Origin of the sequence: Geomonas subterranea, from assembly GCF_019063845.1 — a bacterium.
Lineage (GTDB): Bacteria > Desulfobacterota > Desulfuromonadia > Geobacterales > Geobacteraceae > Geomonas > Geomonas subterranea.
On the sequence record NZ_CP077683.1, the window covers coordinates 1,897,335 to 1,955,005 of the forward strand.

Here is a 57,671-nt window from a genome sequence, read left to right on the forward strand (position 1 = left end):
CCTGGTTGGCCCGCGTCAGCTGTTCCAGCAATTCCCGGTTCTGCGCCACCAGGCGCGCCTTCTCCGCTGCCCGCCCCGCCACCGCCGAGATCAGGTCGAGGCTCTCGAACGGCTTCACCAGGTAATCGTAGGCGCCGGCCCGCAGCGCCGTGAGGGCGCTGTCCAGCGAAGCGTGGCTGGTCATGATCACCACCTGGGTGTCGGGGTTGTGGCTCTTGATCTCGCTCAAAAGCTCTATGCCGCTCATGCCGCTCATCCTGATGTCCGTGATCACCAGCTGGTGCGAGCCGGCCCTGAACGCCTCCAGGGCCTCCTCCCCGCTGGCCGCCTCGGAGACGGTGAACCCGTCGGCGGTAAGCACCTGCGACACCACGCTTCTCAAGGTCTCCTCGTCATCCACGACTAAAAGCTCCATGTCCGTCCTCCTCTATCCCGCGTTCGCCGCGGCAGGTGGGGGAAGGGTGATGATGAAGGTGGTCCCCACCCCCTCCTCGCTCTCCAGGCGGATATCGCCGCCATGGTCCTTCACGATGCCGTAACTCACCGACAGCCCAAGCCCGGTCCCCTGCCCCGCGGGTTTCGTGGTGAAGAACGGGTCGAAGATCTTCGCCTGGATCTCCCTGGGGATCCCGGGACCGTTGTCGGAAACCCGCAGTTCCACTGCCCCCTCTTCCAGCCGGCGCGCCGACAGCCGCACCAGCCCCGCCGTCCCCCCCATCGCCTGCTGGGCGTTGATCATCAGGTTCATGAGCACCTGCTGCAACTGGTTCGCGTTGCCGCGGCAGGCGGGGAGACCGGGCTCCACCTCCCGCTCCACCTTGACGCTGTTGATCCCCAGCTGGTGGTCCACTATGGCGAGCGCGTCGGCCACCACCTGGGCCACGTCCACGTCGCCGAATTCCACCTGCTCCTGCCGGGCGAACTTCAGGAGGTTCTCGATGATGGTCTTGCAGCGCTTGGTCTCCTTCTCGATGATGTGCAGGTTCTTCTCCAGCGGGTTGCCGCTCTCGACGCCGCGCAGCGAGAGCTGCGTGATGCCGAGGATACCGGCCAGCGGGTTCTTCACCTCGTGGGCGATGCCGGCGCCGAGGGCGCCGAAGGCGGCCATCTTCTCGGACTGCACCAGCTGCCCGTAGAGGTCCTTCAGCGCCTGTTCGCGCTGTTTGAGCTCCTGCGCCATGCGGTTGAACGATCCCGCCAGGGCGCCGATCTCGTCGCCGGAGACCGCCGGCACCTCGATCTCGAAGCGCCCCTGCCCGACCATCCTGGTGGCCTCGGACAGTTTCTCGATGGGGCGGGTGAGCCGGCGCGACCAGAACTGGCTCAAAAGGGCCGCGCCCCCGAGGAGGACCAGGGTGAGGATCAGGAGGTCGGCCAGAAGGGCCCGGGAGGTGAGAAACGCGGCGCTCTTGGGAATCTGCACCCCTACGGTCATCCCCGCGATTTCGGTGCGGGAGAACCCTCCCACCATGGGGCGCTCGCCGAGCGGGTACTCGAGGGTCAGGCCGCTCAGCCGGGGGGTGCCGCGCACCTTGCCCCACCACGAACTGCGCACCGGCTCGCCGATTTTGCGCCGGTCGGCGTGGGCCAGGTACCGGCCGGAGGCATCGACCAGGAAGGTGTCGAAGACACGGGAACGGCTGGCGAGCCGCTGCAGCCGGTCCAGGCGGATGACGCCGGAGGCCACCACCGGTTCCTCCCCTTTGGCGGCGGGCCCGGTTATGGTAAGGGTCAGGGTGGGAAGCCCGGGGGCTACCGTGGAGAGTTCGAGGCGGGGTCCCGCTCCGGAGGGCTCAGGTGGGATGGGGTGGTGCTCCCGGTAGGAAAGGAGCTGTTCCGGCGTCACCCCGGCGCCCGCCAGCGCCTCCTGGTCGTAGACGTTCTGCTCTCCGTCGGCGCCGGTGCGGCTCACCATGACGAATTCGCCGAACTCCTCGAAAAGCCCCTGCAGCGCCTGCTCGCGCCCGGCCATCTCCTGGTCCCCCATCAGCCGGGAAAAGAGCCTCAGCTTCTCGGTGTACCCCGCCACCAGCGTGTTCGCCTCCTCCGCGGTGTGCAGCACCATGGTCGAGGTGAGGTCGTGGATGTAGGCGGTCTTGTCGGCCTGGAACAGGTTCGCCATGGTGAAGGTGATCAGGCTCAGCACCACCGAGACCACCAGGAGCTGGGAGAGCAGCATCTTGAACCTGAGCGGGAACTTCAATCTGCTTTGCATGTATGGCCTCCCTATTCTTTGCCGTACACCACCCGCGACGCGTAGCTGGCGTTCCCCGCCTGGTCGACCGCCTCGACCCTGATCAGGTTGACCCCCGACCGGAGTTCGATCTCGTGGCTGAAGCTGCCGTCTTCCGCCATGGCGGCCGCGTCCCCGTTCACGTAGACGGACGAGCCGGGCTGGCACCTCCCCGCGAGGCGGTACCCCCCGATCCCGACCGATGGTGGCGGGAAATCGACCTCGAGCCGCGGCGGGTTCAGCTGCTGCAACAGCCGGCAGTGCCCGGTCCGGCTGAAGGGGCCTTCCCTGCCCTCCTCGACCCGGCTCACCCGCCAGTAGTAGTCGCCGGCTTCGAGGGTCCCCGCGTCGAACCCGGTCCCGTTCACCTTGCTGTCCAGCACCACCTTCCGGAAGCGGGGCTCGGCGGAGAGCTGGAAGTGGTACGCCCCCTCCGCGCCGGTCCAGTCGAAACGGACCCTCGGGGGAAGCAGGCGGAAACGGTAGAGCAGGTTATCGTTCTTGAGCCGTGGGGCAGCGGGAAGCGGGAGCGCCGGCCCCACCGGCACACCGCGCCTGAGCGTCACCCCGAAACGGGCCGGGACCCTGACCACCCTGTCCTCCCCCCGCACCTGCACCTCGCCTGCGTGCACGGTGAGGCTGGAGGCGTTTTCCCCGAGGGGGGTGAAGGTGAAGCGCGAACCCCCTGGCACCACACGGGCCAGGTGTCCTGCGGTGGCCACCTCCAGGCGCACCCTCTTCGCGGAGGAGAAGCTGCCGCGCAGTTCCCCCTCCACGTGCACCCGGTACGACCTCGGTCCCCCCTCCAGCGTCTCGTTCAGGCGGGTCACCACCACCATGGAGTTGCTCCCCATGGCGAGACGGTCGCCCGGCGCGAAGGAGATGGTGGCGCCGGAGCGGTCGAAGGTCTGCACCGCGTCACGGTTGTACAGGATCATCCCCTCGCTCGCGTCCCCCCAGGCCACGGAATCGCCGCGCCGGCAGCGGACGTCCCGCACCAGGGACTGCAGGGCCGCCTCGGGACGCTTGGCGCCGGCGCGCGACAGCGGCGACGCTGCACCGGACTCGGAGACCATCTCCTTGATCGGGGTCCCGGAGGGAAAGACCGTGAACAGGAACAGGATGAAGAGCCAGAAGAGCGCGAGGACCAGGAGCAGTGCAGCCCCGGTCTCGGCTGCAACCCCGGCGAACTTTTTCAAGCGCTCCCCGCCGGTCACGGCTTCACCTCCCCGGGCGACACCAGCAGCTTCTCGGAACGCAGACGCAGGTTCATGAGCTTGGAGCAGCCGGCGCCGTTTCTGACCACCATCCCCAGCACCCGGTCGCCACTCCCCATCGGGAACTCGACCGCGAAGGAGCCAAGCGAGGTGAGCGGCAGCTCGCGGCCGTCGAGTTCCAGCCGCTCCCCTTCGCCCGCGGAGCCGGCGACCCGGCATAGGACGCCGCCGTCCGCAGAGACGCTGACGCCGGCGGCGGAGCCTCCGTAGCGGACCAGGACCGAGCCCCCCGGCTGCGCCACGGTCAAGGCCGGCAGCGGCAGCTCGGTGGCGAGGAACCTACCCCGTGAATCCCCCATCTCCACCTTGAGCCGGCCGGTGTCGCCGGGGAGGGAGGTCTCGTAGCGCCCCACCGCGTCCACCGGGACGTCGCGCCCGTTGACCACCACGAAGGGACGGGTGCGGTACCTGTCGTCCGGGTCGGTCGGCCGCAGTTTCTGGTAATCCCCCTTCAGCTCGACCCGTCGGTTCAGGCGCCGGCCGGGGGTGGTGACGTTGTCCGCCACGGGCCTCGACTTGCCGTACCAGCGCCGCAAAAGGCGCGCCGGTGCGATCCCCTCAGACCGCACCAGGTAATCCGCCGCCGCGTCGCAGCGCCTCCTGGAGAGGGCCATGTTGTACTCCGCGCCGCCGATGCCGTCGGTGTGCCCCTCGACGATCACCTTCTCGCCGGGATGCTCGCGCAGCACCCGGGCCGCCCCGCTCAGAAGGCGCTTCGCCTCCGTGGTGAGGACGGACTTGTCAAAGACGAAGGCGCCGCCGGCCAGGGTGAGGAGGACCGCCTCGCTGCGGTTGACGCCGAAGAGCTCGCGGCCGGTCCGGAAGACGGAACCGTCCAGGTAGGTCACCTGGAGCTGGCACTGGTAGATCTCCCCCTGCTCCACCCTGCTCCGGTCGGTCTTCCCCTCCCAGTCGATCCGCCCGGGGGGAGCGCCCTTGCCCCCATTCTCCGGATCTCCTCTCCGGAGCGGTTCAGGAAGACGAGGCTCCAGGCACGGACCTGGTCCGGCTCCTCCACGCTCGCCAGTAGCCGCAGCGGCGTCGCGAACCTCCCCCCCTTGAGATCCAGTGATGCCATCCATTCCCGGGAAAGGGTGACCGCGGTGGAGGGGAGCCGCGCCGCCTCCCCGTTCACCAGCAGCGTGAAGAGCTCGGCGCTCCCCGAAAGAAGCAGCGGCTCGTCGATCCGCTCCATGGTCACCAGCACGGCCGGGACCGGCTCCGGGTCAGGCCCCGGCTCGGGCGGGACCGCCGCCACCGGCGCCGGAGGGGGGGGAAAGGGGAGCACCCTCGCGCCGGCCGATTCGAACATATCCTCGTCGAACTTCACCTTGATGCCGAAGAAGGGGCCTTGTCTCTGGTGGCTCTCCCCGGTCAGGTCGCGGTCGTCGAGCCGCGCGTAGTTGTACCCCGCCGAGAGCACCACGTTGCGGTAGACCCGGTAACCCGCGCTTCCCACAGCGCCCAGGGCATGTACCCCGGCGTCGTACTGGTTCAAAAGCTTCAGGTACGCGGAGAGTTCCCAGCGCTCCGCGAGATCGTAGGAGAGGCCGGCGAGGACCAGGTCGGTGTAGGTGTTCCAGCGCCCCCCGGTCCCCTCCGACCAGGTGAGCTTCCCGGCGTATTTCCCCTGCGCGGTCCACCGGCTCACCAGGCGGTAGGTCGGCTCGGCCGACACGATCACGCTCCGGTTGTCCGGGGTTCCCGGCACCGTTTCCCGCTTCTCCCCCTTGTAACGCACCAGGGTGAGGAGCTGGAGCGGGTCCCCCGCCAGCGGGCGGAAGGCGCCCCCGAGGTAGCTGTCCAGGGTGAGGTCGCTGCCGGTACCGGCGTCGCGGTCCCAAAGGGAAACCTTCCCCAGAAGGGTGAAGGAGGGGGTCAGGCGGTAGGCGGCGTGGGCGCCGTAGAGCGAGGCTGTTTCGCCGGGAGCGGTCCTGATCTCGTACCGGCCGGTCAGCTTCAGGTCCTTCGCGCGCAGGTATTCCCCCGCCAGGGTGAAGGCGGTGCGGGTGCCGGCGTCCCCCCGCACCGTCTGCACCCGCTCGAAGCTCGAATTCACGAAGAGCCCCTGCGCCACGCGGTAGCGGCTGTTGAGCCCAAGGACCGCCTGTCCGCGTTCGCCGGAGAGGGAGTTTTCCAGCTGATACCCGGTGCGCGAGGCGAGGTTGAACCCCTCCTGCTCCACGAGTTTGCTGTGCAGGTCGATGTTGCTCTGCTCGGTGCTGCCGGCGACGCCGCTGGAGAGCGTATAGCCGGTGGTGAGCCGCATCCGGTCGCTGAGCCTGCTCTCCAGGCCGAAGAGGGTGGCGTGCCGGATGAGGGGGGAACCCTCCTGGTACTCCTCGGTGAGAAAGGCCCTGGTACTCCTGTTCAGGCGGTAGTCGAGCTTCAAAAAGGTCTTGGACTGGTATTCCGCGATGGTGGAGGAGGAAAGGAGCTGCTCGCGCCGCAGCGTCGCGTCGAGCCTCGGGGTGAGGCTCCCCTTGACCGCACCGTAGACCAGGCCGGCGTCGCCGCTTTTTCCCTCCTTCTCCTCGCGCAGAAGTTTCACCCCCGCATCCGCGTCCAGCAGGGAGAACCTCCGCGTCATCCCCAACTGGTTCCCCAGGAGCCTGCGCCCCACGCTCTCCTCGCGCTGCACGAAGCTCTCGGCGAAGATGCGGGTGCTCCCCCCGTCCCGGTAATCGAGCCGGCCGCCGAACTTCTCGGTGCCGGTCTCGTTGCCGCTCATCGACGGGTTGAAGAAGTCCGCGTCCACCCGGCGGTAGTACGCCGCGAGGGAAAGGGGCCCGGCCGGGTGCAGGGCGAGGTCGGTCTTCCAGGCGCTTCCCCTCCCGTTCACCAGGCTCTCGCTGACCGCCCCCTCCCCCTTCAGGGTGAGCCATTGCCCGATGCGCCAACCGGCATCGAGGCCGTACAGGGAGGTCTCCCTGACGGCGTGCTCCTCGATCACCGCGGTCCCCCCCAGGTACCCCTGGTCGCCGCGGAACTGGGCGCGCCCGCCGTAGACGTAGCGTTTTTCCCCGCCTCCCTGGGCCTGGTAGGTGACGACGATGGTGACCGGGTTCAGGAACTGGTCCAGCGAAGCAACCGGCTCCTTGAAGAGGATCGTCCCGGCGAGGTAATCGATGGAGTAATCCGCGTAGCGGACCTTTTCGGTGACGGAGAGGACGCGCTCGGAGTGGTAGCGGTCACGCACCTCGATGCGGACCCGCTCGCTGTTCTCGAAGAGCGGCCTGCGGGACAACAGGTAATGGCCTGAGGTGCCGTTGCCTGCGATCTCGTCCCGGGTGATGGTCTCCTCGGTGCGGCTTTCGAACCCCTTCACGGTGAGGTGGTCCCGGTTCACCTCCAGCTTCGCCCCGTTGAGGGCGCGGTCGTAGCGCGAGAATTCGTTCTCGGAGAGGACGGTGCGGTAGTCTCCCTCCATGAGATAGGAACGGCCGGACTCGACCTTCATGTAGAGTTTCCCCCTGGACTGGGCGTCGTACCCGATGTCGGTGGCGTCGCCATACACCGGGTAGTACTTCTCGGGGTCGAGGGTCTGGAACACCCCATCCCGGCGCTCCTTGTCGGAGTCGTATGCGGCGGTGAAGCGGTAGTCGCCCGACAGGGGGCCGCGGGTGTAGAAGGCGAGCCGTTCGTCGTGGAATATCCCCGCGTCGCCTCCCGTCTTGGCACCCACGGTGGCGCTCCCCAGGCCGACCAGGAGCCATTCGGCGGGGGGGGCGGGGCTCAGGGGGCCGGAAGCGGCCGGCACCAGTGGGATCTCCGGTGCGAACGGCGACGGGGGAGGCACTCCGGCGGCAGCGGCGGCGGGGGTGAGGGGGGCTCCGGTGCCGGCATCATGGCGAAGTCGGCCCGCGCGGGACCGCCGAAGGGGACGGTGACGAACTGCGACCACCCCACTCCCGCGAAGGAGGTGTTGTACGGCAGCGGGCGGAGTGCCGGGTCGAGCGTTTCCCGGTCTATCTTCAGAACGTGATTGCCCGAGGCGACGCCGGTGAAACTGTACTGTCCCTCGGCGTCGGAGAGGACGAAGGAGCCATCCTCCAGGTATATCCTCACCCCGGGCTCCCCCGCCTCGCCCGGGTCCGGGATGCCGTTGCCGTTCCGGTCCCGGAAGATCCTCCCCATGATCACCGCCTTGTCACCGAGGATGGAGGGGCGCACCTTCACTGCGGCGCTGGCGGGCGGGGATACGCTGCCACTTCCCGTCCCGGTGATCCCGGAGGCCCGGGCCCAGTTGACGCTGGTGCCGGCGGGGACTCCTGCCAGGAGAACCAGCCGGTAGGAAAGAAGCTTCACGGCAGCCGGCGCCATACTCCCGAGGTCCCAGCCGAGATGCCGCGATGAGCCTGCCGGGTCCGCGACGGCAGAGCCGTCCACGCGGCTCGAACCCTTTATGTACCGGAACCCGGCGGGGATCTGGTCCTCCACGGTGACGTGCTCCAAAGGCGCCGCCCCCACGTTCTCCACCCGCACGGTGTAGGCCACGATGTCACCCGCCTCGGCGACGGTGCTCCCCGCCTTCTTGGTGACCAGCAGGGAGCGCGCCAGCACCGTGTTGAAGGTGCTGTTGCTGAGCGTCGGTGCGCTGCTCAGGCTTGTGGTGACGCCGGCGGTGTTCACGATGGGGGCGTTGCCGGGGGCGTCCCTGCGCACCGCGGCGCGAAAGGTGATCTCGCCGCTGAAACCGGCCGGGAGCGACGGGATGTCGAAGCGCACGGCGCGGCTGCCGGCGTCGTAGCTCACCGTCCCAGCCAGTCCCTCCGGGAGCAGGGCGCTCCCGGGCTGGTACTCGAGGAGTTCGTCCAGCGGGTCCAAAAGCAGCACCCCTGAAACAGCGGAGGCCCCGCCGTTACTGAGCGCGAGGCGGTAGGAGAGGACGGCTCCCGGGAGCACCGCGCCCGCGGGGGAGACCCCTTCAGCACGGTGACGCTGCCGGGAACGGGAACCTGCAACTGGTCGCTGACGCTGCTGCTGCGCGCCGGGAACAGCACCGAGGTCGCCGACAGGACGATCCCCGTCACCCTCCCCTCGCTCCCCGCCGCCGGAACCGCCCGGAGCACGAGGTTGACCGAGGCGCCCGCCGCCACCGGCCCCACCACCTGGACCCCCTCGGGATTGGCCGGTACCGGCGTCACCCCGTCCCCTTGGTAGAAGCGCAGGAGGGGCGCGGGAGCGCTCTCCGTCACCCCCTGCAGCGGTACCACCTTCAGCTGGAAGCTGTCGGGGAAGTTTCCCCTGTTGGTGAGGACGTGCTGGAAGTCGACCGGCACCCCCGCCTGCGCCGTAGCGCTACGGGGCGGGACCAGCTCCGGGTCCGCCAGGTCCCGCACGGTGATCTGGGTCTGGTTGGAATGGACCTGACGCGGTGAAGGGGTGGCGAACCGCGCGGAGAAGCCGTGGCTGATCACGGTCCCGGACGGGGTGAGTGCGCATACGGCAGCCGGGAGCACCATCAAAAGCGCGATGCCGAGAAGGCATGCCCGGACCAGTTCCCCTCCCATCTTGCGCCATCCCGGGACTGTCATCAGTTTCCCCGATCATTTCATTATTGGACCTGCGCCTTGAAGTACAGATAGATGGTCCTGCCCGGTGCGAGGATGCCGCCGGCGGCAGAGGTTGCTCCCTCGCCGAGTTGCGCGATGACTCCCCCCTCCCCGATCCTCGCCTGGCCGCATTGCGCCGCCGCACAGGGAGCCCCCTCGCCGGTCGGGGCAAGGGAGAGCAGCAGCGAATCGGGTGCGACGACCAGGCCGGGAGGGATGGGGCTGTCGATGCTGACGGAGGTGGCCGGGGCGGAGCCGCCGTTGGTCACCGCCATCCGGTACTGGAGCAGGTCGCCGGGCACGGCATCCGCGCTCGCGGCGAAGATCCCCCCCCTGGTGAGGTTGCGCACCCCCTCGCTCAGGAGGACCACGGCGGACAGCAGGGTCGTGTTCACCTGGTCGGTCCCGCTCGCCCCGGTGCCGGACGCCGCGACCGTGGATTCGCCGCGCGCCCCGTCGCTCCCTGTTTCCGGGACGGTGACGGCGAGGAAGAACCGGTAGGAGGCTCCCGGTGCCAGGGAGCCGGTTCCCGCGGATCCGTTGATCTCGCCGGCCTGGCGTACCCCGTCGCCGGCGATCCCCCCCCCGGCGCCGTCATCGGCGAAGAGCTCCCCGCGCCAGCCGCTTCCCATGGTGACCGAGAGGGAGAAGGCGTTGTCACCGTTACCGACGTTGGTTACCGTGTACGGGTAGTTCACCACGGTACCGGGGGAGCCGGTGCCGTCGGGAGGTGCCGAGACGATGACCGCGGCGGTCTCGACGCAGGCGACGGTTTCGGTCTTCACCTGGTCCACGGCCAGCGGGTCTCCGATGGAGACGGCGGTCACCGCGACGCGGTGGCTCGCCCCCGGGGTGAACGAAACCGGGCTCACCCGGACCAGCAGGGAGAGCGATTCTCCCAGCGCGAGCGACGCGCTCAGATACCCCCCCCCGGAGAGGTCGGCGGTACGGTCCACGCCCCCCGCGTCGAGATAGCCGACCGTGACGGCGGCCCCGCTCCCCGGGCCCGTCAGCAGGAAGCGGTCCGGCTGGTCCCCGGCGTTCTTCACCTGCACCCGGAACTGGGCGGCAAGTCCGGGATAGGCGGGTTGCGATCGCGACTGGACGCTGGCGGTGCCCTCGTAGATCCCCTCCCCCAGGTAGGCGGCATCCGTTTCGCTGGCGAGGCGGACCATGAGGTCGGGCCGGCTGGCGGCGAAGGCCCCTTTTCCCATGAAGAGCAGGAAAAACAAAACGCAGCAAAGCTGCGCAAGCTGTTGGATCAGGGGGTTGTACGTATCAGGAAATTTATTAGAAGTGACTAATCTCATGTCTTAGAAAAATATCAGACGGCGGCGCATAGGCAACCAGCGGAAAGAAAATTTGTCTTTTGCACATTCAAATGGTATGAACGAAATCCGGGCCGGAGTGGCCCGAGGGAGGGATGATGGAAACCGCCAACCGCTACTACCAGCTGGCCAACCGCGACATCGTGTACATGAAGTACATCCTGGAGGCCCACGAGGGGCTCACCACCATGAGCACCATCGACGGCAAGCGGGGGATCGTGCGGGTCAACTACCCGGTCTGCTTCGGGGCCGAGGTCGACTCGCTGATGCGGGCGCTGGGGGAGGAGATACAGGTCACCGAGGTGACCGAGGCAGGTGAGCCGTGCTCGAAAGCGTAGACGCGGCGGCGATCCTCAGGCGCGCCCTCGCTGCCGGTGGCGAGTTCGCCGACATCTACTACGAGGATGGCGCCTACACCTCGGTTGCGTGCGAGGACGGCAAGGTGGAGCGGGTGCTGTCGGCGGCGGACCGCGGCATCGGTATCAGGGTCATCTCCGGGTTCTCGACCGCTTACGCCTACACCAACCAGCTGAGCCAGGAGTCCCTTTTGCAGCTCGCCGACACGGTGAGCCGCGGGGTGCGCGGCGGCGTCCCCCACCCCGATTTCAACCTCTGCGCCCGCAAGTCCGCCCCCGGCTATCCCGCGGCCATCCCCCCGGACCAGGTGGAACTGGCGCGCAAGGTCGACCTGGTCGGCCGGGCCGACCGCGCCGCGCGCGGCTTCGATCCCCGCGTCAGGCAGGTGCTGGCGGTGTACCGCGATGCCCGCGTGAAGACCCAGAGCGTGAACTCCCTGGGTGAGTTCCACGAGGAGAGTTCCTGCTCCACGGTGTTCATCGTCCAGGTCGTGGCCCGGGACGGCGCGGTGACCCAGACCGGGTACGAGCCGCTGGGCGCGGCACGCGGCTTCGAGCTCTTCGACGGGCTCCCCCCTGAGGAGCTGGCGCTCAAGGCGGCGGCGCGGGGGGTGATGATGCTCGGGGCGCGCAAATCGCCGTCGGGGCAGTTCCCGGTGGTGCTCTCCAGCGAAGCGGGGGGAACCATGGTGCATGAGGCGATCGGCCACGGGCTCGAGGCGGATCTGGTGCAGGCGGGGAGTTCGGTGTACCGGGGGAGGATCGGGGAGCGGGTCGCCTCGGAGCTGATCACCGTCGTGGACGACGCCACCATCCCCCATGCCCGCGGCTGCTTCGGCTTCGACAGCGAGGGGACGGCGGCGCAGAGGACGGTGCTGGTGGAGAACGGCGTTCTCAAGGGGTACCTGTACGACCGGCTCTCGGCGATGAAGGACGGCTGCGCCTCCACCGGAAACGGACGGCGCGAGTCCTACCGCAACCGCCCCATCGTTCGCATGACCAACACCCTGATCGCGCCGGGGCAGAGCGATCCGGCGGAGATCGTGAAGAGCGTCTCCAACGGCCTCTTCGTCAAGCGCATGGGGGGCGGCCAGGTGAACACGGTGACCGGGGACTTCGTGTTCGAGGTTTCCGAGGGATACCTGATCGAAAACGGCGTGGTGAGCGAGCCGGTGCGGGGAGCAACCCTGGCGGGAAACGGCCCCGAGGTACTGCGGCAGATCTCCATGGTGGGGAACGACCTTGGTTTCGGCATCGGCACCTGCGGCAAGGACGGCCAGGGGGTGCCGGTATCGGACGCGCAGCCCACGCTCCTCATCCCGGCCATCACCGTCGGCGGCGCGCGCTAAAAAAACTGGTTGAACCGATCTGTCGCCACAGGGATCGACAATCCCCTCTCCCTACTAACCTTCCCTCACCCGCCCTGCGGGCACCCTCTCCCAGAGGGAGAGGGGACAGGGGCATCGCCCCTCAGTCCCCTCCCCTACTTTGTTCCCCGCTGTTCCAGCTCCTTTTGCAGCCTTTTCAACACCGGCCAGATCTCCTTGCCGGCCCATATCTGCGGGTTGGACGGGGTCTCGCCCCGCTCCTCCTCCCACTTTCTGACGGTATCGCGGCTCTTTTCGAAGGCCTCGGTGAAGCTGAAGGTCCCTCTGAGCGCGTCCCCCACGAAGGCCTCGCCGAACCAGGTGTAGTTCTCGCCGAAGCCGCAGCCGAAGGATTCGTGGGTGGCGTCGGCGGCGGTGATGATGAGGCTGCCGTCATCCTGCAGCGGCTGGACGAATCCCCCCGAGAAGCAGGCCGACACCACCACGACCTTGTACCGGATCCCCGCCTTTTGCAGCATGCGCCGCAGGGATTCGGGGGTCACCTGTTTCAATTCCAGGGGGGGATTGCTCACCTCCAGCTCCTGGTCCCGCGAGCCGTGCGAGCTCAGGTAGAGGAAAAGGACGTCCTCGTCCCGGTTCATGAGCTCCCCCACCCGCACCAGGGCCCGCTCCAGGTTGGCGGCGGTAGCGAAGGGGAGCGTGGTGGCGCTCTGCGGGTTGTTGACCAGCAGCACGGAGCGCCCCGCAGTTCCGAAGCGGGTGTCGAAGAGTTGCCGGGTCGCGCTCAGCTCCTTCAGGAAGACGTCCTGCGAGGCATCCCCGGCAAACCCGACGAAATAGAGATCGCTCTGGCCGTGGCGCCCGGGGAGCAGGGAGCCGAGCTGGTCGTCCAAAAGCCGGCTCTGGGCCGTGAGCACCTGGTCGGTGAGGGATAGCTCTCCGCTCTCGTTCCCCCCTTCGTTGCTCACCCAGAGGTCGCCGCGCTGGTAGAAGTAAAGCGGAACCCCCACCAGCACGATGAACAGCGCCACGAGCCGGAGGCGGCGACGCACCCCGAGCGGGCCATCCAGGCGGAGCAGGAAAACCAGGGAGGCCGCCACCCACCAGCCGAAGAACCGGTAGTAGTGCGGCGCGGCGAGGTGGTCGGAGAGCCATTCGAAGGGGCGCCACTGGGCGAGCCATTCGAGGATGCCGTGGGTAAGCTCGATGGGGATGCTGAAGGCGACCAGCGCTGAAGCGAGGCCCGCGATCGCCGGGGGGCGCGCCAGCAGCGGCCGGGCCGCGACCCCGAAGAGGAGTAGCAGGGGGAGGTGGAAAAGGAAATACGGGATCGACGAGTAGGAGAAACTGCCGCCGCGCCCGACCAGCAGCAGGGAGACCAGCAGGTTCAGCACGACGTCGATGCCGGCCAACAGCACCAGGTTTCCCGGCGTGGAGGTCAGCGTCTCGAAGCCCGAGCGCAAAAAGAGCGCGCCGCGCAGGGCGCCGCGAAGGTCCGACCGCAGCCGCGAGAACGCGCTTCTCGTCGTTACCGGCGCGGGGTTCGCTCCGTGGCCGGTGCTCCCTTCGCTTGCTCCGGAATCGGTGCCGGGCAAGCTTTGGGCGGGTGGTTCGGTGGGGGCGTTGGGTGTCATGTCGGTGGGGCGATCCTGAGTCATGGTCGTGCATCATACCACGACGGCGCCGGTTTGGAAGAGTCTTTAACATGGCCTTCATTGATTTTATTAACTTTTTAGTTTTTCAATCGACGGCAATCCTGCTACCATTGCAACGCGTTCCCCCCGGCCGGCTTGTGCGCCCCCCCGGGATGCCCATTCTCACCGATGAAAGAGGTTTCACCATGCCTACCACGAAATGGAGCAAATCGAGCTGGCGCTCTTTTCCCGCCCTGCAGCAGCCGGTGTGGCCGGCGGGGCCGGCTCTTGACGAAGCGCTGAAAACGCTGTCGCAGCTGCCGCCGCTGGTGTTCGCGGGGGAGTGCCAGACGCTCAAATCGCAACTGGCCGATGCCGTGGACGGGAAGGCCTTCGTGCTGCAATGCGGCGACTGCGCCGAGGATTTCTCGCGCTGCACCGGCCCCGACATACGCGAGCTGTTGAAGGTCATCCTGCAGATGTCGGTGGTGGTCGCCTACGCCGGCGAGAAGAGGGTCATCAAGATCGGGCGCATGGCGGGGCAGTACGCCAAGCCGCGCTCCTCGGACACCGAAGTGGTGAACGGGGTCGAGTTCCCAAGTTACCGCGGCGACATGGTGAACAGCCCCGAGCCGAACCTGGAGGCGAGAACGCCGGACCCGCGCCGGATGCTGGAGGGATACTACCGCGCCGCCGCGACGCTCAACCTGGTGCGTTCCTTCACCCTGGGTGGGTACGCGGCGCTGGACCGGGTGCAGGCCTGGCACCGCGCCTCGCTGGACGCCCTCCCGGCCGGGCAGAAGTACGAGGACCTGGTGCGCCAGATCTGGAAGACCATCAACTTCATGACCGCCATCGGCCTCGACCCGCAGCACACGCCGCAGTTGAACCAGGTGACCCTGTACACCTCGCACGAGGCGCTTCTACTCGACTACGAGGAGGCGCTCACCCGGATGGATTCCACCACCGGCGGCTGGTACGACTGCAGCGGCCACATGCTCTGGATCGGCGACCGCACCCGCCAACTGGAGGGGGCCCACGTCGAGTTCCTGCGGGGCGTGAAGAACCCGCTGGGGATGAAGATCGGCCCCAACTACGACCTCGACAACATCAAGGCCCTCGTCGAGCGGCTGAACCCCGAGAACGAGCCCGGCCGCCTCACCCTGATCACCCGCTTCGGCGCCGACAAGGTCTCCGGCTACCTCCCGAAGCTTTTGCGCGAGATCCGGCACGAAGGGTACAACGTGGTCTGGAGCTGCGACCCCATGCACGGCAACACCTACCAGAACGATTTCGGGCAGAAGTCGAGGAAGTTCGAGGACATCCTTCGCGAGATCAAGACGTTCTGGGAGATCCACAAGGCCGAGGGGACCGTCGCCGGCGGGGTGCACCTGGAGCTGACCGGGGACCATGTCACCGAGTGCACCGGCGGCAGCCGGCAGCTTCTGGACAAGCACCTGCACCTGAACTACCAGACCAACTGCGACCCGCGTCTGAACGCCGAGCAGAGCGTGGAGCTCGCCTTCGAGCTGGCCGAGATGCTGCACCCCTGCAAGTGACCCGAAGGGAGGTCTCCCATGAAAATAGAAGTAGGTTCCGCCCATCCGCTTGAATTCGCCACCCCCGCCCTGGTCGTCGGCTGTTTCGAGGATGACAAGGACCAGCTCTACCACGCCTGCGACGCCGCCCTCGGGGGGCTGCTTACCCGCCTCGCGGAAAGCCGCGAGTTCACCGGGAAAAACGGCTCTGCCCGGCTCTTGCACACGCTGGGGAAGCTCCCGGCCGAGCGTCTTTTGCTGGTGGGGCTGGGCAAGAAGAAGGATGTCAGCGCCGAACGGCTGCGCCAGGGGGCCGGCAACGCGGTGGCCGCCTTGCGCGGCGCCCGGGTTGCCTCTTTCAGCAGCGCCCTGCACCACGCCGTCGCTTTCCCCGCTGCCGCCGAAACCGCCGCAGTCGGGATGCTGCTCGGAAGCTACAGCTTCGAGCAGTACAAGACCAGGGAAAAGGAGCAGCGTTTCGCCTTCGACACCGTCACCGTGCTTCTGGAGTCCGGGCAGGAAGCGCAGGTTGAACGCCAGGCGCTGGAACGTGCGGGCATCGTCGCTGACGGCGTCACGCTGGCGCGCGACCTCGTCTCTCACCCCGGCAACGTCGTCACGCCCGCTTACCTCGCCCAGGCGGCCCGGGACCTGGCAGAACGCAACGGCCTCGAGTGCCGGGTTTACGAACTGGAGGAGCTCGAGCGGATGGGCATGAACGCCCTCGTCGGCGTCGGCAAGGGGGCCGCCAACCCGCCGCGCCTGATCGTGCTCGAGTACCGCGGTGGCAAAGGTCGCCCGGTGGCCCTGGTCGGCAAGGGGATCACCTTCGATTCAGGAGGGATCTCCATCAAACCCGGTGCCGGGATGGAGGCGATGAAGACGGACATGGCCGGAAGCGCGGCCGTTTTCGGCACCCTGGAGGCGGCGGCGCGGCTGAAGCTCCCGGTGAACCTGGTGGGGATCGTCCCGACCGCCGAGAACATGCCCGACGGCAACGCTTTCAAGCCCGGCGACATCCTCACCTCTTTTTCCGGTACCACCATCGAGATCACCAACACCGACGCGGAGGGACGCCTGATCCTGAGCGATGCGCTCCACTTCGCCAAGGAGCGGTTCAAGCCTTCGGCCATGGTCGATCTGGCGACGCTCACCGGCGCCTGCGTGGTCGCCCTTGGACACGAGGCGAGTGGCCTCATGGGGAACGACCAGCGCCTGATCGACGCCCTGAAGCGGGCCGGCGAGGAAACCGGCGAGCGGGTCTGGCCGCTGCCGCTGTGGGAAGAGTACGGCGAGGTCATGAAAAGCGACGTCGCCGACCTCAAGAACGCCGGGAGCAGGGACGGCGGCGCCATCAGCGCCGGGTGGTTCCTGAAGCAGTTCGTCGGCAATACCCGCTGGGCCCACCTGGACATCGCCGGGACGGCCTGGAACGACAAGGCCCGCCCCTATGCCCCCAAAGGAGCCACCGGGGTCGGCGTCCGCCTGCTCATCGAGTTTTTGGAGGCACGCTGATTCAGGATTTATCCGCTCCCCGCCGGGCGCTCTTCCTCCCCCTCCCTTGACGGGAGGGGGGTTGGGGGTGGGTGAAGCTGCAAGATACGGCAATGATGGCACCCTCCCCCACCCCCTGCCCCCTCCCGCGAGGGGAGGGGGATCACGCCCCCTTCACCCCTTCCCCCTTCCCCCTTCCCCCTTCACCCCTTCACCCCTGCCATCCCGCCATCCCGCCATCCCGCCATCCCGCCATCCCGCCATCCCGCCAGTCCCGCCAGTCCCGCCAGTCCCGCCAGTCCCGCCAGTCCCCAGTCCCCAGTCCCCAGTCCCCTAGCCCCTAGCCTCTAGCCTCCCGCCTCAATTGACATCCCCCCCGCGCCATGTACTCTGTAAAAGTTTTTTAATCCTAGGACCAGCGGGCCCCGGGAGCCCACCATGTCCAAGACCTTTTCCGTGATGACCTACAACGTCCACAGCTGCATCGGCACGGACCGGAAACTTTCCCCGCTGCGCATCGCGGAGGTGATCGACCGGTGCAACCCAGACATCGTCGCGCTGCAGGAACTCGACGCCGGGCTGCCGCGCACCCAGATGATCGACCAGGCCCATCTCATCGCCATGACGCTGGAGATGTCGTTTCATTTCCACTCCTCCATCCACCTCAAAGAAGGGGGCTACGGCAACGCCGTCCTGAGCCGCGGCGATGTCAGCCTGATCAAGGCGGGCGCGGTCCCCACGGACCCGCTGCACCCCTCTTTGGAGCGTCGAGGCGCAGTCTGGGCGGAGGTCATGCTGCGCGGCCACGCCATCCAGGTGGTAGCCACCCATTTCGGACTGAACCGGGGTGAACGGGTGAAGCAGGCCCGGGCCTTGACCGGGCACGAATGGCTGGAGCACCCCGAATGCACCCACCCGGTGGTCCTTTGCGGCGACTTCAACGCCATGGCCGGCTCACACGTCTACCGCCTGCTTACCCAGCACCTGCATGACGTGCAGCGGGGCGTCCAGGGGCGACTTCCCCGTGGGACCTGGCCGTCCCAGCTCCCCTTCATGCGCATAGATCACATGTTCGTGTCACGCGACCTGAAGGTTCGCGAGGTCTGGGTGCCGCGTACCCCGCTCACGAGGGCCGCCTCCGACCATCTGCCGCTGGTCGTCACGCTGGAGTTGCCATGAGCATCCTGAACCCCGGCACCAACTGCATGGGCATCTACGAGGCCGACGCGACCGGGGTGCTGGTCGACGCTGAGGATTATTACCGGGCCTTTTACCACACAGCCCTCGCCGCCCGGAGCTATCTGCTGCTGGCGGGATGGCAATTCGACTCGGAGGTGCGCCTGCTGCGCGGGGAGGACGAACATGGCTCGCATGCCGACACCAGGTTCCTGAAATTCCTGGAACGCCTCTGCCAGGTGAACCCTCAGTTGCACATCTACATCCTGGCCTGGGACTTCAGCGCCGTGTTCTCCCTGGAAAGGGAGTGGTTCCAGGACATCATCTTCAACTGGACCACCAACAAGCGGGTGCAGTTCCGGTTCGACAGCGTCCACGCGACCGGGGCCACCCACCACCAGAAATTCGTTATCGCCGACGGCACCATCGCCTACCTCGGGGGGATGGACATCTGCTCCTCGCGCTGGGACGACCGGCGCCACATGAAGGACAACCCGGACCGGGTGGACGTCGACGGCACCAGGTACGGCTCCTATCACGACATCCAGACCTACCACACCGGAGAAGTGGTCAGGGCGCTGCTCGACCTGTTCCGCCAGCGCTGGCGGGACTCCGGTGGCGGCGAGCTCAAGCTGCCGCACGCCGGGACCATGAGCCCGGTGCTTCACGCCGGGGCCTTTCCCCTCCCCGCAACGAAAGTCGCCGTTTGCCGCACCGTGGCGCGCACGCCGCTCACCGACCAGCGGGAGGTGCACGAGATCAGGCATCTCTTCGTGAACGCCATCATGGCTGCCCAGAGCCTGATCTACCTGGAAAACCAGTACTTCAGCTCCCAGGTGGTGTTCTGGTCCCTGGTCGCCAGGATGAGCATGGCGGACCGCCCTCCCCTCCAGATCATCATGCTGCTCCCGGACCGGTTGCCGCTCACCGAGGAGTTGTTCCTGGGGCTCCCCCAGATGCGCATGATCCGCGCCCTGCAGCACGTCGCCGAAAAAACCGGCCATACCTTGAGCGTCTACTCCTCGGCGGAGATGGATCACGGCACCCGTAAGATGACCTTCATCCACTCGAAGCTCCTCCTGATAGACGACCGCTTTCTCACCATAGGATCTGCCAACGCCACCAACCGGAGCATGGGACTGGACACGGAGCTGAATGTGGCATGGGAAGCGGACCTTTGCGGCCCGGCGGAGGAAATGACCGCAGCGATCCGCGGACTGCGCTCTTCGCTGCTGGCCGAACATGCGGGTCTTTTGGGTTCGAGCCAGGAACGGAGGTTCGAGAACATGGAGCATCTGAGCCGGAACCTGGACTCCCTGGCCGACGACCGCGATGCCCGTCTGTGCCGCTACCAGCCGGACACGACCTTCGAGAACAGTGACCTTCCCGACGTGCTGGAGCCGATCCAGCGAGTCGTGGACCCGGAGCACCCCATCGGCAACGAATTCATCTTCGAGAGCCTCACAAAATCGGAGCTCGGTTCCTTCGCAAGGGGTATATTTAAATTAAGCCAGATGATCATCGGGCTTTAAGAAAGACCCCGGAAAGGAGGATACGACCATGACAGACGAGAAACGGGAAACCGGAGTGGAATTGGACGATCACGCGTGCGGCGTCAGGGTCTGGAGTTCGTCCTGTGAGCGCAACGTGTACACCAATGAAAGCGACAAGTACCTCTGCGCCACCTGCGGCACGATAGAGGGGTTGACCCACGAGATCCACCACGAGCATTTCCCCCACCTGAGCGGCGACAGCGACGAGATGAGCTAAGGTCCGCTTTCACGAACCTCCAGAGGCGCACAAAAAAAGGGACGGCATCCAAGCCGTCCCTTTTCACTTTCCCTTTACCGACACCTTTGCTAGCGCGGCAGTCCCGGCCCATCCCCCGGTCCCACCGATTCGACCCTCGGCACCACGTCCCTGAAAAGCAGTCGGGCCACGTCCCGTACCTCTTCTGCCGTGACCGCCGCGATGGCCTCCAGGGACTGCTCGATCGGCTCCGGCGCTCCCAAAAGCGAGGTGGTGTTGGAGATCCTGCGCACCTGGGTCTCGCAGTCGTCCAGCGCCATGAGCCGCGCGCACCGGATCTGCTCCTTGGCGGCCATCAGGACGTCCTCGGTCACCAACTCGTCGCAGAACCTCAGCACCTCGCCGTGGCAGACGTCCACCGCCTCCTGGGCACGCTCCGGGCCGGTTCCGGCGTAGATCATGAGGCCCGCCGAGTCGGTGTAGGAGGACATCATCGAGTAGACCGTGTAGGCGAGGCTCCTGCGCTCGCGCACCTCGCGGAACAGGCGGGAGTTCATCCCGCTACCGAGCACCTGGTTGAAAACCGCAAGCTTATGCCGGTGCTCGTTGCCGGCCGGCGGAAGGGGATACCCCATGTAGAAGTGGGTCTGCTCCATGGCGCGCTGGTAGTGCACGTTTTGCCCGATTGACACCCGGTAGTCGGGATCGGGCTTCCTGGTCCTGGGGATCCCGGTCGGCAGTTCACCCAGGAGGCGGGCCGCCTGCTCCACCATCTGGTCGTGATCGACGTTGCCGGCCACGCTCACGATGGTGGCGTTGGTCAGGTAGTTGGTCAGCTTGTGATCCATCAGGCGCTGCCGCGAGATGGCACCGATGGTTTCGGCGGTCCCGAGGATCGGCGTCCCTAGCGGGTGCCCGCGCCAGAACCCCTGGTGGAACTGGTTGTAGATGAACCTGCCTGGGTTGTCCTGGTTCATCAGGATTTCCTGCAGCACCACGCCGCGCTCCTTCTCCACCTCATCTTCGGGGAGGGAGGAGTGGACGAACATGTCGGCCAGGATCTCGAAGGTGGCAGGGATGATGGAGGCAAGCGCAACGGCGTAGTAGAAGACCTCCTCCTGGCTGGTGTATGCGTTGGCCCGGGCGCCGATGCTGTTGAACTCGTCGGTGATCTGGTCGGCGGTGCGGGTCGGTGTCCCCTTGAACAGGAGGTGCTCGATGAAGTGGGAGGCGCCGCCGGTCTCCGGCTCCTCGTTCCTGGTGCTGCTGTCGATGCGGATGCCGATGGCGGCGCTTTGCATCCCCGGGATCTGCTGGCTCACCACCCTCACCCCGTTAGGGAGCGTGGTGAGGCGGAGTTTAGGCGGAGTCGACGAAGTAAACATATAAGCTCCTTAAAGCTGTGGAATCGTTTTGATTTGGCTGTCAGGAATTATAACACGCCGCCTTGAGGAAAACAGTCAGGTAAAAAATACGCCTGCCGGTGCTCCGGCAGGCGTACGGTCGCGGTGGGAAGGGAATGAAGGCTTACTTGAAGTCGGCGTAGCGGGAGAGGACGAAGCCCCTGTCCTTCGCGTCCTTGTCGTGGCAGCTGAAGCAGTCACGCTTGCCGTCCAGGCCGGAGGGCTTGCCGTCCGGGGTGAAACCGACGAAACGCCACCCCCCGGTCTCCTGTTGCTTCTTGTCCCTTTGCATCATCACGATCATGGTCTTCTTGCCCGGCACCTGCTTGCCCCCCTCCTCCTTGATGGAGTAGTTGACGGCGACGAAGCGGCTGCCGTCGGGATAGGTGGCGCCGCCGGACTTGTAGGTCGGCATGGCCTTCTTGTTCACGTAGATGTAGTGGATGCCGTAAAACATCGATTTCTTGTCGGTGATGACCCTGGCCTTGCTCTTTTCCCAGCTCTCGTAGTTTCTGGGGAGCGAGCCCTGGTCGGCGGCGCAGGCGGCGCCGGCGGCGCCGAGGACGGCCGCGAGGGAGAGGATCGAAAATACCTTTTTCATGTCAGGCCTCCGGAGATTGAAGAGTCGTCCTTCTCGGACTAAAACGGGCTAACGGCTATGCGCGCCTACAGGGATACCACAGCGGGCTGTACGTTCCAAGCCGAAACGGGAATTTTTTCACCTGTCGACGCCCCGGCCGGCCGGGGCCGAAGCTGCCGGGGACCAGGGATAGTCAGCGAGATGCGAGGCAAGCTCATCCTTGTGGTAGCGGTCGAGCTTCTGCAGAAAGAGCACCAGGGTCATCACCACCGGGAGCGTGAAGATGAAGAGCCCGGTGATCCCCATCAGGTTCTCGCCGATGTAGAAGGTGACCCCCAGGTTGAAGGCGATCACGCAGAGGTAGAGGAAGGGGCCGTACAGCGAGCGGTAGGGCGCCGCGCCTACACCTGCGGGACGCTCCTTGCCGGACCCGAAGCGGTCGATGCCCTGCAGCACCAGAATCAGCAGGGCGCTCACGAGCCACCACCCCAGGTAGTTCGACATGGGGATGCCGAAATGCGTCCCCACCTCGCGGTAGCCGTAGATCCTCCCCAGGAACCACCGGCTCCCCTGCAGCGCCACCGGGTCGGTGACGATGTCAAGAAACACCTGGAACAGCGAGCCGAGCAGCAGCACGGCGAAGGAGCGCCTTAGCCGGCTGGTCTCGAGAAGGACCAGGTCCCCCTTGATCCGCTTTACCGGCGCCAGCACGAAAAGCGCGGTGGCGTAGCTGCAGTAGGTCAAAAAGACGTAGGAAAGGGAGTCGAAAAAGGGGACCCCGGCGATCCAGAGTTCGCGGTCGCGGGTGACGTCGACGTAGTAGTACCAGCCATAGGGGAAGCCGTTGTTGATGGAGGAAAATTCGGAGGCGAAGGCGACCAGGTAGCCGCAGACGGTGAACCAGCAGGTCTTCTTCCACCCGAGGTGCAGCACCGCCGCTACCAGGTAGACGGCGAAAAAGGCGAAGACGTAGGGACGCATGGTAACGGTCCCCACCGCGATGTCGAGGATGTGGGTCATGCCGGAGAGCTCCTCAGAAAAGGTGGCTTACGCAAACGTGGGGACGAATCAGATCCGCCCCCACGCCACCAGCCAAAGTGAATTTTGCAGCTAGAACAGGGTACCCACAATGGAGCCGAGCACCGAGATCGGGCCGGTATCCCCCAGCCCCTCCATGGCGCGCTCGGCCTTTTTGAGGGTGGCCGTGGTGTCGCGGTAGAGCTGGTCCTCGTTGACCAGCTTGCCGATGGTCCCCTGACCGGAGTTGATCTTCTGGCTGATCTCCTTCACGTTCTTCGAGGCATCGCGCAGTTCGGTGTAGAGGCTGTCGTCGTACACCAGCTTGCCAAGGGTCCCTTCCCCCTTGTTGATCTTCGCGGTGATGTCCTTCACGTCTTTCATGCCGGCGTTCAGGTCCTTGACGCCGCTCCTGAGATCCTTGATGAGGGCGGATGCGTCGTTGTAGACGGTCTCGTCGTTGACCAGCTTGCCGAGGGTCCCCTCCCCATTCTCGATCTTGTTGGAGACGACCTTCAGGCTGTTGACCGCGCTGGAGGCGTCGTCGAAGAGCTTCCTGTCGTTTAGGAGCATGGCCAGCGATCCTTCGCCGCGGTCCATCTTGCCGGTGATGCTGCTGATGTTGGCGATGGAATCCCTCAAGTTGCCGCGGTTCTCATCGAGCATGCCGGACACCTTCTGCAGCACGTCCTCCTGGTTCTTGTTCAGGTTGTTGATGAGGACCTTGGTGTCCTTCACCACGTCCGAGAGGTTGTCCACGATGATGTCTATGTTGGCGACGTCCTTGCCGCGCACCGTCCCCCCCTCGGGGAGCAGTGCCCCGTTGGGAGAGCCGAAGGAGAGCCCGAGGAACTGGCCGCCGAGGAGGTTCGTGAGCCTCAACCCCGCAACGGTGTCGACCTTGATGCGGGTCCCCGGCTTCACCTCGAAGTCGATCTCGATCTTGTCGTTCAGGACGATGATCTTCGTGATGCGGCCGACGTCGACCCCGGCGAGACGGACCGGGTCCCCCACCTTGAGACCGGTGATGCTGGTGAGGTAGGTCCTGTACATGACGTTCTTCTGGAACGGGTTCCATTTCTCGCCGACCTCGAGCAGAATGCCCAGGATGATGAGACCGAACACGAAGAACATGCCGACCTTTTTCTCAACTGACAGAGCCATATATCTCTTCCTCCGGAAACAGAAAACGTGAAACTGCTACATGAGCAGCCTGGTGAGGACGTAGTCGGCCACCAGGATCAGCATGAACGAAAGCACGACGGACCTGGTGGTGGACTGGCCGATCCCCCTGGCCCCCCCCGAAGTGGCGAAGCCGACGTAGCAGCAGACAAGGGCGATGATGCCGCCAAAGGCCATGGACTTGGTGAGGCCGATGCCGATTTCCTTCATCTTGAGCGCGGCGGTGAGGCTGTCGTAGTAGGTCGCGTAGGAGACGAAGATCTGCGGATGCAGGTTGCTGATCAGCGCGCCGCCGATGATGCCGATCAGGTCCGAGTAGAGCACCAGCGCCGGTACGCAGATGACGCAGGCGATGAAGCGCGGCATGGCGAGATAGCGCACCGGGTCGATGTCCAGCGTCTTCAGTGCGTCGATTTCCTCATACACCGTCATGACGCCCAGTTCGGCGGCCATGGCGGAGCCGCAGCGCCCGGCCACCAGGAAACTGGTCATGACCGGCCCCAACTCCCGCACCATGGAATGGCCGACGATGGCGCCGATGATGTTCTGTCCGCCGTACTTCTGCAACTCGACGCCGGTCTGCAGGGCGAGCACCATGCCGACGAAGAACGCCATGACCGAAGCGACCGGAAGGGTATCCCAGCCGATGATGGCCATCTGGGTCAGTATGCTCGGGATGTTGCGGGGAGCCTCGCGGATGAAGTAGACGATCTTCCCCATGAGGATGGTCATCTCTCCCAGCACCTGGTAGAAGTAGAGCACCCTCTTGCCTAGCGGTTCGAAAACTTGGGTCACTTATCCCCCCATTTCAGTCCGAAGGGGAGCCAGAAGAGACTCAGCTCCTCCTGCCCGCCGTCTCGCTTCAGGCTGACCAGCCCCTTCAGAAATTTCAGGTCCCTCTCCTTTTCGGTGTTGCGGTAGGAGATGAACGGGAAGAGCTCGTAGGCGAGGTCTTCGCCGCGCCTTTCGTGCCAGAACAGGTTCCAGAGCACGCTGGAGGCGGAGTTGCCTGCCCGGTCCCAGCGCCGCTGGTAGATACGCCACAGGGGCGCCCAATCCTTCTCGATCCCCTCCTTGTCCAGGATCGGCTCGATGAGCGCGGGGAAAGAGAGGGAGGAAACCCCCTCGGTGCTCCTGCGGTACAAAAACAGCGGCCACATCGCGGTGCGGCGCCGCTCGTTGCCGTCCTTGGGCCAGTACTCATGGTTGTCGCGGTACAAAAAGAAGAGCACCCGGTCCTGGTCCTGCCCGAAGCTTTCCGACTTCAGCTCCTCGTGTTTGTACAGGGGCCACAGGTACCAGCTCTTCTCGCCGCCGCTGAAGGTCTCGTGCGAGTAGAACGGGAGGAAGCTGTCGCTGTTTTTCTTCTCGCCGCGCACCTTGGTGATGAACGGCCAGAAGTAGTCCACCTCCTCCTGCTTCCTGCCGCGGTCCTCCGTGTAGCCGAAGAAGGGCCACAGGTAGCTGCGCGAGGTCTTCTTGGGCGAATCGGTGGAGGCGTAGAGCGGGAAGATGAACTTTTTCCGCGTCGGGTTATCCGTGTTGAGCCCGGTGCTCTCCGATGTGTAAAAGGGCCAGAGCACGAACCGCTTCTCGTAGACCCCGCTCTTGTGCGACTGACCGTAGAGCGGGAAGACGTCGAACCCCGACTCGTTATCCCCGGAGGTGGTTGCGAAGAAGGGCCAGAGGTAGTGCCTGGTCGTGGTTCCTTTCTTCACGGTGCTGCCGTAAAGCGGGAACAGCACGAAATGGTATTCGTCGCGCCAGAACCGGTCGTAGATATTGCCGTAAACCGGGAAGAAGGCGTGGTAGCGGCCGTGCCGCTCAGACTCGCCCGAGATGTAGAACGGAAAGAGCATGGTCGACTTTTCCCGCTCGGGTTCCGGTTCCTGCTTGCGATAGCTCGAGGTCCTATAGAGCTGCAGTATCTCGAAATTGTCCGCCTCGGGGGTTTTTTGCTGGGTGGCGACCGGATACAGGTAGTAGGACGAGGTGGCCTCCTCCCTGGCGTAACTTGACCTGTAAAACAGCGGGCGCAGGGCGATATCCCTGTCATCCCCGTGTTTTTGGTACTTGAACAGCGGCCCGAGAATGGCGAGGTTGCTGAAGCCCTCCTTGGGGCTCTCGCGGTAGTCGATCAGGGGCCACAGGGTGAAGATGGTCCCTTTTTGCTCGCCCGCCTGCGCAGGCTTCTGCACGGCCTGCTGCACCGGCTGTGACTCAGGCTCCCGCTCGCTCTTCTGTCCGCCGGCCTGCCCGGACACCTGCTCAGGCTGCTGCAGGGACTCGGGCTTCTGCGCGGACTGGGGCTCCGCGTGGGCCGCGGAGGCCACGAACAGCAGAGCAGACAGCGCGGTTATGGACAACGTGGAACGAGTCATGAACCTCTTACAAAACATTTATATTGGGTTGGATTTTGGATAGTAACTGCTGCAAACAGGCATAGTCAATGAAAATATACTCTGCAAGGCAGGCAATACTTGATCTGGAGGGAAAGTCTCTGGAGAATCGGCCCCGTCGCAGCCTCGATATCAAGTGCCACGCGAAAGTTATGCCACTTCTTCATGGAATGTCCAGCAATGGAATGAAAAACGAACGAGGCAGGAAACGTAGTCTCCTGCCTCGTTGCATTCATGATTCAGGTGTTAACGGTGCGGGTCAGTACTTGCTGTCCGCGTAGTCAACCCAGCCGCCGGCAAGAACCAGCGCCTTGTCAAAAGGAGAGATATCGAACTGCATCGACTCCTCGCGCCCCCCCCCCTTTATGGTGAGGGTGCTGTTGGCAACGTCCACCTCGATACTGGCGTCGGCCGAGCCGGCATAGGTGAAGAGCTGGTCGATCTTCTCGGGAGAAAGCTCGATGGCGGCCATGCCGCAGTTGAACATGTTCTGGCGGAAGATCCTGGCGAAGGACTGGGCGATGACCACGTTGATGCCGTTGACCTCGAAAACCCAGGGGGCGTGTTCGCGGGAGGAGCCGCAACCGAAGTTGGCGCGGGTCACCACGGCGCCGGCGCCGTAGGTCTTGTCGCTCTTGGGGTCGAAGCCGGGGAGCTTGAGGTCCTCCAGGAGGTACGGCTTGAGGTCCTCCTTGGTGATCTCGGTCAGGTACTTGGCCGGGATGATCTCGTCGGTGTTTATGTCGCTACGGTCCAGGAAAAGGGCCGGGCCGCCAAATGTTTTCATATCGGTCTCCTAGTCTAGCGGGGAACTGCCCGCTCAATGTGGTCGTGTTCAGCCTTGTGTCGTCAATTATCAATTGTCATCGATTGAGCGGTTCGGCTTCACCGCCAATTGTCAGTTATCAATTGTCAATTGCCTTACAGGTACTTGCGCGGGTCGGCGAGCTTCCCCTCGATGGCGGAGGCGGCGGCGGTCGCCGGCGACAGGAGATGGACCATCCCCCCCTTGCCCATCCGCCCCATGAAGTTGCGGTTGGTGGTGGAGGCGCAGACCTCCCCCTCGGCCAGGACGCCGTTGCTCATCCCCAGGCAGGCGCCGCAGGTCGGGTTGGTGACGCAGAAGCCGGCGTCCATGAAGATCTGGATCAGCCCCTCGGCAACCGCGTCCTTGTAGATCTGCGGGGTGGCCGGGGAGAGGATGCCGCGCACGGTCGGGGCGATCTTCTTTCCCTTCAGGATCTGGGCTGCGACCCTCAGGTCCTCGAGGCGGCCGTTGGTGCAGGAACCGAGGTAGACCTGGTCAACCGGCTGGCCGGCCATCTCGTCGATGCTCTTCACCTGGTCCGGCTTGTACCCGAAGGTGCAGAGCGGGGTCAGGGTGGAGAGGTCGAGGTCGATCACCTTGTCGTACTCGGCGTCGGCATCGGAAGCCCACTTGCTGTACTCGGCGACGGCCGCTTCCTTGGAGGCGAAGGAGTCGGAGATGAAGGGCCAGAGGTAGTCGACGGTGACGCGGTCGGGGGCGCAGATGCCGGAGGTCCCCCCCGCCTCGATGGCCATGTTGCACAGGGTCATCCTGGACTCCATGGTCATGGCGTCGACGATGGGGCCGCCGAATTCGATGACCCGGTCGGTGGCGCCGTTCACGGTGAGTTCGCCGATGACGCGCAGGATGGCGTCCTTGGCGTACACCCCTTTGGGGAGGGTGCCGTTGAGGTTGATCCTGATGGTCTTGGGCTCGCGGAATGCGCAGACCCCCTTCAGGATCCCCACCTCGAGGTCGGTGGTGCCGACGCCGGCGGCAAAGGCGCCGAAGGCGCCGTGGGTGCAGGTGTGCGAGTCGCCCATGATCACGGTGTTGCCGGGACGGATGAAGCCCTTCTCCGGGAAGAGGGCGTGGCAGACGCCGTTGGCGCCGATGTCGAAGAAGTCCTTGATGTCGTGGCGCCGCGCCCAGTCCCTGAGCATTTTCGCCTGCGTGGCGGTCTTGGAGTCCTTGCTGGGGGTCACGTGATCGATAACCGCTTTGATCTTGGTGTTGTCGAAGACCCGGTCCTTGCCGCGCGCCATGAGGTCGGCGATGGCGATCGGAGTGGTGATCTCATGGCACATAACCACGTCGATGCCGAGGACTTTGGTTCCTGCAAAAGGCTCATCAACCAGATGGGCCGCGAATATCTTTTGAGCCGTAGTCATACCCATAAATTGCGCTTCCTTTTAAAGGTGGATTGGTTTTTCACAGGTGCCAAGATAATAAAATAACAGCAACAAATCAAACTAATAATTGTTCAATGTTATTAAACATTTGCCTGTGGATATACCCGTGCTATAATGGCCCCCTCAATCCAACAGGGAGCCTCGTATGCAACTTCGTTTCAACAGGACAAACAATGAAATCGACCGGATGATCGATGATCTGATGGAGAAGGCGGGGGGGATACATCATCCCGAGCAGACACGCGAGATGATCGTTGCCGCGCTCAAGGCGGGGCAGGACACCAGCTATCTGGCGGATCTGAAGCTTTTGAGCAACACCATGAAGGAGATGCGTTACACCACCACGGTGTTCGCGCCCTACCGCCAGAAGAAGAAGGTCACCATCTTCGGCTCGGCGCGCACCCTTCCGGAAGAGGAGATGTACAAGAAGTGCATCGCCTTCAGCCGCCTGCTGGCGGACAAGGGATACATGATCATCACCGGCGGTGGCGGCGGGATCATGCAGGCCGGCAACGAAGGGGCCGGCAGCGAGGCATCCTTCGCCGCCAACATAAAGCTCCCCTTCGAGCAGAGCGCTAACCCGATCATGCTCAAGAACCCGAGGCTGATCACCTACAAGTACTTCTTCAACCGCAAAGTCGCCTTCGTAAAGGAATCCGACGCCATCGCGGTTTTCCCGGGAGGGTTCGGCACGCTGGACGAGGCGATGGAGGTCTTCACACTAGTGCAGACGGGGAAGACTTCACCCAAACCGCTGGTTCTGGTGGACAACGAGGAAGGGTACTGGGAGCAGTTCTTCCGCTTCATCAAGGAAAGACTGCTGGTTATGGGGTTCATCTCGGCCGAGGACTTCTCCATCTTCACCGTCACCAAGAGCTACGAGGAGGCGGTCCAGGTCATCGACGAATTCTACACCAACTATCATTCTATTCGCTTCGTGAACGGCGAGCTCATCATCCGGCTCACCAAGGTTCTCATGCAGGAGCAGATCGAAATGCTGGAGAACGAATTCCCGGAATTGAGATTAGAAGGGAGCCGCATCGAGCTCATTAGTGCACGCCCGGAGGAGGCCGACGAGCCGGATCTGCTTGATTTGCCGCGCATCGCCTTCCGCTTCCACCATCAGCACTACGGGCTGCTCATAGCCTTCATTAGGCGGTTAAACACCTTTTAGGAGAGGCCGTTAGAAAAAAGTGTTTTGTAAATATTTTCTTGACAAGGTTATTACACGATGTTAATTTTTATTCCAGCAGCTAGTTCTGGAAGTTTGCCGCGCCGAAAAGCCAAAGGGTTACCGCCACTTTGAGCCATTTCCAGCCCAAGAACCTTCCGGAAATTGCAGCATCAAACGTAGATCCGGCAGAGTTCCGGAGGTTAGAAAAGGAGGCAGGAAAATGGCACAGGGCAAAGTTAAATGGTTCAACGACGCGAAAGGATTCGGCTTCATCGAGCAGGAGAACGGCGAGGACGTGTTCGTGCACTTCTCCGCGATCACCGGGGAAGGCTTCAAGTCCCTGGCTGAAGGGGAGGCTGTCTCCTTTGACGTGACCAACGGTCCGAAAGGTCTGCAGGCTGCAAACGTCAAGAAGATTGGCTAAGCGTTAGCCTCGAGCGTCAAAAAAGGCCCCGCCGGGATTCCGGCGGGGCCTTTTTTTGTCGTCACACCCGACACTCAGGTAAACTCTATTGCCTTGCACGAGGCGCACGATGCCCCCCCGCTGCGCACACAAGACCTGTAGGGGGAATAATCATTCGCCCGCTTCTTCACAATAACAACACACCACCTGCCCCACGCCCTTCGGGAGAGGGGCAGGGGTGAGGGCGGAGTCAGGCCGCGGCAGCCTCCCGCGCCCTCCCCTTCAGGTAAAGTGCGCCCCAACGCAGAGAAGCCACCAGCACCAACAGTAGCAGCGCCAGTGCCGCCGCCGGATGTTCGACCGCCAGGATCAGCGGCAACAGCAGGCAGCGCACCCCCCCCTTCATCCACTCGTGCCGTGCGATCACGTCGGCGATCGGCGGGCTGAGCCGGTAGTACGCCGCCACGAAGAGCCGGCCCGGAGCGTTGGTCATGAGGTAGTGGTCGCGAAAGGCCCGAAGCTCGGCGACCTTCGGGTGCAGGTAGCTCCCGTATGCCGCCGTCGCGATGAAGCACCCTCCCCCGCCGCCTCCGCCGCTGGCAGTGCTTCCGCCAGTGTTTCCGCCAGTGTTGACGTTCGGTTCGGTGGTAGTCGAGGTACTGCCGTCGGTGCTGAAACTCACCTGATGCCCGTCAACGTTGGTGGTATTGGCAAGCACCACTACCACCTCGTCGGTCGCTGGGTTGAGGGAACCGAAGCCGGTGACCGTGTAGGAAGCACCACCGTCATTGGCTGCAACCTCGCTGATAACGCCGCCTGACTTTTTCAGCACCGACACCTGTGCACCGGTTGTTTTGGTGAAAGTAAGGAGAAGATTCGTCACGCCGGCCGACGGGACGAACCGGTAAAAGGCGAAGGTATAATGCGGCATCGTGACTACGTGGGAAGGGACCGGGTAGCTCCAATAGCTGGCAGCGATGCTGGCGGCCGGAATCCTGTTGAGGTCGGCAACATGGCTTGACCAGTTCCTGGCATAAACCTTCTTGGCAAAGCCCAGGAAGTCTGCGGCCAGGGAACTGCCGTACGAGTTCACCAGCACCGAATCGATCACCGGCGGCATCTGCAGGTCACCGGCGGAGGTCTTCGGGCTGCTGGTTGGAGAGAGGGTACCGAGTTTTTCCCAGATCGAGCGGACCACCGAGGTGTTCTGGGTGTCGTGCTGTTCCGCCAGGTGACGGTTGAATATCCAGCGGCCGTACTCGGAGCCGCCGTTGAGAGCTGCATTGAGCGAAATGGTGGAGCCAAGCGGCACATAGTCGGTGAGGTAGCTGTAGCACTGGTTGACGCCATCGTAGACCTGGTCTTCCATCCAGGTGGAGGTGGCCTCGCCGTACCAGATGTCGAAGTAATAGTTATAGCCGAACTGGATGGCGTGGTGGAATTCGTGAGCCGCCGTTATCTGAAGCATCTGGTCCGCAGTGTAGAGACCGTTGACGGTGAACATAGAGTCACTGAACGCCTTGTCGATCTGTATGTAACTTCCGACAGAGACAGCCGGCGCAGTAGGAACCCGGTCTTCAGAGGTAAACCCGTAGGCTTGCTGCGTGGTGAGGTCCTGAAGGTAGACGTCGTATTTCGATGTTACCGGGGGAGGACGGTATCCCATGGTGGTGACCTCGGCGGCGTAGACCTCCTCGAACACCGCCGCGACCCGCTCCACATGGTCAGGCACGCTGTCGGCATCGAGGTCGGTGAGGTCGGGAGCGTCGGCGCCTGTAGTGGTGTAGTGGACGGTAAAGTGCGCCGAACTGTAGCTCGGAGAGGACGTGGGGGATGACTGCCCCGACAGCGTCGGCCTTCCGACGTACTTGGCCAGCGTCTTCTGAGTTGCCGGCTGCAGGGAAATGAAGTCGCGCTTCAAGTTACGGTACAAATCAGTGCGGCAGCGTTCGGCGTGATAGCTCTGAACGCCAAACACGCTCTGCAGGGCCTTGGTCAGTTGGGCCTGCTGCCCGAACTTCGACAAGTAATAATCATCCAGCGACGAGGCGGAAACGACCGCCGGGAAGAGCAGTGCTAAGAAGAGTAACCCAACAGAGCCAAGTTTTGCCACTAGTCCACCATCCTTTTCCCCACGCGCAGTGGGATGAAACTTGTTTTGCCGTTTTCCACCTTCACCTCGACCCGCTGGTTACCGACCTGGTAGCTGCCGGCGGGGAGCTCCGTCACAAAGTAACCGTCACCGTCGGTTTGTGCCGCTGCCGCCGGTTTCCCGCCAACCAGGATGGGAACCTCGAGCATCGGAACAGGGTGGTACCCCCCTGCCGGTTTCAGCTTTCCGCCGTAAGACTGCACGTAGCAGACGCCAACCAGGGCCCCCGCACCGTCGGGCAGTTTTGCTTCCCTGATGCGCTCTTCCTTGGTTTCGACCACCGGAAGGAAACCTTCCCGCACTGCGACAAAGGGCGACAGCGGTGCAGGCTTACCGGCTACGAAAGCGGAACCGTCGAAGTGAAACAAGGCCCACAGCTCCGCCGGTTTCTTGGCGAAGGCGTGCACTGTCAGAGAGGTCAGGGCTAAAGTCAGAGCGACAAGGCAAAAGCGGATCCCGCTGGACATGGTTGTCACCTGTAATGGATCGGATGGTGAGGCAAAAGATTTAGAGAAATGAAGATTAACATTTCACAGCAGGAAAAACAATTACAGTAAAACGTAAAGAAGAAATGTAATTGGGGAGGTTTCCTCTCAGGAGGCACGCAGAAAAGCGGGCCTCCTCAGGGTTCAGAAAGAGACAGAGAGCTGGATCCTGTGTACACCGCCGCCGGGGTAATGCCTGACCTTATCCCACGCAGACGAAAAGGGATTGCCCCCATCTCCGGATCCTGTGTCGGGCGTGGACGGCTCCGGCTCCTTGTCGTGGGCATTGAACGGAATGAATTGACCAAAAGCGTAGCGAAGTTGAAGCTTGTTAAACTGGTAACCGACACCGAAGGCCAAAAACAGCATCTGAATTCTATCAACGGCAAGCTCCGTGGTGCCGGCACCCGCCGTACCTAATCCAAGGAACTGGCTGCGCCAGTAGTCTATCTTGGCTGCTGGGCGGATATCCAGATACTGAAGCCCGGTACTGAATTGGAACCGCTCTCCCCGGTATTCCGCGGAGGCGTGGTACTGGCTGGAATCTATTCGGGCGGAGGCTATGTAGTTGTAATTACCGATCAGAAGCGATGGCCAGAAATCAACTACAGCGCGTGAATTTGCATAACCGCCGCCATCAAGGTCGAGTTCCATGCGTCGGTAATTGATTTCCGCGCTCCAGCGCTCCGACACCTGCCATCCGGCGCCCACACGGTACTGCCTCTTCTGTAAGCCGGCCTTGAGTCTCCCCCCTGGATTCCCGTCTGCAGTGAACTCCACATCCATCAGGTCCGCATCAAGATCAGAATAACTACCTACCAGGTAGTATCCCCCCGGCAGGTCAACTCTTGCCTCACCGTCTCTGTTCCGGGGTTTCTGAACATCCTGGTAGTACTTCAGGTGCACCCCCTTGAGGTCCACGGTGCCGCCAATCTGGTTAAGCTCCTGCTGCAGGTGCAGAGGCAGGTTACCATAATGACCCGATATGGACACGTCAACATTGGAAGCAAAATCAAGATAGGAGCGCCTGTAGCCAATTTTCAGCCATGGTGCCACGCCTACTTCAAGCTCGCACGGCACTTCAACCTTGCGTCGATAATCCGAATCTAGCAATGAGATGCCGAAAGACACCCGGTCCCGGATCTTCAACGCGGTTCCCGCTGCGCCCCAGTCAAAATGGTCGGAGGTATGAAAATGAAGTTCTTCTATCTCACTGTCAGCACGCACAGTCGAAGCACGGTACCCGTAGCCGGCGGCTATGCTCCCCTCCAGGTTGCCGCCCCAGATGGAGAAGGGAGCGGCACCGGCAAGATCCAGTCGGTCTGAAGTGGCCTTGCTCCCCTCCCAACGGCCGCTGTAGATGTAGGCGGTCGGCTGGTATTCGTAAGCAGCTTCAACGCGATACTTCCCGTTGCTGTCGAGATACAAAGGGGAGTTGAAATCAAGGGTTTCCTGACGGCTGGGCAACCGTTCCATGCCGCCTCGCCCCAGCGCGGAGGTGCCGCCATCGATAAGAGTGCCGGCAAGGAGGTCGCTGAAAGCTGACACCGGGGGGGGGGAAGCCAGGAAAATGAAACAAAGGAGATATACCAGGCGGTGAAGACGGCAGAACTGCAGGGTCATAAGTAGGCCTTCGATTGTGGGAGAAACCGGGGTGGCATAGCGCCACCCCGGAACATAGAGCAGTTAAAGGAAACGCAAGGACTTGGCCAGCCCCTTGCTCGGAGTCCCATAGAACTTGATGATCCTGTCGTTCTTGACCTTGTAGAAGTACCCGCCGACAAATGCTTTGAAACCCATGTCGACATAAGATGCCACCAGTTCTTTGGTGTTAAGGTCAAATTTGTCGCTACCAGCGTAAAGATAACCATTGCTGATGGTGAGCACGTCTGAACGGTTCGTCGGATGCATTCCAGTAGAGGTATCTTGGCCGTTGCTCACTTTACGGACCTCATACTGATGATTAAAGGTAAAGCCATCCCAGCTATCCCACCACGTTCCGTAGTAGATGTCTGTGCCATTCGCTGTAACGGCAGTGATCCCATACCAATTCTGTGGAACAATCGTTTGTATCGGGGAACCGACGGTGTAAGTGCTTCCATTGACATTGACCGGGGCGAACCCGTAGCTTGCACCAGTCTGGCTCACGCTTTCAGTCACAGTGTACAACTGACCCTGATACCAGAAAATTAAGCCAAGCCAGGTGCTCCCAGTGGCATAAGTAGACACGTCACCGGTAGCCGGGTTTATCTTCTTAATTTCACAGAGGTTATCCGTCCAATTATAATCGACGACGTAAACACTCGTCCCGTCCGTAGCGACACCAGCGGCGTAGTCGTACAGTCGGTGTGACAAAAGCTTCCCACTGGCCATGGGGAGGATGCCGTTGAATCCGGCGACGTTACTTGCAGCACTATTGCCAGGAAGAATGCCGTTTAGGGTGTAATCAGGAAGGTCGCTGGTCGGGTAGACGTCGCAGACGGTTAGTTCCATGTAATTCGGATCCCACGGGCTAGGATATTCAGCTGCGACGGGGTCCATATACTTAAGCGAGAGGGAAGCGTTTCTGGGCACATCATAGGCGAAGGTCGGCAGATTGCTGCGGTCCAGCGGGTTGGTGAAGAACTTAGTGAGATCAACCCGTATGGAGGCCCCGTCAATGGTTATGGTCGAGGGCCCCGCCAATGCGGTAGTGATATTGTTGAGGGCGTTGGTGAAGTCATCCTTCTGGGTCTGCGTCCAGGTGGCTATATCGACCGCACCGACGCCGTAGGCTCTCCCCTTGATTTCGTTGAAGGCGAGAATGGACTTTGCCGTCGCCTTCCTCGCATAGTCAAGGCCAGCAGCCATCTTCGCCTTACCATCGCTCTTAAGCACGAACACGCCCGAGTTGTTGATCATCGCCAGTGGGTCCTGGGCAATGGTGTCATAGGTGTATCCAGACGGGACGTCAAAGCTGTAGGCTGTGGAGAACTTGAACAGTACCTGGATCGCATTGAGCGCTGCATCCAGCGCATAGTATTCGCCGGTACCAAGGACAACGTTCTGCCCGTAGAGCGGATTCCCCTGCATTGCAGCGGTAATGGTGAATGAGTTATTGGTTGCCGCCTCAGCCTTTTGCAGCCGCGCAATGATGGTATCGAAGCGAGGGATGATGACATTGTCGATCATCGCCTGCATCTCGGAGACGCTCGGCGCCGTGCTCGGAACGAGACCCAGTTCCTTGGCAACCGATTTGAACCCGGTTTTTTGCTGCGGCAGCAGTGCGGTCAATTCCTTTATTACCGCAAGCGCTTTTACGGCAGCGGGCGCGCTCGCCACGGTGGTCAACGCTGCGGTCTTGGCAGTCCGCTTTGCGGCTGTGAGCTGGCCACCGGTGAAATGAAGTGACGTCATGTTGCCAAAGGGAAGCCGGACCGGGCTGGTCCCTTGCATGACCTGGGTTACCGAAGGGTAGACCACTTCCCATTTCGCGGCGATCGCCTTGAAATCGGCATCGTCCATGATCATCAAGCCGCTGGTGAGGGCGCCACCGACGTTAGCTTCCGCGCTGGAGGAGTCGGCAGCAAGCGCAAGCTCAAAGCATTTGTTCGCGTTGGCGATGTCCTGTTTGGCGAGATACTGCTTTGCTTGCTGTACGTACATGGCAGCTGTTTCAGTGCCACTTGTAGGGGGAACGTAGGCGTCGCCGGAAGAGGACGCGATGCTGCCTGCCGAACTGCTCGAGATGTTGCTGAAAACGGCAGGTGCGGTGGGAGCCTCTGCGTTGAAAAGCGGAACCGATATCGCGGTGCCGCCGCTCAGAACGCTATCCACGCTGCCGACGCCCGGGGTGCTAACCGCGACGACGACCATGTTGTAAAGGTTGGCATAGCTTACGCTGGTGTCGGTCAGAGCGTCCCTGCCTCCCTTGACCGCCGCGGAGATGCTGGTCTCAATCAGCGCCGGCTGAATCGTCACCAGGGTAGCGGAAACGCTCCCAACCGTCTTACCCGCTGGAAGGGGGTCGCCAAGGACAACAGGGGCCTCGGGAGTCGAGAGTTTCTGCGAAGCGACCACAACAGCGGCGGTGGTGATTGCGTCGACGGTCTGTCCAGCAACGACACCCGGAACGACAGAATCTTTTTCGATCAGCTTTTTAAGCACCTGGCTGCCACGACGAACCTTAATCACGTAGTCCGTGTTAACCTTCAACCCCGGAATCGAATAGCTATAGATCCGCTGGTTCTCCGGAAGAGTCGTATCAGCTGTAGGGTTGACTTGAGCAACCTGTTTGCCGTCAAGGCTATACGCTTCAACGAAAACACCGGCATCGGTTGCAACTGCTGCGACCCGCTTCGCCAATACATTGTCAGCAACGGGAAAATTCGCCGAACCGGTTACCGTTGCCGTCGACGAGCCGCCTCCTCCACCACCACAGGCGGCAACAAGTGCGGCCAGAAATACTGTCATCGCGAGATACAAGAACTTTTTACCCCAGCCTGATCCCATTTAACTCCTCCTTTTAACCAAATTTATTGAACCAGTTAAAATGATTCAATCTCATAGAAATTACACAACCTGGCTAAGAAGGCAATGACATTTAATATTATATAATTCCAAATCTTTAATGGACAATTAACCACAAACTGGAGACACAAATACTCCTCAACAACAAAGAATAGTCAGTTAAGAAACGTAAAAAGCCCCGTTGCAGCGAAGAACTGCTGCAACGGGGCTTAACATCTGAGCTAGGTACGTTTAGAGCTAGAGCGATTCGACGTCGCGTTCGGTGGCGAAATAGAGCCTGTTCAGGGCGTCGATGTACGCCTTGGCCGAGGCCTCGATGATGTCGGTGGAGGCGCCCCGACCGACGACGGGGGTGCGCTCCCCTTCGGTGATCCGGACGGTGACCTCACCAAGCGCATCGGTGCCGCCGGTGATGGATCCGACGTTGTACTGCAAAAGCTGTGCGTCGCGCTTGGCGAGTTTCTTGATCGCCTTCAGCGTCGCGTCGACCGGGCCATCACCCAGTTCCGCGGTCCGCACCTGCATGCCGTCGATCTCCATCTGCACGGTGGCGGTGGCGACAGCGAAGGAGCCGCAGGTCACGGTGATGTGGGAGAGTTTGTACTTCTCATCGATCTTCTTGGTCTGGTCGGCGACGATGGCGTCGAGATCCTCGTCGTAGACCTCCTTCTTCAGGTCGGCGAGGGCCTTGAAGCGGGTGAACGCCTTGTTCAGCGCTTCCTCGTCGAGGTCGTGCCCCAGCTCCTCCAGCCTCTTCTTGAAGGCGTGGCGGCCGGAGTGCTTACCGAGCACCAGGGCGCTCGCCTTCAGGCCCACCGACTCGGGGGTCATGATCTCGTAGGTCGACTTGTCCATCAGCATGCCGTGCTGGTGAATCCCCGCCTCGTGGGCGAAGGCGTTGGCGCCGACGATGGCCTTGTTCTGCTGCACCGCGATGCCGGTCACCTGGGTCAAGAGGCGGCTGGCCGGGGTGAGCTGCTCGGTGACCACGTTGGTCTTGAAGGGGAGGATGTCGCCGCGGGTCCTGATGGCCATGACGAACTCCTCGAGGGAGCAGTTGCCGGCGCGCTCGCCGATGCCGTTGATGGTGCATTCGACCTGCCCCGCGCCCGCCTGAACGGCGGCGATGGAGTTGGCGACCGAGAGGCCGAGGTCGTTGTGGCAGTGAACCGAGATGACTGCATCCTCGATGTTCTTCACGTTGTCCTTCAGGTACTTGATGATGTTGAAGTACTCGAAGGGGATGGTGTAGCCGACGGTATCGGGGATGTTGACCACGGTCGCGCCGGCGTCGATGACGGCACCCACCACCTCGGCCAGGAATTTGAGATCGGTGCGGACCGCGTCCTCGCAGGAGAACTCGACGTTCGCGGTGTAGGAGCGGGCGCGCTTCACCCCTTTCACCGCGGCCTCGAGGACCTGGGCGGGGGTCATCTGCAGCTTGTACTTCATGTGGATATCGGAGGTGGCGATGAAGGTGTGGATGCGCCCCTTGTCCTCGGCGTACTTGAGGGCCTCCCAGGCGCGATCGATGTCCTTGAAACCGGCGCGGCAAAGACCGGCGATCTCCGGCCCCTTGATGGTCTGGGCCACCTTTTTAACCGCCTCAAAATCCCCCTCGGAGGCGATCGGGAAACCCGCCTCGATGACGTCCACGTTCAGTTTCTGGAGCTGCTTGGCAAGTCGGAGTTTCTCCTCGATGTTCATGCTGGCGCCCGGGGACTGCTCCCCGTCTCTGAGCGTGGTGTCAAAGATCTTGATGGTCTTCGGTTCCGTGTTGTTCACTTGCGCTTCCCCCTTGTGTGGTTATGCTGCTTCGTTAGCCTGCCCTCCCCCGCCTGCTAATTAAAGCAGATGAGGTGGCAAAGACCAGCAGGCCGAAATAAAAAAAGCCTCCGCCCCAGTAAGGGGCGAAGGCTTTTGAAAGCTTCCGCGGTACCACCCTCGTTCATCCGTCTAAAGACGGACCTCTTGCGCCCTTCACGCGGGCTGACGGCTGCAGCTAGGACCCGGCCGTCTCCCTGTCAGGAATAGAACGACCGTTCTTCACTGCGACGGCTCCAAGGCGAGTTCACCTGCTTCCTCACCGGTTTGCACCAACCACCGGCTCTCTGTAGGGGAAGGGAAAGGCTACTACTCCTCATCACTGCCTTTAGTTTTGGGGAGATAATAAAAAAGGGACCGACGGCTGTCAAGCGCTTTTTGTTTTATTTCGGTAAAGCGGGTACTAAAACGGCGTTGTCGCCATGACAACGCCGTGTTCTTTTGGGCAGGTGAAACTGCAATTTGACGCGCCGGCACAACCGGCCGTTCCGGTTAACGTGGAACCTGGAACCTGGAACCTAGAACGTGCTTTAATGGTTCTTCCTCATCTCCTCGTGGCCGCGGTGCATGGCGCGTTCGAGACGGCGACGGCGCGGATAGGTGATCACGAAGCCGATGGGGCCGGAAAGGATGTAGCAGATGAAGATGGTGAAGAGCATGATCACCGGCTCGGCTGCGATGACGATCAAAAGGAGCACCGCCAGCACCAGGAGGGCGAAGGGCTGCCTCTTGATCAGGCTCGGGTCCTTGAAGGAGTAGTACTTGACGTTGCAAACCATGAGCAGGGCCAGGAAGTAGATCAACACCAAAATCGCGAGCTTGTTGTACGAGGCGGGCCACCCCATGTGGTAGAAGAAGAGCACCGTGGCCGAGACCATGCTGGCAGCGGCCGGCGTCGGGAGTCCGACGAAGCGTTTGCTCTCCACCGTTTCCACCTGTACGTTGAAGCGCGCGAGCCTCAGCGCCGCGCAGGCCAGGAACAGGAAGCCTGCCAGCCATCCGAGCCGTCCGAAAGGTTTCAAGGCCCAGCAGTACATGAGGAGCCCCGGCGCGGCGCCGAAGGAGACCACGTCGGCCAGGGAGTCGAACTCGACGCCGAACTTGCTCGCGGTGCCGGTCAGGCGTGCCACCTTGCCGTCGAGACCGTCGAAGATGGAGGAGGCCAGGATCCAGAGCGCGGCGGTCCGGTAGTCGCCGTTCACGGTGGACACCATGCAGTAAAAGCCGGCGAACAGGCTCCCGGCGGTGAACAGGTTGGGGAGGATGTAGATCCCCTTGCGCATCCCTTCCCTTTCTACTTTCGGTCTCTCTTCGCTCACGGCAGTATCCCCAGCACGGTTTCACCGGCAACCGTTTTCTGTCCCATCACCACGTCGATGCCGGTACCCAGCGGCAGGTAGACGTCGAGCCGCGACCCGAAGCGGATCAGGCCGTACCTGCGCCCGCGGGTCAGCCGGTCACCGGCCTTGGCGTAGCAGACGATCCGCCGCGCGATGAGCCCCGCCACCTGTACAACCACCATCCTGAGGCCTTTATCGGTCTCGAGCACCAGCCCCTGCTGCTCGTTCTCGAACGTCGCGCGCTCGTCGCGCACGTCGTAGAATTTCCCCTTGGTGTAGAAATCGTCCACGACCTTGGCGGTGAGCGGCGCGCGGTTCACGTGCACGTTGAAGACGGACATGAAGATGCTGATTTTCTCCATTTCGGCGCCGGTGTGCGGTTCGGTCACCTTCCCCAGGAAGATCACCTCGCCGTCGGCGGGAGCCACCACGACGTTCTCACCGGGAGGGGTAACGCGCTCGGGGTTTCTGAAGAAGAAAACGGAGAACAGGGAGAGCAGCGCGAAAAGCGCAGCGGGGAAGAAAAAGCCGAAATGCAGGAACTGACCAAGCAGCGCCAGCAGGGCCGCGACGGCGGCGAAACCGGCAATGAACGGGTACCCCTCGACAGCGACCGGGGTATTTGTGTTGCGCATCTGGTACCTCTTGAAAAGTATTCGTGCCGGAGCCGGCTGACCCCTGCGGGACCGGACAGAAAAAGGCCGTTTCCGGACTGCCCGCGCACCAATGCGGGAGTATGCCCGAAAACGGCCTTACATGCAATGAAAAGAAGCTATTACCCCTTCCAGGCCTTCGCGCCGCGCCCGATCACCACCGGACCGGTGCTGACCAGCTCCTTGAGCCCCAGGGGGCGCAGAAGCTCGACCATGGCGCTCACCTTGGCGGGGGCGCCGGTCGCTTCCAGCGTGTAGGACTTCGGCGTGACGTCGATGACCTTGGCGCGGAAGATGTCCGCGATCCTCAGAACCTCGGCGCGGCTTTGCTCCTCGGCGGAGACCTTGACCAGCACCATCTCGCGCTCGATGGCGTGCTCCGGCTCGAAGTCGATGACCTTGATCACGTCGATCAGCTTGTTGAGCTGCTTGGTGATCTGCTCGATGATCTGCTCGTCGCCCCGGGTCACCAGGGTGATGCGGGAGAGCGCCTCGTCGTTGGTGGGAGCCACGGTGAGCGAATCTATGTTGAAGCCGCGCCCGGAAAAAAGTCCGACCACGCGGGAGAGAACGCCGAACTCGTTCTCGACCAGAACAGCAATGGTATGTCTCATGTTACCCTCCTAAGGCAGTTGGCAAATTAGCTGGCAAGCACCATCTCGGTCAGCGAGGCGCCGGCCGGGACCATCGGCAGCACCTTCTCCTCGCGTGCGACCTTGAACTCCATCAGAACGGGTCCCTTGGTTGCGAACCCTTTCTTGATGACCTCGTCCACCTCTTCCACCTTGGTGGCCTGCAGGCCGGTGGCCCCGAAGGCCTCGGCGAGCTTGATGAAGTCGATCGGAAGTTCCATGCAGGTCGAGGAGTAGCGCTTGTCGAAGAAGAGCTCCTGCCACTGGCGTACCATGCCCAGGAAGTTGTTGTTCAGAATGACGATCTTTACGTTGAGACGGTTCTGCACGATGGTGGCGAGTTCCTGCATGTTCATCTGGAAACCGCCGTCGCCGCAGACCACCATGACCTGGCGGTCCGGGAAGCCGGCCTGCGCCCCCATGGCGGCGGGGAGGCCGAAGCCCATGGTGCCGAGGCCGCCGGAGGAGAGAAGCGTCCTCGGGGTGGTGAAACCGAAGAACTGCGCGGTCCACATCTGGTGCTGCCCGACGTCGGTGGCCACGATGGCATCCGGGTCGGAAAGGGCGCGCAGCCTCTGGATCACGTACTGCGGCTTGATCACCGAGGTGGCCTGTTTGTAGGTCATCGGGTGCTTCTGCTTCCATTCGTCGATCTCGGCGATCCAGGGGGCGAGTGCCGCCTGGCAGGCCTTCGCGTCCGGACCGATCTCGTCGGCCACCTTCAGCATCTTCACGAGGACGTCGCGCACGTCGCCGACGATGGGGAGGTCGACGCGGACGTTCTTCTTGATGGAGGTCGGATCGACGTCGACGTGAACTATCTTCGCGTGGGGAGCGAAGGAGGCGATCTTGCCGGTGACGCGGTCATCGAACCTCGCGCCGATGGCGATCAGCATGTCGCAGTGGGACACGGCCATGTTGGCGTAGTAGGTGCCGTGCATGCCGAGAAGCCCCAGGGAATGCGGGTCGTTTTCCGGGTAGGAGCCAAGCCCCATGAGGGTGGTGGTGACCGGGATCCCCAGGCGCTTGGCAAGCGCGACCAGTTCCGCCGCCGCGTTGCCGAGGATGACGCCCCCCCCCACGTAGATCACCGGCTTCTTCGCCTGCATGATCATGGTGACCGCCTTCTCTATCTGCTTCGGGTGCCCCTCGACGGTCGGCTTGTAGCCGCGGATCTCCACGCTCTCGGGGTAGTGGAACTCGGTCTGGGCGATCTGGACGTCCTTGGGGAGGTCGACCAGGACCGGGCCGGGACGGCCGGTGCGGGCGATGTAGAACGCCTTCTTCATGATGGTGGCGAGATCCTTGACGTCCTTCACCAGGAAGTTGTGCTTGGTGCAGGGACGGGTGATGCCGATGATGTCGGCTTCCTGGAAGGCGTCGTTGCCGATGAGGGCGGTGGGGACCTGCCCGGTGATGATCACCATCGGGATGGAGTCCATGTAGGCGGTGGCGATACCGGTGATGGTGTTGGTGGCGCCGGGCCCCGAGGTGGCGATGGCGACGCCGACCTTGCCGGTGGCGCGTGCATAGCCGTCGGCGGCGTGGACGCCGGCCTGCTCGTGCCTGGGCAGGATGTGCCTGATCTCCTTGAACGAGAAGAGCTCGTCGTAGAGGTTGATGACCGTCCCCCCGGGATAGCCGAAGATCGTGTCGACCCCCTCCCGTTTGAGGCACTCCAGCAGGATGCGTGCTCCGTTCAGCTTCATATTGTTCCCCCCATGCGCGGCAGAAAAGCTGCCGCTATTGATCGACCCCGCGCTCGGTAAGCGCCGGATCACTAGTAATGAAGACTTCCCCTGAGGCCGACCCTCCCCGGTGAAAGGAGGGCCTCCCTCTGCCCCTTGGTAAAGGGGGTCGGGGTTTTATTCAGCGGTGGTAATGGCGCCGGTGTGGGCGGAGGTTACCACCTTCGCATAGCGGGCGAGCCAACCCTTCTTGATCTTGGGCTCGGGTGCCACCCAGCGGGCGCGCCGGTTGGCGAGTTCCTCGTCGCTCACGAGAAGCTTCAGGGAACGGGACGGAATGTCGAGTTCGATCTGGTCTCCGTCTTCCACGAGTGCGATGGGACCACCTACCGCCGCCTCCGGAGAGATGTGACCGATGCAGGGACCGCGGGTGCCGCCGGAGAAGCGGCCGTCGGTGATGAGCGCGACCGAGTCCCCAAGGCCAAGCCCCATGATGGCGGCGGTGGGAGCCAGCATCTCCCTCATCCCCGGCCCCCCCTTGGGCCCCTCGTAGCGGATCACCACCACGTCGCCGCTTTTGATGCGCCCTTCCATGATGGCGGCCATGGCGATGTCTTCCGAGTCGAAGCAGCGCGCGATGCCGGTAAACTGCATCATCTTCTCCCCCACGCCGGACTGCTTGACCACGGCGCCCTCGGGAGCGATGTTGCCGAAGAGGACGGCGATGCCCCCTCCTTTTTGACCGGCGCGTCCACCGGGCGGATCACGCTCTCGTCAACCCCTTTCAGGCTCGCCACGATCTCCTTGGTGGAAAGCCCCATGAGGGTCGGGCAGTCGTGAATCTTGTCACCCAGCTGCTTCATGACGCCGGCCACGCCGCCGGCGGCGTCGAGGTCCTCCATGAAGTGCTCCCCCGCCGGGTTCATGGAGGCGATCTGCGGAGTCGTTTTGGAAAGGATGTCGAAGGTCTCAAGCGGCAATTCCACCCCCGCCTCGTGGGCGATGGCGAGGAGGTGCAGCACGGTGTTGGAGGAGCCCCCCAGCGCCAGGTCGACGCGGATCGCGTTCTCGAACGCCTCGCGGGTCATGATGGAGCGCGGGGTGACGTTGTCACGCACGAGGTCCACGATGCGCTCGCCGGAGGCGAAGGCGATGCGGCGCTTGAGCGCGGAGACGGCGAGTGCCGTGCCGCAGCGCGGCAGGCTCATCCCCATGGTCTCGGTGAGGATGGCCATGGTGTTGGCGGTGAAGAGCCCCTGGCAGGACCCCATCCCCGGGCAGGCGTTCTCCTCGCAGCGGGCGAGTTCCTGGTCGTCGATGACGCCGGCCTTGTAGCGGGCCATCGCCTCGAAGGTGTCGGTGACGAAGGAGTATTTCCTGCCGGCGTCGCCGCGGCCGCTCATCATGGGACCTGCGGTGACCACGATGCACGGGATGTCCAGGCGGGCTGCCGCCATGAGCATGCCCGGGGTGATCTTGTCGCAGTTGGTCAAGAGCACCAGGCCGTCCAGGCGATGCGCCTCGGCCACGGACTCGACCATGTCCGCGATCAGCTCGCGGGTGGGAAGGGAGTAGTGCATCCCCTTGTGCCCCATGGAAATGCCGTCGCAGACGCCGGGAATACCGAAGAAGAAGGAGTAGCCGCCGCCGGTGTGGACCCCTTTTTCGATGAAGCGCTCGAGGTCGCGCATCCCCACGTGTCCCGGGATGAGATCGGTGAAGCTGGTGGCGATGCCGATGAAGGGTTTCCCCATCTCGCTTTGCGGCAGGCCGGTTCCTTTCAAAAGGGCGCGATGCGGGGTGCGCTCCAGCCCTTGTGTGATCATGTCGCTACGCATGCAGTTCTCCCTGCGCCGGCGGGAACCTTGTTCAGGATCGCCAAACCGGCTGTTGGTGTTACCAAAAGCTTAGTGGTTGAGAGCAGTTACCGGAAAAGACAGGAATGGACACGATAATACATTAAAACATCGCTGTCAACTGACTAAAACGGCGTTAAAGAGACTCGCGCTTTCTCTTGGCGATCTCCGCCTCGGAGGCGCGCAGGTAGGTCGGGTTCAGGTGGGCAAGCGGTGTGAATTTCCCTTCCCGGGCGGCTTCGCGGGCGATGACCGCGCCGGCGCAGGCGCGCGGCAGGTTGGCGTGCCAGGGGGGGAAGATGGCGAGTTCTCCAAGGGTGTCCCGGATCAGGTCGCGGTAACGAACGGCGCCGTCGCCGACGAAGATGGTGCGATGTGTGACCCGGGACAGGAAGTCCCGCGGGGAAAGCACCGTGTCGGGGAGCACCGCGTCCGGCAGGGCGCCGCAGCGGTACAGTGCGCCGTAGACCTCCCCCTTGCGGGCGTCGAACATGGGGGCCACCTGTTCCGAGCTGTAGGGAAGGTTCATGGCCAGCATGGCCAGCGAGGAAAAGCCGACCACCGGCTTGCCGGTGGCAAGGGCAAGCCCCTTTATCGTGGCGATACCGACGCGAACCCCGGTGAACGATCCGGGCCCCAGGGAAACGGCGAAGCAGTCGAGGGCATCGGGGGTGAGCCGGGCGGCCTTCAACAGCCCGGAGACGGAGTCCATGAGGCGTCCCGAGTTGCTGCGGTCTTCGCCCAAGAGGCATTCGCCCAAAAGCGTCGCGTCGTCGCTCAGGGAAACCGAGGAGCAGTTGCTGGAGGTGTCGACGGTGAGTATCTTCACGGGGTCACGCCTTGCTCGCGATCATGCGGGCGATGTCGTTGTAAAACGCCAGCATCATGAGGCTGATCAAAAGGACGAGCCCCACCTGCTGCGCGATCTCGCGGGTCCTCTTGCTGAGCGGCTTACCGGTCACCAGCTCGATGAGGTAGAAGGCCAGGTGCCCGCCGTCGAGAATCGGCACCGGCAGGAGGTTCAAGACCCCCAGGTTCACCGACAGCAGCGCCACGAAGGCGAGAAAACTCACCCCGCCAGCCGCCGCCTGCTCCCCGGCCATCTTGACGATCATGATGGGGCCGCCGATGTTGTCCAGCGGAATGGCCCGCTCCACCAGGCGTACCAGGGAAAGCACGGTCAACTCGATGACGTTCCAGCACTGGGCGCTCCCCTTGACGATGGCCTCGCCGGGGGGGAAATGGTCGGTGACGGTCTCGCCGGCGGCGACCACGCCGATCACGGGACGGGTAACCTTTTCGCCCAGGAGGTTCTTGCTGGTGGTCGTTTCCGGCACCATGGTGAAGGTGAGCAGCGAGCTGCCGCGCTGCACCTCGAGCTGCACCGGCACCGCCTTGCCGTCGAAGATGATCTTGGCGAATTCGTCCCAGCGGGTAACGGGCCTGCCGTTCACGCTCCTGATGGCGTCGCCTGTCTTTATGCCGGCCCGGGCCGCCGGCTTGTCCGGGAGCACCTCGCCCACCTTGGTGGTGACGGCGGGAACGCCCAGGAACATGTAGATGACTATGAAGATGACGTATGCGAAAAGAAGGTTGAAGACCGGCCCGGCCGCGACGATCAGGATGCGCTGCAGCACCGGCTTGTCGGAGAAGGAGCGCATGCGATCCTCCTCGGAGAGTTCGACGTCCTCCCCCTCCCCGACCATCTTCACGTAGCCGCCCAGGGGGAGCGCCGAGAGGAGGTACTCGGTCTCCCCGACCTGCTTGCTGATCACCTTGGGGCCGAACCCCAGGGAGAATTTCTCCACCCCGACCTTGAAGGTCTTGGCGAACAGGAAGTGACCCAGCTCATGTATGAAGATCAGCGCCCCGAGGGCAATGATGGCGAAGATTATGCTCATGTGGTCCCTCTGTCGGTATGGCCGGGTACACCCCGGCGCCCCGGCCCGGCGGCGTAAGGCGACGGACGAGGCGGTAAAAGGTTAATTGGTGCTGCCGAGGACTTCCCTCGCGGTCCTTCTCCCCCAGCGATCGGCTTCCAGCACCTCTTCAATGGAGTGCAGGGAGCGGGGGGTGTGCAGGTCCATCACCCTGGCGATGGTATCCGGGATGGCCATGAAGCCGATCCGGCCCGCCAAAAAGCTCTCCACGGCGATCTCGTTGGCCGCGTTCATCACGGCGGGCATGCTCTCCCCGGCCTGCAGCGCGTCGTAGGCGAGCTTCAGCGCGGGGAAACGGTCCGTATCCGGCTTCAGGAAGGTGAGCCCCGAGAGCGCGGTGAGGTCGAGCGGCTTTACCCCGCAGGCGACACGCCCGGGATAGGTGAGCGCATAGGCGATGGGGCCTTTCATGTCGGGGACGCCGAGCTGGGCCATGACGCTGCCGTCTATGTACTCGACCATGGAGTGGACGATGCTCTGGGGATGGATGTTCACCGCGATCCGCTCGACCGGGATGTCGAAGAGCCAGCGCGCCTCGATCACCTCCAGCCCCTTGTTCATCATGCTGGCGGAGTCCACGGTGATCTTCTTCCCCATGCTCCAGTTCGGGTGGTTCAGCGCATCGGCCACCGTGGCGCCGGCGAGCTTCTCCTTGCCCCAGTTGAGAAAGGGCCCCCCCGAGGCGGTCAGGATCACCCGGTGGATATCCTGACAGCGGTGCCCCGCCATCGACTGGAACACCGCGCAGTGCTCGCTGTCGACCGGGTAGAGCCGGACGTCCTTCTCCCGCACCATCTCCATGATCAGGTGCCCGGCGGTGACCAGGGTCTCCTTGTTGGCGAGCGCCACGTCCTTGCCGGCCATGATGGCCGCCGCAGTGGGGACCAGACCTGCGGCGCCCACGATGGCCGCCACGACCATGGTGGTCTCGGCGGCGGTCGCGGCCGCGATGAGTCCTTCCACACCGTGCATGATCTGGGGTTTTTTGCCGGCCAGGGAGCGGCTCAGCGCCTTCGCCTTGTCGGCGGTAAGCACCGAGACGAGGTCAGGCTGGAACATCTCGATCTGCTGCTTCAAAAGCTCCAGGTTCGACCCCGCGGTGAGCGCCACCACACGGAACTTGTCCGGGTGCGCGGCGACGACCTCGAGGGTGCTCACCCCGATCGATCCTGTCGAGCCCAAAACGGTAAGATTTTTCATTTTCCCTCGCAGATGTCTCAAGTCAAGTGGCGCGGCGGGCTAACTAGCGGTTTTTTTTGTCGGTTCACGCCGGCAAGTTGACCGGTGCAGACGGCAGGCACAGCCTCCGCCGCTAAAACAGGAAACAGGCGTAGTAGTAAGCTGCCGGAGCGGCGAACAAAATGGAGTCCAGACGGTCCAGGACCCCCCCGTGGCCGGGGATGATGGTGCCGGAGTCCTTCACCCCGCAGCTGCGCTTGATGAGCGATTCGAACAGGTCGCCCAACTGCCCCAGCACGCCCAGAAGGAGAGCGGCGGCGAAGCAGTCGCCAATGCCCAGCTCCGGGAAGAAGGTGAACCTGGCGATCACGGCGCCGATGACGCTTCCGGACAACCCTCCCAGAGCACCTTCCACGCTCTTTTTCGGGCTCACCGCCGGATACAGGCGATGTTTCCCCAGCGAGGAGCCGACATAGTAGGCGGCGCTGTCGCCGGCCATGACGATCACCATGATCAGGAAGAGCCAGGAAACGCCATTGGGGAGCATCCTGATCAGCACCAGGTGCCCCATCAAAAGCGGCACGTAGAGAAATCCCATCAGCACCAGGGCGACGTCAGGCGCGGACTGCTTGATGTCCTGGAGCCGGAACAGGGCGACCAGGGAGAAGGCGAGCACCAGGGCGGTGAGCGTCAAAAGCGGCAGCAAAGGGGTGGAAGAGAACACCGCGAATACGGCGCAGGCCCCGGCGACGGTGGCGGCCCGTCCCTCCCCGCGCCGCTGCGGCAGCGCCATGCGGTAGAACTCGTCCAACCCCAAAAGGGCCAGCAGGAACACCAGCAGCGCGAACTGGAATGCCGATGCCTTCAGTATGAAAACGATCACGAGGGGCAGCAGGACCGCTGCTGTAGCTAGTCGTTTGATGGCGGACTCCTTCGGGGCGACCCCGGAATTGGACTAGGACGGCGTCTCTACCAGCTGCTCGCTGGTCATGCCAAACCTGCGCTCTCTGGACTGGTAGTCGCGGAAGGCCCGCGCCAGCTCGTGCCTGTCGAAATCGGGCCAGTTCACCTCGGTGAAATAAAGCTCGGCGTAGGCGAGCTGCCAGAGCAGGAAGTTGCTGATGCGCATCTCCCCGCTGGTCCTGATCAGAAGGTCAGGGTCGGGTATTCCCGCGGTGAAGAGCGATCCGGTGAGGGCATTCTCATCGATCTCTTCGGGCGCGAGCCTTCCCGCCGCCACCTCTCCGGCAAGCCTCCTGGCTGCGGCGACGATCTCCTGGCGGCTGCCGTAGGAGAGGGCGAGTGTGAGCAGCATCCCGCCGTTGCCTGCGGTCCTGTCGATGGTGGTCTGGATCTCCCGGTTCACGTCCTCGGGGAGGTCGGCGCGATTGCCGATCACGTTGAAGCGGATGTCGTTCTGCATCATCCGTGCGGTCTCACTGCGGATGTACTGCTTCAACAGCGCCATGAGCGCCTTGACCTCGGTCTTGGGTCTCAGCCAGTTCTCGGCGGAGAAGGCGAACAGGGTCAGGTAGCCGATCCCCAGGCGCGAACACTCCTCGACGATGACCCGAACGGTTTCAACACCTTTTTGATGCCCAACGATCCTGCGCAGCATGCGTTGCTTGGCCCAGCGGCCGTTGCCGTCCATGATGACGGCGAGGTGCCTCGGGAGTTTCTTCGGGTCTAAGCTGTTGTCCATGAGCATCCTGAAAACAAAAAATCCCCTTTGGATCGGGGGTTTCACGTGAGGGAGCGGTGGCGGCGGGACGGGTACGCTCGAGGGGAGCGCGAGCTCCCCCCTGAGCTGTCGGTCCCTTAGACCTCCATTACCTCTTTTTCCTTGTGGGCCAGCACCTCGTCGCACTTGGCGACGTACTTGTTGGTGGAGTCCTGGACGTCCTTCTCGGCGCGCTTCAGCTCGTCCTCGGAGATCTGCTTGTCCTTCTCGAGCTTTTTCAGCTTGTCAATGGCGTCGCGACGGATGTTCCTGAGCGCAACCTTGGCCTCCTCGGCGTCACGCTTCAACTGCTTGGCGATGTCCTTCCTGCGCTCCTCGGTGAGCGGCGGGAGGACCAGGCGAATCAGCTTGCCGTCGTTGGCCGGGGTGAGGCCGAGGTTGGCGTTCATGATCGCCTTCTCGATGGGGCCGATCATCTTGCTGTCCCAGGGCTGGATGGTGATGGTGCGCGCCTCCGGGATGGCGAGGGAGGCCACCTGGTTCAGCGGCGAGAGCGTCCCGTAGGAGTCCACCTTGATGTCGTCCAGAAGCGCAGTGCTGGCGCGACCGGTGCGGACCTTCTGGTACTCCTTCCTGAGCGATTCTATGGTCTTGTCCATGTGGACGTTCATGTCGGCGAAGACATCCTTGATCATGCTATTCTCCTTCTTTCACGAGAGTGCCGATCGGTTCGCCGTTGACAACCCGCACGACATTGCCGTCAGTCGTCACGTCGAACACGATGATCGGAAGGCTGTTGTCCATGCACAGCGAGATCGCGGTGGCGTCCATCACCTGGAGCCCCTTCCTGAGCACTTCCAGGTAGCTGAGCGTGCTGTACTTGGTGGCGTTTTTGTCCTTGTTGGGGTCGGCGGAGTAGACGCCGTCGACCTTGGTCCCCTTGAGGATCACGTCGGCGCCGATCTCCATGGCCCGCAGGCTGGCCGCGGTATCGGTGGTGAAGTAGGGGTTGCCGGTGCCGGCTCCGAAGATGACCACCCTCCCCTTCTCCAGGTGCCTGATGGCGCGCCGGCGGATGTAGGGCTCGGCGACCTCGGCCATGCCGATGGCGGACTGGACGCGGGTGTCGACGCCGACCTTCTCCAGGGCGTCCTGCATGGCGAGGGAGTTGATCATGGTGGCGAGCATCCCCATGTAGTCGGCGCTGGCGCGATCCATCCCCTTGGAGGAGGCCGCGACGCCGCGGAAGATGTTGCCGCCGCCGATCACCAGGCACAGCTCGACGCCGAGATCGACCACCTGCTTCACCTCGCGGGCGATGGCGGTGATGGTGTTGGGGTCGATGCCGTACCCCTGCTCGCCCCCCAGGGCCTCGCCGGAAAGCTTGAGAAGTACTCTTTTGTAATACGGTTCTGCCATCGTAGTCACCTTGCCTTTTCTTGACGGCAAAAAGCCTTCACGCAGAACAGGTTCCGGAGCGGGCTGGCCTCCCCGGAGCGCCCGCCGGGGCGATAACCTCCCGCGCAGGGCCATTTGCCTTGCTGCAGATAAAAAAAGAGCCGCCCATTTTCATGGCCGGCTCCGTTTGGAACGTTTTACACGCCGGCCGCCGCGGCGACCTCTGCCGCGAAATCATTCTCCTTCTTGGCGAGCCCTTCGCCCAGCACGAACTTGGCGAAGCGGCGGATGCTCATGTTCTCGCCGATGGAAGCGATGGTCTCGTTGAGGACGGTCTGGATGGTCTTGTCCGGGTCCTTCACGTAGGCCTGCTCGAGGAGGCAGATGTCGCCGAAGAACTTGTTGATCTGGCCTTCGAGGATCTTCTCGATGATGGCCGCCGGCTTGCCGCTCTCCTTGGCCTTCTCGCGGTAGATCGCCTTCTCGCGCTCGATGAGCTCTTCCGGCACTTCCTCGCGACGTACGTACAGCGGGGAGGCAGCGGCGATGTGCATCGCGATGTCCTTCACGAAAGCCTGGAAGTTCTCGTTTTTGGCGACGAAGTCGGTCTCACAGTTGACCTCGACCAGGACGCCGATCTTGCCGCCGGCGTGGATGTAGGAACCGACCAGGCCCTCGGTCGCGGCGCGGCCAGCCTTCTTGGAGGCGGCAGCCAGACCCTTGGTACGCAGGTAGTCGATCGCCTTCTCGTGATCGCCGTTGGTTTCGGTCAGGGCCTTCTTGCAGTCCATGAGGCCGGCGCCGGTTACTTTCCTGAGTTCGTTTACCTGTGCAGCTGTAATGCTCACGTTATCCTCCACAGTCACCCGCGCCTTCCGGCGCGGGTTTCTTAGTCATTGTGTTTATGAAAGGTGGTGCGGTTGCCGCGGACTGGGAGGCGATTAAGCCTCTGCGGTAACCTCTTCAGCCACTTCCTCGCCCTCGGTGGAGAACTCTTCCTCGGCACCGGTCTGGAGACGCGCGTTGCGGGCCTGCCCCCCTTCGAGGACGGCGTCAGCCATCTTGCTGGTCAAGAGGCGGATGGCGCGGATGGCGTCGTCGTTGCCCGGGATGACGTAGTTGATGTCGTCCGGGTCGCAGTTGGTGTCGACGATGGCGACGACCGGGATGCCGAGTTTCTTGGCTTCGCTGACCGCGATCTCCTCGTTCTTCGGGTCGACTACGAACAGCACGCCCGGAACCTTGCCCATCCCCTTGATGCCGCCCAGGGTTTTCTCCAGCTTCTCGCGCTCCTTGGCGAGCTTGAGCTGCTCTTTCTTGGTGTAAGCCTCGATGGTGCCGTCAGCGATCATGGCGTCCAGACGCTTGAGACGGTCGATGCTCTGCTTTACGGTGGAGAAGTTGGTGAGCATGCCGCCCAGCCAACGGTCGTTGACGTAGAACTGCCCGCAACGCTGTGCCTCTTCGGCCACGGAATCCTGGGCCTGCTTCTTGGTCCCTACGAAGAGGATGGTTTCGCCAGCCTGCGCCGCGTCGGTCACGAAGCTGTAAGCGTTCTTGAAGAGCCTTACGGTCTTCTGCAGGTCGATGATGTAGATCCCGTTACGAGCGCCGAAGATGTACGGCTTCATTTTCGGGTTCCATCTCTTGGTCTGGTGTCCGAAGTGGACGCCGGCTTCCAGCAGTTCCTTCATGGTGATGTTCGACATTTTTCTTTCTCCTTTTGGTTTTCCCTCCGCCACCCATTAATGCCGGAACCCGTTTTGCGGGCACCACCGGCACGGCTGCAATGGCGTGCGAATTTTAAACAGCGAACTTATATAGCACAGGGGAGAAGCGAAGGCAAGGCGAAATCCATGTCACGCAAAGCCCCAAAGGTACAAAGCGGACCGGTTCACAGGGATAAAACCGGATAAAAGGGATGCTCGGAAAACAAGCCACTGGTCGTGAGAATCCCGATGCCCTGCGTCTCTTCCTTTCATCCCTTTTCAGTTGGCTTTGTCTTTGCCTTTGGGCTCCGCGGCTTCGCGTTGAATGTTTTAGAGTCAGGCCATTGACCGTTCCTCCGCCAGTTGCCAGAACGCCTTCACACTCGGCCGCTGCAGAGTCCTCTTGCTGGTGCAGAGTCCGACCTCGTACGGTTTCAAAACCGGAGCGTTGTCCAAAACAACGACTTCCTCCCGGAACGGGCTCCGCTCCAGCACCAGTTGCGGCACGATGCCGACGCCGCACCCGAGGCGCACCATGGCGATGATCGCCTCGTTACCGGAAACCTCCGATGTGATGTTGGGGGTGATGCGGTGCTCCTTGAGCCATTGGTCGAGGCGCCTGCGCGAAAGCCCCGTCTGCGGCAGCACCAAAGGGGCGCGGGAGAGATCCAGGCGCCCTCCCTTGACCGGAACCTCGACGACGCCGGAGTGTCTGGGCGCTATGAAGATAAGCGGGATGGTCACGATAGGTAGAAACTGTATGTTCGAGCGCGGCCCATCCGGGAACGCCGCAACCGCCAGATCGATCTCGCCGCTTTGCACCTGCGTAACCGCCTGCTCCGCCGCGCCCGTCCTCAGCTCCAGCTGCACCTCCGGGTACTTCTCCCGGTACGACTCCAGCAGCTCCGGAAGGAGGCTGTACACCGCAGTGATGGAGGCGTAGATGGAAAGGGATCCCGCCACGGCCTGCTCGTTCCTCATCGAGGAGCGGAGGCTTTGCCATTCGTTAAGGCAAAGTCGCGCGTAGGCCTTCAGGCGCTCCCCCGCCGGCGAGAGCGTCACGGTGCGGTTGTCGCGCAGGAAAAGCGGGTGTTCCAGTTCCTCCTCCATGCGCTGGATGGTGCGCGTAAGGGCCGACGGGCTCAAGTTGCACGCCTGGCTCGCCCGTCCGAAGTGCCTCAACTCCGCCACCGTAAGAAATATTTCGAGTTCCCGCAGATCCATGTGAACCTCTATCTACTATAGTGCACCGGTTCCCCCTCGCCCTCCGGTAGAGGGTCGGGGTGAGGGCGAATAATCATCCACCCGTTCGCCGCGCCGCGTACAACGCCGCACCGGACCACGCTACCCGCATCGCAGCGGGCACCCAGCATCACGTTGCGTTGCGCGCAATACAATATGCACAACAAATCAATTTACGCAATGTGAAATTTGGTATACATTCGCCACACTTTCATAAACTAACCGCCACTAACCACACCACACTATATATTCAGGAGGGAAAGATGGGACAGAACTACTTCAACACCCTGCCGCTGCGTCGCCAGCTTCAGGAACTGGGCACCTGCCGCTTCATGGACGCTTCCGAGTTCTCCAACGGCTGCGAGTACGTCAAAGGCAAGAAGATCGTCATCGTGGGCTGCGGCGCGCAGGGGCTCAACCAGGGCCTCAACATGCGTGACAGCGGGCTGGACGTCTCCTACACCCTTCGCAAAGAGGCCATCGAGCAGAAGCGTCAGTCCTACCAGAACGCCGTGGACAACGGCTTCAAGGTCGGCTCCTACGAGGAACTCCTTCCCACCGCCGATATCGTCATGAACCTCGCCCCGGACAAGCAGCACAGCAACGTCGTGGCGACCGTCATCCCCTTCATGAAGCAGGGCGCCGTGTTCAGCTACGCCCACGGCTTCAACATCGTCGAGGAAGGGACCCAGATCCGCAAGGACCTGACCGTCGTCATGATCGCACCGAAGTGCCCCGGCTCCGAGGTGCGCGCCGAGTACAAGCGCGGCTTCGGCGTCCCCACCCTGATCGCGGTGCACGGAGAGAACGATCCCAACGGCGACGGCCTTGAGATCGCGAAAGCCATCGCCTCCGCACAGGGCGGCGACCGCGCCGGCGTGCTCGAGTCCTCCTTCGTCGCCGAGGTCAAGTCCGACCTCATGGGCGAGCAGACCATCCTCTGCGGGATGCTGCAGGCAGGCGCGCTTCTTTGCTTCGACAAGATGACCGAAAATGGCATCGCCGCCCCCTACGCCGTCAAACTGATCCAGTACGGCTGGGAGACCATCACCGAAGCGCTCAAGCACGGCGGCATCACCAACATGATGGACCGTCTCTCGAACCCCGCCAAGCTGGTTGCGTACAAACTCGCCTCCGAGCTCAAGGACATCATGCGCCCGCTGTTCCAGAAGCACATGGACGACATCATGAGCGGCGAGTTCTCCAGGACCATGATGGAAGACTGGGCCAACGATGACGTGAAGCTTCTCACCTGGCGGGAACAGACCGGCCAGACCGCTTTCGAGAAGACCGAGGCTGCCGGCGAGATCTCCGAGCAGGAATACTTCGACAAGGCGATCCTCATGGTCGCCATGGTCAAGGCCGGTGTCGAGCTCGCCTTCGAGACCATGGTTCAGACCGGCATAGAGCCGGAGAGCGCCTACTACGAGTCCCTGCACGAGACCCCGCTCATCGCTAACACCATCGCCAGGAAGAAGCTGTACGAGATGAACCGCGTCATCTCCGACACCGCCGAGTACGGCTGCTACCTCTTCTCCCATGCCTGCGTACCGCTTTTGAAGGACTTCATGGCCGCCGTCGGCACCGACGTGATCGGCAAAGGGCTCGACGTCAAGGACAACAGCGTCGACAACCAGCTTCTGGTTGCCGTCAACGCCGACATCCGCAACCACCTCGTGGAAGAAGTCGGCGCCGAGCTGCGCGCGGCCATGAAGGGTATGCAGAAAATCGTGTAAGGACCACGGCAGGAAACGTCAGAACAAAAAAGGCGCTCTTTCGAGCGCCTTTTTTGTTGTCGCTTATTCCCCTCCCCGTGGGAGAGGGGGGCGAAGGCCCCCTCACACCACCCCTCTACCCGAGGGAGAGGGGGAGTCTTCGCCGAGGTTCAGGTGCTGCACCTCCGAAGTGACCGCCGGCGGCGCATGGGTCGCCTCCAGGATGGTGCTCAGAAGGTAGACCATGGGCTTGATCACGTTCTCGTCGCTCCAGTAGGCGGAGTGGTTGGCCGGGTTCCAGGAGGTCAGGATGTTGCCGACACTCACCTCGATGTCCTCGGAAACCGCCGCCGAGTAGCTGGGGCTAAGCGGTTTCAGCGGCCAGCCAAGCACATCGTCGGAATCGTAGAGGTTCAGCCACTTCGCCTTCTTCCTGAGCGGCTCCGCGAGAGCCGCAGGGGGAAACTCGACACAGGCAAGGTTCTCCTTGTCGACGGCAAAAAGCGGGATGTTGCTTCCGAGCGTAACCAGGCCGGTCAGCGTTTCCATCCTCTCGAAGGGGGTGCTCCCGTAGCGCTCCTGGTCGTACCCCTTCTGCCTGTCCCATATGTAATTGGACATGAATACCGACCCCACCGAATGCGCCACCACGATGAGCGGTTTGTCCTGGTCGCCAAGCTTCGCCCTCAATTGCTGAAGCCCCTGGTGCACCACCCCGTGCACCCTGTGGTAGAGGCTGTCGGGCCGGTTGCCCGAGGCGTGGTAGGAGCTCATGGTGCCGAAGGCGTTCAGGAAGAACTTGCGCAGCTTGGCCCAGTTCAGGTCGTTGTTCGCCGCCAGGTCGACCCAGATCTGGTGCTCCCTGGCCGATAAGAGCGGGGCCCAATAAACGCCCTGCCATGCGATCTCGTCCCGGTTCAGGCCGCGCCCCGAAATCCTTTCACGAAGCTCGTAGACCATATCGTGAGCGAAGTCATCGGCCAACGTCCCCATCCCGTGCACGAGCAGCACACCCACTTTCTTGTTCATGTAAGCCCCCTTTCGCGTCCATCCATTGGAACAGGCGCCCCGCGCAATCCCGCGCCGGCGCTGCTTCCGCCCCTGCGGGACCACCCCCCAACGGACGCGTCGCCCTAGCCTTTAATGTGACCACACAAATATAGCGGGTTAATCTCAGGGCGCAACCCTTCCCGTGCACTCAACGCAAAGACACGGAGGCGCAATGAAGGTCATGGCCAAAGTTCAATGTACGGGTTCCCCGTGCTCAGCTTTGCCCTTTTGCGTGGGAAACAGGCGTAGCAAGAACCGCCGCCAAAAGAGAGGCCGTTTGGGAGCGTTTCGTGCGGGGCCGGCGCTGTTTTGGAGAAAAATCTTGTCATTCGGGCGGGAAAAAAGTAGTCTGCCCGAAGCAAAGGATCCCCTCAAGGAGTCTATAAATGACACGATTGGTAAAACTTCTCTCTCTGTTGATCCTCTTCGCCGTACTGGCCGCACAGCAGGCCGGTGCCGCCGACACCAAACCCAAGGCGATCCCTCTCTCCGGAAAGGTACTGGAGACGATGGACGGCGGCGGCTACACCTATGTGAACCTGCAGAACGGTCCGGAAAAGGTGTGGGTTGCC

General features: G+C 62.9%; 48 protein-coding genes, 1 pseudogene and 1 other annotated feature (2 of these 50 cut by a window edge). Of the genes and pseudogenes, 11 read left to right on the forward strand and 38 right to left on the reverse strand.

Annotation, left to right across the window (positions count from 1 at the left end; translation table 11 throughout):
- The 8 genes in view from KP001_RS08225 to KP001_RS08245 are tightly spaced (at most 20 nt apart) and all read right to left on the reverse strand, a layout consistent with a single transcriptional unit that may run on beyond the window.
- Positions 1 to 415, reverse strand: partial view of a GGDEF domain-containing response regulator gene (locus KP001_RS08225; protein ID WP_217289047.1) — the 5' portion only. Its footprint begins 554 nt before the window's first position; only the first 415 of its 969 coding nucleotides appear in the window; it begins with the start codon at positions 413 to 415; its stop codon lies beyond the left edge, outside the window.
- Between the two features lie 12 nt (positions 416 to 427).
- Positions 428 to 2,215: an ATP-binding protein gene (locus KP001_RS08230; protein WP_217289048.1), complete on the reverse strand. Its 1,788-nt coding sequence runs from the start codon at positions 2,213 to 2,215 to the stop codon at positions 428 to 430.
- A gap of 11 nt (positions 2,216 to 2,226) precedes the next feature.
- Positions 2,227 to 3,450 carry a FecR family protein gene (locus KP001_RS08235; RefSeq protein WP_217289049.1) on the reverse strand — a complete coding sequence of 408 codons (1,224 nt, stop codon included), beginning with the start codon at positions 3,448 to 3,450 and terminating at the stop codon, positions 2,227 to 2,229.
- Complete coding sequence (locus KP001_RS21955; RefSeq protein WP_239027934.1) at positions 3,447 to 4,394, reverse strand: OmpA family protein; 948 nt, start codon at positions 4,392 to 4,394, stop codon at positions 3,447 to 3,449. Before KP001_RS21955 ends, KP001_RS08235 begins: the two co-directional genes overlap by 4 nt.
- Positions 4,355 to 7,270, reverse strand: a complete 2,916-nt coding sequence (locus tag KP001_RS21960) for a hypothetical protein (protein WP_239027935.1) — start codon at positions 7,268 to 7,270, stop codon at positions 4,355 to 4,357. Before KP001_RS21960 ends, KP001_RS21955 begins: the two co-directional genes overlap by 40 nt.
- Positions 7,246 to 8,337: an SdrD B-like domain-containing protein gene (locus tag KP001_RS21965; protein ID WP_437178169.1), complete on the reverse strand. Its 1,092-nt coding sequence runs from the start codon at positions 8,335 to 8,337 to the stop codon at positions 7,246 to 7,248. The genes KP001_RS21960 and KP001_RS21965 overlap by 25 nt, the downstream gene beginning before the upstream one ends.
- Positions 8,262 to 9,047 carry a hypothetical protein gene (locus KP001_RS22435; protein WP_437178170.1) on the reverse strand — a complete coding sequence of 262 codons (786 nt, stop codon included), beginning with the start codon at positions 9,045 to 9,047 and terminating at the stop codon, positions 8,262 to 8,264. The genes KP001_RS21965 and KP001_RS22435 overlap by 76 nt, the downstream gene beginning before the upstream one ends.
- A gap of 20 nt (positions 9,048 to 9,067) precedes the next feature.
- The gene (locus tag KP001_RS08245) at positions 9,068 to 10,297 is read right to left on the reverse strand and encodes a COG1470 family protein (RefSeq protein WP_239027937.1); all 1,230 of its coding nucleotides are present in this window, start codon (positions 10,295 to 10,297) and stop codon (positions 9,068 to 9,070) included.
- A gap of 194 nt (positions 10,298 to 10,491) precedes the next feature.
- On the opposite strand from KP001_RS08245, the gene KP001_RS08250 reads away from it, so the two are divergent.
- Together KP001_RS08250 and KP001_RS08255 are read left to right on the forward strand one after the other, a co-directional pair.
- Positions 10,492 to 10,731 (forward strand): DUF4911 domain-containing protein, encoded by a 240-nt coding sequence (locus KP001_RS08250; protein WP_217289051.1) that lies wholly within the window; start codon positions 10,492 to 10,494, stop codon positions 10,729 to 10,731.
- Positions 10,716 to 12,098, forward strand: coding sequence for a TldD/PmbA family protein (locus tag KP001_RS08255; protein WP_217289052.1), 1,383 nt, complete (start codon positions 10,716 to 10,718; stop codon positions 12,096 to 12,098). Before KP001_RS08250 ends, KP001_RS08255 begins: the two co-directional genes overlap by 16 nt.
- A 134-nt stretch (positions 12,099 to 12,232) precedes the next feature.
- On the opposite strand, the gene KP001_RS08260 is transcribed toward KP001_RS08255, so the two are convergent.
- Positions 12,233 to 13,735, reverse strand: coding sequence for a C13 family peptidase (locus KP001_RS08260; RefSeq protein ID WP_239027938.1), 1,503 nt, complete (start codon positions 13,733 to 13,735; stop codon positions 12,233 to 12,235).
- A gap of 182 nt (positions 13,736 to 13,917) precedes the next feature.
- Here KP001_RS08260 and KP001_RS08265 point away from each other — a divergent pair, with 182 nt between their 5' ends.
- The 5 genes from KP001_RS08265 to KP001_RS08285 all read left to right on the forward strand — a co-directional run bounded on the left by KP001_RS08265 (position 13,918) and on the right by KP001_RS08285 (position 19,689).
- Complete coding sequence (locus tag KP001_RS08265) at positions 13,918 to 15,270, forward strand: class II 3-deoxy-7-phosphoheptulonate synthase (protein ID WP_217289053.1); 1,353 nt, start codon at positions 13,918 to 13,920, stop codon at positions 15,268 to 15,270.
- Between the two features lie 18 nt (positions 15,271 to 15,288).
- Positions 15,289 to 16,764: a leucyl aminopeptidase gene (locus KP001_RS08270; protein ID WP_217289054.1), complete on the forward strand. Its 1,476-nt coding sequence runs from the start codon at positions 15,289 to 15,291 to the stop codon at positions 16,762 to 16,764.
- A 417-nt stretch (positions 16,765 to 17,181) separates the two neighbouring features.
- A complete protein-coding gene (locus KP001_RS08275) occupies positions 17,182 to 17,922 on the forward strand; it encodes an endonuclease/exonuclease/phosphatase family protein (protein ID WP_217289055.1) in 741 nt (246 codons plus the stop codon).
- Positions 17,919 to 19,451, forward strand: a complete 1,533-nt coding sequence (locus tag KP001_RS08280; RefSeq protein ID WP_217289056.1) for a phospholipase D-like domain-containing protein — start codon at positions 17,919 to 17,921, stop codon at positions 19,449 to 19,451. The genes KP001_RS08275 and KP001_RS08280 overlap by 4 nt, the downstream gene beginning before the upstream one ends.
- Before the next feature lie 28 nt (positions 19,452 to 19,479).
- A complete protein-coding gene (locus tag KP001_RS08285; RefSeq protein ID WP_217289057.1) occupies positions 19,480 to 19,689 on the forward strand; it encodes a hypothetical protein in 210 nt (69 codons plus the stop codon).
- A gap of 89 nt (positions 19,690 to 19,778) precedes the next feature.
- On the opposite strand, the gene KP001_RS08290 is transcribed toward KP001_RS08285, so the two are convergent.
- The 8 genes from KP001_RS08290 to KP001_RS08325 form a co-directional block, all read right to left on the reverse strand.
- Complete coding sequence (locus KP001_RS08290; RefSeq protein WP_217289058.1) at positions 19,779 to 21,053, reverse strand: M16 family metallopeptidase; 1,275 nt, start codon at positions 21,051 to 21,053, stop codon at positions 19,779 to 19,781.
- A gap of 142 nt (positions 21,054 to 21,195) precedes the next feature.
- Positions 21,196 to 21,672: a cytochrome P460 family protein gene (locus KP001_RS08295; RefSeq protein ID WP_217289059.1), complete on the reverse strand. Its 477-nt coding sequence runs from the start codon at positions 21,670 to 21,672 to the stop codon at positions 21,196 to 21,198.
- 117 nt (positions 21,673 to 21,789) lie between these two features.
- Complete coding sequence (locus KP001_RS08300) at positions 21,790 to 22,671, reverse strand: carotenoid biosynthesis protein (RefSeq protein WP_217289060.1); 882 nt, start codon at positions 22,669 to 22,671, stop codon at positions 21,790 to 21,792.
- Between the two features lie 90 nt (positions 22,672 to 22,761).
- Entirely contained in the window at positions 22,762 to 23,832 is a 1,071-nt protein-coding gene (locus KP001_RS08305; protein ID WP_217289061.1) for an MlaD family protein, read from the reverse strand.
- 36 nt (positions 23,833 to 23,868) lie between these two features.
- A complete protein-coding gene (locus KP001_RS08310) occupies positions 23,869 to 24,645 on the reverse strand; it encodes an MlaE family ABC transporter permease (RefSeq protein WP_217289062.1) in 777 nt (258 codons plus the stop codon).
- Positions 24,642 to 26,231 (reverse strand): hypothetical protein, encoded by a 1,590-nt coding sequence (locus KP001_RS08315; protein WP_239027939.1) that lies wholly within the window; start codon positions 26,229 to 26,231, stop codon positions 24,642 to 24,644. The genes KP001_RS08310 and KP001_RS08315 overlap by 4 nt, the downstream gene beginning before the upstream one ends.
- 277 nt (positions 26,232 to 26,508) lie before the next feature.
- A complete protein-coding gene (locus KP001_RS08320; RefSeq protein ID WP_217289063.1) occupies positions 26,509 to 27,036 on the reverse strand; it encodes a 3-isopropylmalate dehydratase small subunit in 528 nt (175 codons plus the stop codon).
- 134 nt (positions 27,037 to 27,170) lie between these two features.
- A complete protein-coding gene (locus KP001_RS08325; RefSeq protein ID WP_217289064.1) occupies positions 27,171 to 28,454 on the reverse strand; it encodes a 3-isopropylmalate dehydratase large subunit in 1,284 nt (427 codons plus the stop codon).
- Positions 28,455 to 28,614: 160 nt separating this feature from the next.
- Between KP001_RS08325 and KP001_RS08330 the strand changes: the two genes are divergently transcribed.
- Both KP001_RS08330 and KP001_RS08335 read left to right on the forward strand, forming a co-directional pair.
- A complete protein-coding gene (locus KP001_RS08330) occupies positions 28,615 to 29,643 on the forward strand; it encodes an LOG family protein (RefSeq protein WP_217289065.1) in 1,029 nt (342 codons plus the stop codon).
- 220 nt (positions 29,644 to 29,863) lie between these two features.
- Positions 29,864 to 30,067 (forward strand): cold-shock protein, encoded by a 204-nt coding sequence (locus tag KP001_RS08335; RefSeq protein ID WP_217289066.1) that lies wholly within the window; start codon positions 29,864 to 29,866, stop codon positions 30,065 to 30,067.
- A 229-nt stretch (positions 30,068 to 30,296) separates the two neighbouring features.
- Here the strand turns inward: KP001_RS08335 and KP001_RS08340 are convergent, their stop codons facing one another.
- From KP001_RS08340 to ilvY, 20 genes and pseudogenes are all read right to left on the reverse strand, one after another.
- The gene (locus KP001_RS08340; RefSeq protein WP_239027940.1) at positions 30,297 to 32,072 is read right to left on the reverse strand and encodes an MXAN_6640 family putative metalloprotease; all 1,776 of its coding nucleotides are present in this window, start codon (positions 32,070 to 32,072) and stop codon (positions 30,297 to 30,299) included.
- Positions 32,073 to 32,158: 86 nt separating this feature from the next.
- On the reverse strand, positions 32,159 to 32,665 hold the full coding sequence (locus tag KP001_RS08345; protein WP_217289067.1) for a hypothetical protein: 507 nt from the start codon (positions 32,663 to 32,665) through the stop codon (positions 32,159 to 32,161).
- Between the two features lie 162 nt (positions 32,666 to 32,827).
- Entirely contained in the window at positions 32,828 to 34,306 is a 1,479-nt protein-coding gene (locus tag KP001_RS08350; protein WP_217289068.1) for a hypothetical protein, read from the reverse strand.
- Positions 34,307 to 34,369: 63 nt separating this feature from the next.
- Positions 34,370 to 37,174, reverse strand: a complete 2,805-nt coding sequence (locus KP001_RS08355; RefSeq protein WP_217289069.1) for a hypothetical protein — start codon at positions 37,172 to 37,174, stop codon at positions 34,370 to 34,372.
- Positions 37,175 to 37,429: 255 nt separating this feature from the next.
- The gene (locus KP001_RS08360) at positions 37,430 to 38,977 is read right to left on the reverse strand and encodes a 2-isopropylmalate synthase (RefSeq protein ID WP_217289070.1); all 1,548 of its coding nucleotides are present in this window, start codon (positions 38,975 to 38,977) and stop codon (positions 37,430 to 37,432) included.
- A gap of 118 nt (positions 38,978 to 39,095) precedes the next feature.
- Positions 39,096 to 39,348: a binding site (T-box leader), on the reverse strand.
- Between the two features lie 198 nt (positions 39,349 to 39,546).
- Positions 39,547 to 40,299: a CDP-diacylglycerol--serine O-phosphatidyltransferase gene (gene pssA, locus KP001_RS08365; RefSeq protein ID WP_217289580.1), complete on the reverse strand. Its 753-nt coding sequence runs from the start codon at positions 40,297 to 40,299 to the stop codon at positions 39,547 to 39,549.
- A 32-nt stretch (positions 40,300 to 40,331) separates the two neighbouring features.
- Positions 40,332 to 40,991 (reverse strand): phosphatidylserine decarboxylase family protein, encoded by a 660-nt coding sequence (locus tag KP001_RS08370; RefSeq protein WP_217289071.1) that lies wholly within the window; start codon positions 40,989 to 40,991, stop codon positions 40,332 to 40,334.
- 140 nt (positions 40,992 to 41,131) lie between these two features.
- Positions 41,132 to 41,623, reverse strand: coding sequence for an acetolactate synthase small subunit (gene ilvN, locus KP001_RS08375; RefSeq protein ID WP_199389755.1), 492 nt, complete (start codon positions 41,621 to 41,623; stop codon positions 41,132 to 41,134).
- Between the two features lie 26 nt (positions 41,624 to 41,649).
- The gene (ilvB, locus tag KP001_RS08380) at positions 41,650 to 43,350 is read right to left on the reverse strand and encodes a biosynthetic-type acetolactate synthase large subunit (RefSeq protein ID WP_217289072.1); all 1,701 of its coding nucleotides are present in this window, start codon (positions 43,348 to 43,350) and stop codon (positions 41,650 to 41,652) included.
- Positions 43,351 to 43,506: 156 nt separating this feature from the next.
- Positions 43,507 to 45,167 (reverse strand): annotated as a pseudogene (gene ilvD, locus KP001_RS08385) (dihydroxy-acid dehydratase).
- A 154-nt stretch (positions 45,168 to 45,321) separates the two neighbouring features.
- A complete protein-coding gene (gene tsaB, locus KP001_RS08390) occupies positions 45,322 to 46,014 on the reverse strand; it encodes a tRNA (adenosine(37)-N6)-threonylcarbamoyltransferase complex dimerization subunit type 1 TsaB (RefSeq protein ID WP_217289073.1) in 693 nt (230 codons plus the stop codon).
- Positions 46,015 to 46,018: 4 nt separating this feature from the next.
- A complete protein-coding gene (gene rseP / locus KP001_RS08395) occupies positions 46,019 to 47,086 on the reverse strand; it encodes an RIP metalloprotease RseP (RefSeq protein WP_217289074.1) in 1,068 nt (355 codons plus the stop codon).
- A gap of 81 nt (positions 47,087 to 47,167) precedes the next feature.
- Positions 47,168 to 48,325 (reverse strand): 1-deoxy-D-xylulose-5-phosphate reductoisomerase, encoded by a 1,158-nt coding sequence (locus KP001_RS08400; protein ID WP_217289075.1) that lies wholly within the window; start codon positions 48,323 to 48,325, stop codon positions 47,168 to 47,170.
- A gap of 112 nt (positions 48,326 to 48,437) precedes the next feature.
- On the reverse strand, positions 48,438 to 49,226 hold the full coding sequence (locus KP001_RS08405) for a phosphatidate cytidylyltransferase (protein WP_217289581.1): 789 nt from the start codon (positions 49,224 to 49,226) through the stop codon (positions 48,438 to 48,440).
- A gap of 33 nt (positions 49,227 to 49,259) precedes the next feature.
- Positions 49,260 to 50,006, reverse strand: coding sequence for an undecaprenyl pyrophosphate synthase (gene uppS / locus KP001_RS08410; RefSeq protein ID WP_217289076.1), 747 nt, complete (start codon positions 50,004 to 50,006; stop codon positions 49,260 to 49,262).
- A gap of 116 nt (positions 50,007 to 50,122) precedes the next feature.
- Positions 50,123 to 50,680 (reverse strand): ribosome recycling factor, encoded by a 558-nt coding sequence (gene frr, locus KP001_RS08415; RefSeq protein ID WP_217289077.1) that lies wholly within the window; start codon positions 50,678 to 50,680, stop codon positions 50,123 to 50,125.
- Position 50,681: 1 nt separating this feature from the next.
- A complete protein-coding gene (pyrH, locus tag KP001_RS08420; RefSeq protein ID WP_217289078.1) occupies positions 50,682 to 51,404 on the reverse strand; it encodes a UMP kinase in 723 nt (240 codons plus the stop codon).
- A 176-nt stretch (positions 51,405 to 51,580) separates the two neighbouring features.
- Complete coding sequence (tsf, locus tag KP001_RS08425) at positions 51,581 to 52,231, reverse strand: translation elongation factor Ts (protein WP_217289079.1); 651 nt, start codon at positions 52,229 to 52,231, stop codon at positions 51,581 to 51,583.
- Between the two features lie 93 nt (positions 52,232 to 52,324).
- A complete protein-coding gene (rpsB, locus tag KP001_RS08430; RefSeq protein WP_217289080.1) occupies positions 52,325 to 53,092 on the reverse strand; it encodes a 30S ribosomal protein S2 in 768 nt (255 codons plus the stop codon).
- A gap of 336 nt (positions 53,093 to 53,428) precedes the next feature.
- Positions 53,429 to 54,316 (reverse strand): HTH-type transcriptional activator IlvY, encoded by an 888-nt coding sequence (ilvY, locus tag KP001_RS08435; protein ID WP_217289081.1) that lies wholly within the window; start codon positions 54,314 to 54,316, stop codon positions 53,429 to 53,431.
- A 281-nt stretch (positions 54,317 to 54,597) separates the two neighbouring features.
- Here ilvY and ilvC point away from each other — a divergent pair, with 281 nt between their 5' ends.
- Positions 54,598 to 56,070, forward strand: coding sequence for a ketol-acid reductoisomerase (gene ilvC / locus KP001_RS08440; RefSeq protein WP_217289082.1), 1,473 nt, complete (start codon positions 54,598 to 54,600; stop codon positions 56,068 to 56,070).
- A 102-nt stretch (positions 56,071 to 56,172) separates the two neighbouring features.
- Here ilvC and KP001_RS08445 read toward each other — a convergent pair whose 3' ends face one another.
- Positions 56,173 to 57,078, reverse strand: coding sequence for a hypothetical protein (locus tag KP001_RS08445; protein WP_239027942.1), 906 nt, complete (start codon positions 57,076 to 57,078; stop codon positions 56,173 to 56,175).
- 407 nt (positions 57,079 to 57,485) lie between these two features.
- On the opposite strand from KP001_RS08445, the gene KP001_RS08450 reads away from it, so the two are divergent.
- Positions 57,486 to 57,671 carry the 5' portion of a DNA-binding protein gene (locus tag KP001_RS08450; RefSeq protein ID WP_217289083.1) on the forward strand. It continues 594 nt past the right edge of the window, so the window shows 186 of its 780 coding nt (coding positions 1–186); its start codon is at positions 57,486 to 57,488; the stop codon falls past the right edge of the window.

What these genes read in the sequence shown, in the direction of transcription:
- frr (WP_217289077.1), bottom strand. Translation starts at nt 50,680, where the DNA reads ATGATCAAGGATGTCTTCGCCGACATGAACGTCCACATGGACAAGACC.
- KP001_RS08370 (WP_217289071.1), bottom strand. Translation starts at nt 40,991, where the DNA reads ATGCGCAACACAAATACCCCGGTCGCTGTCGAGGGGTACCCGTTCATT.
- KP001_RS08270 (WP_217289054.1), top strand. Translation starts at nt 15,289, where the DNA reads ATGAAAATAGAAGTAGGTTCCGCCCATCCGCTTGAATTCGCCACCCCC.
- KP001_RS08260 (WP_239027938.1), bottom strand. Translation starts at nt 13,735, where the DNA reads ATGACTCAGGATCGCCCCACCGACATGACACCCAACGCCCCCACCGAA.
- KP001_RS08315 (WP_239027939.1), bottom strand. Translation starts at nt 26,231, where the DNA reads ATGACTCGTTCCACGTTGTCCATAACCGCGCTGTCTGCTCTGCTGTTC.
- pyrH (WP_217289078.1), bottom strand. Translation starts at nt 51,404, where the DNA reads ATGGCAGAACCGTATTACAAAAGAGTACTTCTCAAGCTTTCCGGCGAG.
- KP001_RS08350 (WP_217289068.1), bottom strand. Translation starts at nt 34,306, where the DNA reads ATGACCCTGCAGTTCTGCCGTCTTCACCGCCTGGTATATCTCCTTTGT.
- KP001_RS08230 (WP_217289048.1), bottom strand. Translation starts at nt 2,215, where the DNA reads ATGCAAAGCAGATTGAAGTTCCCGCTCAGGTTCAAGATGCTGCTCTCC.
- KP001_RS08320 (WP_217289063.1), bottom strand. Translation starts at nt 27,036, where the DNA reads ATGAAAACATTTGGCGGCCCGGCCCTTTTCCTGGACCGTAGCGACATA.
- KP001_RS08355 (WP_217289069.1), bottom strand. Translation starts at nt 37,174, where the DNA reads ATGGGATCAGGCTGGGGTAAAAAGTTCTTGTATCTCGCGATGACAGTA.
- KP001_RS08290 (WP_217289058.1), bottom strand. Translation starts at nt 21,053, where the DNA reads ATGTTTACTTCGTCGACTCCGCCTAAACTCCGCCTCACCACGCTCCCT.
- KP001_RS08275 (WP_217289055.1), top strand. Translation starts at nt 17,182, where the DNA reads ATGTCCAAGACCTTTTCCGTGATGACCTACAACGTCCACAGCTGCATC.
- ilvC (WP_217289082.1), top strand. Translation starts at nt 54,598, where the DNA reads ATGGGACAGAACTACTTCAACACCCTGCCGCTGCGTCGCCAGCTTCAG.
- KP001_RS08445 (WP_239027942.1), bottom strand. Translation starts at nt 57,078, where the DNA reads ATGAACAAGAAAGTGGGTGTGCTGCTCGTGCACGGGATGGGGACGTTG.
- KP001_RS22435 (WP_437178170.1), bottom strand. Translation starts at nt 9,047, where the DNA reads ATGACAGTCCCGGGATGGCGCAAGATGGGAGGGGAACTGGTCCGGGCA.
- KP001_RS08265 (WP_217289053.1), top strand. Translation starts at nt 13,918, where the DNA reads ATGCCTACCACGAAATGGAGCAAATCGAGCTGGCGCTCTTTTCCCGCC.
- rseP (WP_217289074.1), bottom strand. Translation starts at nt 47,086, where the DNA reads ATGAGCATAATCTTCGCCATCATTGCCCTCGGGGCGCTGATCTTCATA.
- ilvB (WP_217289072.1), bottom strand. Translation starts at nt 43,350, where the DNA reads ATGAAGCTGAACGGAGCACGCATCCTGCTGGAGTGCCTCAAACGGGAG.
- uppS (WP_217289076.1), bottom strand. Translation starts at nt 50,006, where the DNA reads ATGGACAACAGCTTAGACCCGAAGAAACTCCCGAGGCACCTCGCCGTC.
- pssA (WP_217289580.1), bottom strand. Translation starts at nt 40,299, where the DNA reads ATGCGCAAGGGGATCTACATCCTCCCCAACCTGTTCACCGCCGGGAGC.
- KP001_RS08280 (WP_217289056.1), top strand. Translation starts at nt 17,919, where the DNA reads ATGAGCATCCTGAACCCCGGCACCAACTGCATGGGCATCTACGAGGCC.
- KP001_RS08345 (WP_217289067.1), bottom strand. Translation starts at nt 32,665, where the DNA reads ATGTCCAGCGGGATCCGCTTTTGCCTTGTCGCTCTGACTTTAGCCCTG.
- KP001_RS08285 (WP_217289057.1), top strand. Translation starts at nt 19,480, where the DNA reads ATGACAGACGAGAAACGGGAAACCGGAGTGGAATTGGACGATCACGCG.
- KP001_RS08400 (WP_217289075.1), bottom strand. Translation starts at nt 48,325, where the DNA reads ATGAAAAATCTTACCGTTTTGGGCTCGACAGGATCGATCGGGGTGAGC.
- KP001_RS08335 (WP_217289066.1), top strand. Translation starts at nt 29,864, where the DNA reads ATGGCACAGGGCAAAGTTAAATGGTTCAACGACGCGAAAGGATTCGGC.
- ilvN (WP_199389755.1), bottom strand. Translation starts at nt 41,623, where the DNA reads ATGAGACATACCATTGCTGTTCTGGTCGAGAACGAGTTCGGCGTTCTC.
- KP001_RS08300 (WP_217289060.1), bottom strand. Translation starts at nt 22,671, where the DNA reads ATGACCCACATCCTCGACATCGCGGTGGGGACCGTTACCATGCGTCCC.
- KP001_RS08330 (WP_217289065.1), top strand. Translation starts at nt 28,615, where the DNA reads ATGCAACTTCGTTTCAACAGGACAAACAATGAAATCGACCGGATGATC.
- KP001_RS08250 (WP_217289051.1), top strand. Translation starts at nt 10,492, where the DNA reads ATGGAAACCGCCAACCGCTACTACCAGCTGGCCAACCGCGACATCGTG.
- KP001_RS08295 (WP_217289059.1), bottom strand. Translation starts at nt 21,672, where the DNA reads ATGAAAAAGGTATTTTCGATCCTCTCCCTCGCGGCCGTCCTCGGCGCC.
- ilvY (WP_217289081.1), bottom strand. Translation starts at nt 54,316, where the DNA reads ATGGATCTGCGGGAACTCGAAATATTTCTTACGGTGGCGGAGTTGAGG.
- KP001_RS08325 (WP_217289064.1), bottom strand. Translation starts at nt 28,454, where the DNA reads ATGGGTATGACTACGGCTCAAAAGATATTCGCGGCCCATCTGGTTGAT.
- rpsB (WP_217289080.1), bottom strand. Translation starts at nt 53,092, where the DNA reads ATGTCGAACATCACCATGAAGGAACTGCTGGAAGCCGGCGTCCACTTC.
- KP001_RS08305 (WP_217289061.1), bottom strand. Translation starts at nt 23,832, where the DNA reads ATGGCTCTGTCAGTTGAGAAAAAGGTCGGCATGTTCTTCGTGTTCGGT.